Annotated in this window: 46 protein-coding genes and 1 tRNA gene (1 of these 47 running past the window's edge); 32 read left to right on the top strand and 15 right to left on the bottom strand. The window is 40.1% G+C overall.

Annotation, left to right across the window (positions count from 1 at the left end; genetic code table 11):
• From rseP to hslU, 5 genes are all read left to right on the top strand, one after another.
• Nucleotides 1-17, top strand: the final stretch of a protein-coding gene (gene rseP, locus A33Q_RS01570) for an RIP metalloprotease RseP (protein ID WP_009034088.1). 1,297 nt of this gene lie to the left of the window's left edge; the window shows 17 of its 1,314 coding nt (coding positions 1,298-1,314); its start codon lies beyond the left edge, outside the window; its stop codon occupies nucleotides 15-17.
• A gap of 112 nt (nucleotides 18-129) precedes the next feature.
• Nucleotides 130-465 carry a hypothetical protein gene (locus tag A33Q_RS01565; RefSeq protein WP_009034087.1) on the top strand — a complete coding sequence of 112 codons (336 nt, stop codon included), beginning with the start codon at nucleotides 130-132 and terminating at the stop codon, nucleotides 463-465.
• Between the two features lie 208 nt (nucleotides 466-673).
• Nucleotides 674-3,163, top strand: coding sequence for an endopeptidase La (gene lon, locus A33Q_RS01560; RefSeq protein WP_040489692.1), 2,490 nt, complete (start codon nucleotides 674-676; stop codon nucleotides 3,161-3,163).
• A gap of 11 nt (nucleotides 3,164-3,174) precedes the next feature.
• Nucleotides 3,175-4,215 carry a type IX secretion system protein PorQ gene (porQ, locus tag A33Q_RS01555; RefSeq protein ID WP_235062763.1) on the top strand — a complete coding sequence of 347 codons (1,041 nt, stop codon included), beginning with the start codon at nucleotides 3,175-3,177 and terminating at the stop codon, nucleotides 4,213-4,215.
• A gap of 16 nt (nucleotides 4,216-4,231) precedes the next feature.
• Nucleotides 4,232-5,638 (top strand): ATP-dependent protease ATPase subunit HslU, encoded by a 1,407-nt coding sequence (gene hslU, locus A33Q_RS01550; RefSeq protein WP_009034084.1) that lies wholly within the window; start codon nucleotides 4,232-4,234, stop codon nucleotides 5,636-5,638.
• A gap of 306 nt (nucleotides 5,639-5,944) precedes the next feature.
• On the opposite strand, the gene A33Q_RS01545 is transcribed toward hslU, so the two are convergent.
• The 4 genes from A33Q_RS01545 to A33Q_RS01530 all read right to left on the bottom strand — a co-directional run bounded on the left by A33Q_RS01545 (nucleotide 5,945) and on the right by A33Q_RS01530 (nucleotide 9,561).
• Complete coding sequence (locus tag A33Q_RS01545; protein ID WP_009034083.1) at nucleotides 5,945-6,868, bottom strand: aspartate carbamoyltransferase catalytic subunit; 924 nt, start codon at nucleotides 6,866-6,868, stop codon at nucleotides 5,945-5,947.
• An 8-nt stretch (nucleotides 6,869-6,876) separates the two neighbouring features.
• A complete protein-coding gene (gene pyrR, locus A33Q_RS01540) occupies nucleotides 6,877-7,419 on the bottom strand; it encodes a bifunctional pyr operon transcriptional regulator/uracil phosphoribosyltransferase PyrR (protein WP_009034082.1) in 543 nt (180 codons plus the stop codon).
• Nucleotides 7,420-7,528: 109 nt separating this feature from the next.
• A complete protein-coding gene (locus A33Q_RS01535; protein WP_009034081.1) occupies nucleotides 7,529-9,157 on the bottom strand; it encodes a hypothetical protein in 1,629 nt (542 codons plus the stop codon).
• Entirely contained in the window at nucleotides 9,154-9,561 is a 408-nt protein-coding gene (locus A33Q_RS01530) for an EVE domain-containing protein (protein WP_009034080.1), read from the bottom strand. The genes A33Q_RS01535 and A33Q_RS01530 overlap by 4 nt, the downstream gene beginning before the upstream one ends.
• A 153-nt stretch (nucleotides 9,562-9,714) precedes the next feature.
• Here A33Q_RS01530 and polX point away from each other — a divergent pair, with 153 nt between their 5' ends.
• The 4 genes from polX to A33Q_RS01510 all read left to right on the top strand — a co-directional run bounded on the left by polX (nucleotide 9,715) and on the right by A33Q_RS01510 (nucleotide 13,305).
• The gene (polX, locus tag A33Q_RS01525; protein ID WP_016254485.1) at nucleotides 9,715-11,376 is read left to right on the top strand and encodes a DNA polymerase/3'-5' exonuclease PolX; all 1,662 of its coding nucleotides are present in this window, start codon (nucleotides 9,715-9,717) and stop codon (nucleotides 11,374-11,376) included.
• Between the two features lie 2 nt (nucleotides 11,377-11,378).
• Entirely contained in the window at nucleotides 11,379-11,666 is a 288-nt protein-coding gene (locus tag A33Q_RS01520; protein WP_009034078.1) for a hypothetical protein, read from the top strand.
• A 9-nt stretch (nucleotides 11,667-11,675) separates the two neighbouring features.
• A complete protein-coding gene (locus tag A33Q_RS01515) occupies nucleotides 11,676-12,311 on the top strand; it encodes a YiiX/YebB-like N1pC/P60 family cysteine hydrolase (protein WP_009034077.1) in 636 nt (211 codons plus the stop codon).
• Nucleotides 12,312-12,573: 262 nt separating this feature from the next.
• Entirely contained in the window at nucleotides 12,574-13,305 is a 732-nt protein-coding gene (locus tag A33Q_RS01510; protein ID WP_040489650.1) for a hypothetical protein, read from the top strand.
• 90 nt (nucleotides 13,306-13,395) lie between these two features.
• Here A33Q_RS01510 and A33Q_RS01505 read toward each other — a convergent pair whose 3' ends face one another.
• Complete coding sequence (locus A33Q_RS01505) at nucleotides 13,396-14,289, bottom strand: mechanosensitive ion channel family protein (RefSeq protein ID WP_009034075.1); 894 nt, start codon at nucleotides 14,287-14,289, stop codon at nucleotides 13,396-13,398.
• 458 nt (nucleotides 14,290-14,747) lie between these two features.
• Here A33Q_RS01505 and A33Q_RS01500 point away from each other — a divergent pair, with 458 nt between their 5' ends.
• Both A33Q_RS01500 and A33Q_RS01495 read left to right on the top strand, forming a co-directional pair.
• Complete coding sequence (locus tag A33Q_RS01500; RefSeq protein ID WP_009034073.1) at nucleotides 14,748-17,696, top strand: DNA polymerase III subunit alpha; 2,949 nt, start codon at nucleotides 14,748-14,750, stop codon at nucleotides 17,694-17,696.
• 189 nt (nucleotides 17,697-17,885) lie between these two features.
• Entirely contained in the window at nucleotides 17,886-18,440 is a 555-nt protein-coding gene (locus tag A33Q_RS01495; RefSeq protein ID WP_009034072.1) for an REP-associated tyrosine transposase, read from the top strand.
• A gap of 110 nt (nucleotides 18,441-18,550) precedes the next feature.
• On the opposite strand, the gene A33Q_RS01490 is transcribed toward A33Q_RS01495, so the two are convergent.
• A complete protein-coding gene (locus A33Q_RS01490; RefSeq protein ID WP_009034071.1) occupies nucleotides 18,551-19,759 on the bottom strand; it encodes an ATP-binding protein in 1,209 nt (402 codons plus the stop codon).
• A gap of 111 nt (nucleotides 19,760-19,870) precedes the next feature.
• The gene (locus tag A33Q_RS01485) at nucleotides 19,871-20,725 is read right to left on the bottom strand and encodes an alpha/beta hydrolase (RefSeq protein WP_009034070.1); all 855 of its coding nucleotides are present in this window, start codon (nucleotides 20,723-20,725) and stop codon (nucleotides 19,871-19,873) included.
• A gap of 263 nt (nucleotides 20,726-20,988) precedes the next feature.
• On the opposite strand from A33Q_RS01485, the gene A33Q_RS01480 reads away from it, so the two are divergent.
• A complete protein-coding gene (locus tag A33Q_RS01480) occupies nucleotides 20,989-21,600 on the top strand; it encodes a Uma2 family endonuclease (protein ID WP_009034069.1) in 612 nt (203 codons plus the stop codon).
• Between the two features lie 24 nt (nucleotides 21,601-21,624).
• Here the strand turns inward: A33Q_RS01480 and A33Q_RS01475 are convergent, their stop codons facing one another.
• Entirely contained in the window at nucleotides 21,625-22,959 is a 1,335-nt protein-coding gene (locus tag A33Q_RS01475) for a metal-dependent hydrolase family protein (RefSeq protein WP_009034068.1), read from the bottom strand.
• 160 nt (nucleotides 22,960-23,119) lie between these two features.
• Between A33Q_RS01475 and A33Q_RS01470 the strand changes: the two genes are divergently transcribed.
• Both A33Q_RS01470 and A33Q_RS01465 read left to right on the top strand, forming a co-directional pair.
• Nucleotides 23,120-23,899 carry a tryptophan-rich sensory protein gene (locus A33Q_RS01470; protein ID WP_009034067.1) on the top strand — a complete coding sequence of 260 codons (780 nt, stop codon included), beginning with the start codon at nucleotides 23,120-23,122 and terminating at the stop codon, nucleotides 23,897-23,899.
• 316 nt (nucleotides 23,900-24,215) lie between these two features.
• Nucleotides 24,216-24,830, top strand: coding sequence for an NADPH-dependent F420 reductase (locus tag A33Q_RS01465; protein WP_009034066.1), 615 nt, complete (start codon nucleotides 24,216-24,218; stop codon nucleotides 24,828-24,830).
• 11 nt (nucleotides 24,831-24,841) lie between these two features.
• On the opposite strand, the gene A33Q_RS01460 is transcribed toward A33Q_RS01465, so the two are convergent.
• Together A33Q_RS01460 and A33Q_RS01455 are read right to left on the bottom strand one after the other, a co-directional pair.
• A complete protein-coding gene (locus A33Q_RS01460; protein ID WP_009034065.1) occupies nucleotides 24,842-25,249 on the bottom strand; it encodes a group III truncated hemoglobin in 408 nt (135 codons plus the stop codon).
• The gene (locus tag A33Q_RS01455; RefSeq protein ID WP_009034064.1) at nucleotides 25,236-26,489 is read right to left on the bottom strand and encodes an alkaline phosphatase family protein; all 1,254 of its coding nucleotides are present in this window, start codon (nucleotides 26,487-26,489) and stop codon (nucleotides 25,236-25,238) included. The genes A33Q_RS01460 and A33Q_RS01455 overlap by 14 nt, the downstream gene beginning before the upstream one ends.
• Nucleotides 26,490-26,687: 198 nt before the next feature.
• Here A33Q_RS01455 and A33Q_RS01450 point away from each other — a divergent pair, with 198 nt between their 5' ends.
• A complete protein-coding gene (locus A33Q_RS01450; protein WP_009034063.1) occupies nucleotides 26,688-29,387 on the top strand; it encodes a glycoside hydrolase family 78 protein in 2,700 nt (899 codons plus the stop codon).
• Between the two features lie 19 nt (nucleotides 29,388-29,406).
• On the top strand, nucleotides 29,407-33,057 hold the full coding sequence (locus A33Q_RS01445; RefSeq protein ID WP_009034062.1) for an alpha-L-rhamnosidase: 3,651 nt from the start codon (nucleotides 29,407-29,409) through the stop codon (nucleotides 33,055-33,057).
• 7 nt (nucleotides 33,058-33,064) lie between these two features.
• Here the strand turns inward: A33Q_RS01445 and A33Q_RS01440 are convergent, their stop codons facing one another.
• Entirely contained in the window at nucleotides 33,065-33,442 is a 378-nt protein-coding gene (locus A33Q_RS01440) for a VOC family protein (protein WP_009034061.1), read from the bottom strand.
• Between the two features lie 183 nt (nucleotides 33,443-33,625).
• Here A33Q_RS01440 and A33Q_RS01435 point away from each other — a divergent pair, with 183 nt between their 5' ends.
• The 9 genes from A33Q_RS01435 (at nucleotide 33,626) to A33Q_RS01395 (ending at nucleotide 45,267) form a co-directional block, all read left to right on the top strand.
• The gene (locus A33Q_RS01435; protein ID WP_016254480.1) at nucleotides 33,626-34,468 is read left to right on the top strand and encodes a sugar phosphate isomerase/epimerase family protein; all 843 of its coding nucleotides are present in this window, start codon (nucleotides 33,626-33,628) and stop codon (nucleotides 34,466-34,468) included.
• A gap of 109 nt (nucleotides 34,469-34,577) precedes the next feature.
• Nucleotides 34,578-35,204 carry a 7-carboxy-7-deazaguanine synthase QueE gene (locus A33Q_RS01430; protein WP_009034059.1) on the top strand — a complete coding sequence of 209 codons (627 nt, stop codon included), beginning with the start codon at nucleotides 34,578-34,580 and terminating at the stop codon, nucleotides 35,202-35,204.
• 2 nt (nucleotides 35,205-35,206) lie between these two features.
• Nucleotides 35,207-37,135 (top strand): OmpA family protein, encoded by a 1,929-nt coding sequence (locus A33Q_RS01425; protein WP_009034058.1) that lies wholly within the window; start codon nucleotides 35,207-35,209, stop codon nucleotides 37,133-37,135.
• A gap of 166 nt (nucleotides 37,136-37,301) precedes the next feature.
• A complete protein-coding gene (locus A33Q_RS01420) occupies nucleotides 37,302-37,721 on the top strand; it encodes a 6-pyruvoyl trahydropterin synthase family protein (RefSeq protein ID WP_009034057.1) in 420 nt (139 codons plus the stop codon).
• Between the two features lie 38 nt (nucleotides 37,722-37,759).
• The gene (gene lpxB, locus A33Q_RS01415) at nucleotides 37,760-38,863 is read left to right on the top strand and encodes a lipid-A-disaccharide synthase (protein WP_009034056.1); all 1,104 of its coding nucleotides are present in this window, start codon (nucleotides 37,760-37,762) and stop codon (nucleotides 38,861-38,863) included.
• 551 nt (nucleotides 38,864-39,414) lie between these two features.
• Nucleotides 39,415-42,486 carry a SusC/RagA family TonB-linked outer membrane protein gene (locus A33Q_RS01410; protein ID WP_009034055.1) on the top strand — a complete coding sequence of 1,024 codons (3,072 nt, stop codon included), beginning with the start codon at nucleotides 39,415-39,417 and terminating at the stop codon, nucleotides 42,484-42,486.
• Between the two features lie 18 nt (nucleotides 42,487-42,504).
• A complete protein-coding gene (locus A33Q_RS01405) occupies nucleotides 42,505-44,040 on the top strand; it encodes a RagB/SusD family nutrient uptake outer membrane protein (RefSeq protein WP_235062762.1) in 1,536 nt (511 codons plus the stop codon).
• Nucleotides 44,041-44,054: 14 nt separating this feature from the next.
• Nucleotides 44,055-44,534, top strand: coding sequence for a DUF4843 domain-containing protein (locus tag A33Q_RS01400; protein WP_009034053.1), 480 nt, complete (start codon nucleotides 44,055-44,057; stop codon nucleotides 44,532-44,534).
• Between the two features lie 64 nt (nucleotides 44,535-44,598).
• Nucleotides 44,599-45,267, top strand: coding sequence for a hypothetical protein (locus A33Q_RS01395; RefSeq protein WP_009034052.1), 669 nt, complete (start codon nucleotides 44,599-44,601; stop codon nucleotides 45,265-45,267).
• 34 nt (nucleotides 45,268-45,301) lie between these two features.
• On the opposite strand, the gene clpX is transcribed toward A33Q_RS01395, so the two are convergent.
• The 4 genes from clpX to A33Q_RS01375 all read right to left on the bottom strand — a co-directional run bounded on the left by clpX (nucleotide 45,302) and on the right by A33Q_RS01375 (nucleotide 48,804).
• Nucleotides 45,302-46,528, bottom strand: a complete 1,227-nt coding sequence (gene clpX, locus A33Q_RS01390) for an ATP-dependent Clp protease ATP-binding subunit ClpX (RefSeq protein WP_009034051.1) — start codon at nucleotides 46,526-46,528, stop codon at nucleotides 45,302-45,304.
• Nucleotides 46,529-46,534: 6 nt separating this feature from the next.
• Nucleotides 46,535-47,203 (bottom strand): ClpP family protease, encoded by a 669-nt coding sequence (locus tag A33Q_RS01385; RefSeq protein ID WP_009034050.1) that lies wholly within the window; start codon nucleotides 47,201-47,203, stop codon nucleotides 46,535-46,537.
• An 81-nt stretch (nucleotides 47,204-47,284) separates the two neighbouring features.
• Nucleotides 47,285-48,613 (bottom strand): trigger factor, encoded by a 1,329-nt coding sequence (gene tig, locus A33Q_RS01380; RefSeq protein WP_009034049.1) that lies wholly within the window; start codon nucleotides 48,611-48,613, stop codon nucleotides 47,285-47,287.
• 109 nt (nucleotides 48,614-48,722) lie between these two features.
• A tRNA-Leu gene (locus A33Q_RS01375) sits at nucleotides 48,723-48,804 on the bottom strand.
• A 131-nt stretch (nucleotides 48,805-48,935) separates the two neighbouring features.
• Here A33Q_RS01375 and A33Q_RS01370 point away from each other — a divergent pair.
• The 7 genes from A33Q_RS01370 (at nucleotide 48,936) to A33Q_RS01340 (ending at nucleotide 57,317) form a co-directional block, all read left to right on the top strand.
• Entirely contained in the window at nucleotides 48,936-51,158 is a 2,223-nt protein-coding gene (locus A33Q_RS01370) for a RelA/SpoT family protein (protein ID WP_009034048.1), read from the top strand.
• 70 nt (nucleotides 51,159-51,228) lie between these two features.
• On the top strand, nucleotides 51,229-51,696 hold the full coding sequence (locus tag A33Q_RS01365; RefSeq protein ID WP_009034047.1) for a Fur family transcriptional regulator: 468 nt from the start codon (nucleotides 51,229-51,231) through the stop codon (nucleotides 51,694-51,696).
• Nucleotides 51,693-52,037 (top strand): STAS domain-containing protein, encoded by a 345-nt coding sequence (locus A33Q_RS01360; RefSeq protein ID WP_009034046.1) that lies wholly within the window; start codon nucleotides 51,693-51,695, stop codon nucleotides 52,035-52,037. Before A33Q_RS01365 ends, A33Q_RS01360 begins: the two co-directional genes overlap by 4 nt.
• Nucleotides 52,038-52,248: 211 nt before the next feature.
• Nucleotides 52,249-52,455: a hypothetical protein gene (locus A33Q_RS21935; RefSeq protein ID WP_152527367.1), complete on the top strand. Its 207-nt coding sequence runs from the start codon at nucleotides 52,249-52,251 to the stop codon at nucleotides 52,453-52,455.
• Between the two features lie 134 nt (nucleotides 52,456-52,589).
• On the top strand, nucleotides 52,590-53,861 hold the full coding sequence (locus tag A33Q_RS01350) for an adenylosuccinate synthase (protein WP_009034044.1): 1,272 nt from the start codon (nucleotides 52,590-52,592) through the stop codon (nucleotides 53,859-53,861).
• A 166-nt stretch (nucleotides 53,862-54,027) separates the two neighbouring features.
• The gene (locus tag A33Q_RS01345; RefSeq protein ID WP_152527366.1) at nucleotides 54,028-56,304 is read left to right on the top strand and encodes a PKD domain-containing protein; all 2,277 of its coding nucleotides are present in this window, start codon (nucleotides 54,028-54,030) and stop codon (nucleotides 56,302-56,304) included.
• Nucleotides 56,301-57,317: a PorP/SprF family type IX secretion system membrane protein gene (locus A33Q_RS01340; RefSeq protein WP_009034042.1), complete on the top strand. Its 1,017-nt coding sequence runs from the start codon at nucleotides 56,301-56,303 to the stop codon at nucleotides 57,315-57,317. Before A33Q_RS01345 ends, A33Q_RS01340 begins: the two co-directional genes overlap by 4 nt.
• Nucleotides 57,318-57,671: the final 354 nt, after the last annotated feature.

The raw sequence follows: 57,671 nt of genomic DNA, 5'->3' as shown, positions 1-57,671 counted from the left end.
AAATTTTTACGGGTTGAATGAAAATTTAGTGACTGTATTTCAGTAAGTTATATATGGGTAGGCTGTAGTGGCTTTACCCATATTTTTTTTATTTAATTTTTCCGTTACCATTGTTTTACTTTCCTAGTAATGAAGCTCGGAAAGGCGGTAGATTTCGGATCCCCTACCGCTCTATTTGAATTTGATGAAAAAAGCCAGAAATGGAGAAAGCTGAGAGATCTTGATTTTTCGAATACTGTAACCTCAAACGAAGTCTTTATGATTGGAGATACGGTCTTTGCCATTTACCATGATGGACTGAGAAGTATAAACTTGAATAATTTCCAATCAATCTTACATGATTTTGTAAATGGATATACACTCAACCGGGAATTCCATCCTTTGCAGTCTGTAGGAATCGGGGGGCGGATGTATATTTATAACGGAGACTATTCTATTTCGGAGTTTGATCCTGAGTTCTTTTAAAGTCCTTGGACCATCAAGGTGTGGCTTGTTGTTTTCACATAATCTTTTCCTGTGAAATGTTAATCTTGTTTATAAATCATTTCCCTGCCATTTTGTAAGTTTTCAGTTTATGGCATATACATTGAATTTAATGGGAGAACCTTCGTATTTTGAGGGTTCTTCTTTATTTTACACAAATTGTGACAGCTATACTGTCATATTGTCCTTTATGAACAAATTTGAAAATAACTTATATCAATCGCTTATGGTAGGGGAGTTTGCAGGAGAGGGAGATCTGATTCAGCTCATTACAGATGATGAGGAGGAAAATTCAGGTCAAAAGGAAGTTTTTTCCGATGAGATACCGATTTTATCAGTCCGTAATACAGTATTGTTTCCTGGTGTGGTGATACCTATTACTGTAGGTCGTCAGCGTTCTATTCGATTGGTCAAAAAAGCCCAAAAGGGTGATAAGATGATCGGGGTCTGTGCCCAGGTCAATCCTCAAAATGATGATCCTTCTTGGGAAGATATTTATCATGTAGGTACTGTGGCAAAAATCATCAAAATGATTGTCTTGCCGGATGGAAATACCACTATCATTATTCAAGGTAAAAAGAGGTTTCAGATCACTGATCCCATCAGTGAAGATCCCTACTTCGTGGCTAAAGTAGAGTATTTGGAAGAAACTTTCCCTAAAAATAACAGGAAAATAAAGGCTCTAGAGGAGTCCTTGAAAGATGCCGCTGCTAAGATTTTACATTTGAATCCCGAAATTCCAAGGGAGGCACAAGTTGCGCTGGACAACATAGACAGCACTCCCTTCCTGACGCATTTCCTTTCCTCCAATATCAATGCGCCTGTGGAAGCTAAGCAGAAGCTTTTGGAAATCAATGATGGAATAGAAAGGGCAACTTTGCTTCTGGAGTTTATGATGAAAGATATCCAAATGTTGGAACTTAAGTCTGAAATTCAGAAGAAGGTACATACCGATATTGATCAGCAACAAAGAGATTACTTTCTCCGGCAGCAGATGAAAGTCCTTCAGACTGAATTGGGTGAAGAAGGTCCGGAAAAAGAAGTTGAAGAACTGCGTGCCAAAGGGATGAAGAAGAAGTGGCCTGCCGAAGTGGCAAAGCATTTTAACAAGGAGTTGGATAAAATCCTAAGAATCAACCCTTCGGCTGCGGAATATCCAATTGCTCTCAATTATGCTGAAACTTTAGTGGAATTGCCTTGGAACGAACTGACTGTTGATAATTTTGACCTCAAAAGAGCCAAAACTATTTTGGACAAAGACCATCACGGTCTTGAGAAAGTAAAGGAAAGGATTATAGAATATCTAGCGGTCCTCAAACTTAAGAATGATCTGAAAGGTCCTATACTTTGCCTATATGGCCCTCCTGGAGTAGGTAAGACTTCTCTAGGTAAGTCTATAGCAAAGGCATTGGGAAGAAAATATGTCAGGATGTCTCTGGGAGGCGTGCATGATGAGGCAGAAATCCGTGGGCATAGGAAAACGTATGTTGGGGCGATGCCAGGTAAGATCATTCAGAATATGAAAAAAATCAAGACTTCCAACCCCGTTTATGTGTTGGATGAAATTGATAAATTGAGTTCTGATTTCAGAGGCGATCCTTCATCTGCATTTTTGGAAGTGCTTGATCCTGAGCAAAACAGCACCTTTGTGGACAATTACCTGGAGGTAGAATATGACCTTTCAAAAGTGCTATTCATCGCAACCGCCAATTCACTGGACTCCATACAACCAGCCTTGAGAGACAGGATGGAAATCATAGAGGTTACTGGCTATACCATGGAGGAAAAGTTAGAGATAGCCAAAAAGCATCTTGTACCTAAGCAAAGAAAAGAGCATGGACTTAAGGCTAAAGACGTCAGCTTTGACAGAGCTGCTTTGGTCAAAATTATCGAACACTATACAAGAGAGTCTGGTGTAAGAAGTTTGGAAAGAGCAATCGGGAAAGTGATCAGGAATGTGGCCAAATCCATTGCCATGGAAGAAGAGTACAGTAAAAAAATCACTGCCCAGACTGTAAGAAAAATCCTCGGAGGAGAAATCTTCGATAAAGAAATCTACCAGGACAATAGTGTAGCTGGAGTAGTGACAGGACTTGCCTGGACCTCTGTAGGTGGTGAAATCCTATTTATTGAAACGTCTTTGAGTAGAGGTAAAGGTAAATTAACACTATCAGGACAGCTGGGAGATGTGATGAAGGAATCAGCGATGACCGCACTTTCGTATCTGAAATCAAAAGCCGATGAGCTGGAGATTGATTATAGGATATTTGATCATTATGATCTGCACGTTCACGTGCCAGCAGGAGCAGTGCCTAAAGACGGTCCTTCAGCGGGTATCACCATGTTGACAGCTATGGCATCCTTATTTACTCAAAGAAAAGTAAAAGCTAAAGTGGCGATGACCGGAGAAATCACCCTTAGAGGCAAGGTAATGCCTGTAGGTGGCATCAAAGAGAAAATCCTGGCAGCCAAACGTGCCGGTCTGAAAGAGATCATACTCTGCGAAAAAAATAAACGGGATATTGAGGAAATAGACGAAGAATACCTGAAAGGAGTCAATTTCCACTTTGTGGATAAAGTAGAAGAGGTTTTGGACTTTGCACTGCTTAAGACCAAAGTTGACAAACCTATGCTTTTTTCTTTTCCAAAGAGTGAGCAGATACAAACCAATATGAATTAATCCCGAATCAATTGAAGGGAACTGCCGGATTTAGAACCTTTAGTCTATGTTTTTCTCTAACTGTAAGTTTGGGGGTAGTCATGGTCATTAATGGTTCGTTATTCGCACAGGCTTCATTTTCAGCATTCAATTTCATAGATAACCCTACCCAGACAAAACTAGCATCTCTGGGAGGGGTTAATATAACAGGGGGAAACGACCCCCTGATGTTCCTTTCCAGTCCGGCCTTACTTGACACTTCTTCAACCGATAGACCAGCATTTCATTACTTGAATTTCCCAGGCGGAATACATGCAGCTTCAGTTGCCTATTCATTTTCGGGAAAATCCAGAGGGGTTTGGGGTATTGGCCTTCAATATATGGATTATGGTCGTTTCGATGGTTTTGACGCTATAGGAATGCCGACCGGAGAGTTCGGGGCCAATGAATTTGCTTTGGTTTTGGGTTATAGCCAAGGAACAGAGGTCTTTCGCTACGGGGCTAATGCCAAACTATTAGGTTCAGTATTGGAAGCCTATCAGGCTTATGCTCTGATTTTTGATTTTGGAGTTAATTATCATCATCCCGAGATGGATTTAGTGCTGGGTATAAATGCCCGTAACATAGGTTTTGGCTTGAGGTCCTATATGGAAGGTCAGAGACTGCAATTGCCGTCTGATTTAAGATTAGGAGGGAGCTTCAAACCTGAATACGCGCCAATGCGATTTCATATGAGTTTGAGAAATCTACAGCAAAGAGAAGTGGATTTCTTTATTCCCAACCCTGCAAGGTCAGCTTTGGAACTCAGCTCTATGGATAGAATTTTTCGTAGAGTAGTTGTTGGTGTAGAGGTACTACCTCATGAGAGTTTGTCGCTTAGGTTGGGCTATAATCATCTCATCAGAAAGGAATTTGAAACTGCTTCAGGTGCTGGATTTGGAGGCTTTTCAGGGGGCTTTGCATTTAAAGTTAGAAAATTCGAACTATCCTACGCAAGGATGTTTTACAATATACCGGGAGGTTCCAATGTGTTTGGAATTACCACAGGAATCAACGAGTGGAGAACGTTTTAATCGTTATACTAAATTTATGAGAAACGACATCAATCATTTAACACCAAGGCAAATTGTAGCCGAATTGGATAAATACATCATTGGGCAGAATGATGCCAAAAGAAATGTAGCCATAGCGCTCAGAAATCGGATCAGAAGGATGAATGTGAAAACTGATATCCAAAAGGATATTGTGCCAAATAACATTCTGATGATTGGATCCACAGGTGTGGGGAAAACTGAAATTGCCAGAAGATTGGCAAAAATCGCCAATGCGCCATTTACAAAAGTGGAGGCGTCCAAATTTACCGAGGTTGGCTATGTAGGAAGAGATGTGGAAAGTATGGTGAGAGATTTGGTAGAGCAGGCAGTTCATTTGGTTCGAGAGCAAAAAAATGAGCAAGTAAAGGAAAAAGCCGCTGAGGCAGTGGAAGAGGCGATTCTTGATATTTTAATCCCACCAGTCAAATCACCTGGGTTTTTGAGGACAAGCCCTGGACAAAGCTCAGGGGACTTCAACCCGGATGATGCTTCTGAAGATGAGCTGAATGAAAGAACCAGGGAGCGTTTTAGAGAAAAACTCAAGAACGGAGAGCTTGAAGATAGAAAAATAGAGATCAATGTAAAGCAAAGTCCTCCGGTAGGTGTGGGCATGATAGGAAACGGGATGATGGACGATGCGGCCATGGCCGGTATTCAGGACATGATTTCCGGTATGATGCCCAAAAAGACCAAAAAAAGAAAACTGACCATTGCTGAGGCGAGAAAAGTATTGATGGAGGAAGAAACTTCCAAATTAATCGATTTCGATGAGGTAAAAGAAGAGGCCTTGAAGTTGGCGGAAAATAATGGGATTATTTTTATAGATGAAGTAGATAAAATCGCTTCCAAAAGCGGAAAAGGTGGAGGTGGCCCTGATGTGAGTAGGGAAGGAGTTCAAAGGGACTTATTGCCTATTGTGGAAGGAAGCGCCGTAAATACCAAATACGGTATTATTAATACTGACCATGTTCTGTTCATAGCAGCAGGAGCATTCCACGTCAGTAAGCCTTCTGATTTGATCCCTGAGCTACAGGGAAGATTTCCTATTCGCGTAGAATTGAGCAGTCTTACTGAGGATGATTTTTATAGAATTCTGAAAGAACCCAAAAATGCCCTGACCAAACAATATCAGGCGCTTTTTGAAGCGGAGCAGGTTTATCTTGAATTCAATGAGGAGTCTATAAGAGAAATTGCAAACCTTGCCTTTAAAATCAATGAGGAAGTTGAAAATATAGGAGCCAGAAGATTACATACAGTAGTCAGTCATTTGCTCAATGATTTCCTGTTTGATGTACCGGATACAATAGAGGCTAATTCAAAAATCATGATTACTAAAGAAATGGTTCAGGAAAGACTAAGTACTTTAGTCAAAAACCGAGACCTTTCTCAATATATTTTATAAAGTATGTATATAAGTAATGACATCAGTAATCATTAAAAATTTTGTTTTAGTATGTTCCGATATTCACGGATATTGGTTCTGAAACACGGGTAAATTCTTTAAAATCAAGAAGAGGCTGGTTCATAAGGCAATGGTTTAAAAAAAAATAGCAAAATTTTATTTGGTTTGTAATCAGTGAAACTTTGTGTCTTAGAGCCTTCGTGGCATTTTTAGCCACAAAGCCACAAAGGGATTGACTCTTAAACAGAATTTTGCTTGGTTAATAAATCTGAAGATCAATTTATGAGCCAGCCTCTCTTTTTTTACTTAACGGACTCCTGCGAGCAGATAAAGTACTGCCATGCGAATGGCTACACCATTTTCTACCTGGTGGAGGATGATCGAATGCTCTGAATCAGCAACATCTGAATTTAATTCTACTCCTCTATTGATAGGGCCTGGATGCATGATCACAATCTCTTTATCCAGCGTATCAAGCATCTTTTTATTGACACCATAGTAAAGAGAGTATTCCCGCAATGAAGGGAAATATTTAATCTGTTGTCTTTCCAGCTGTATCCTCAGGATATTGGCGACATCACACCATGCCAGGGCACATTGCACATCGTGTTCCACTATCACCCCCAAAGAATCTATATGTTTTGGCAACAAGGTGACAGGTCCGCAAACCATCACTTCAGCTCCTAGTTTTTGAAGGCAGAAAATATTGGAAAGGGCTACCCTGGAATGTAAAATGTCTCCAATAATGGCCACTTTTTTACCTGCTACATCTCCTAGTTTTTCTCTGATTGAAAATGCATCGAGAAGTGCTTGAGTGGGGTGCTCATGGGTGCCGTCACCGGCATTGACTATATTGGCTTTGATATTTCTGGATAAAAAATGAGGAGCACCAGGACTGCTGTGTCTCATCACGACCATGTCCACTTTCATTGAGAGGATGTTGTTGACAGTGTCTATTAATGTCTCACCTTTTTTCACAGAACTGTTACTGGAAGAAAAATTCACCACGTCAGCAGAAAGTCTTTTTTCTGCCAATTCAAAGGAAAGCTTTGTTCTGGTGGAGTTTTCGAAAAATATATTGGCAATTGTAATATCTCTGAGGGATGGTACTTTTTTGATAGGTCTGTTGAGGACTTCTTTGAAGTTATCAGCAGTCTCAAAGATAAGCTGAATATCGTCTGAAGTTATGTCTTTGATTCCTAAAAGGTGTCTGCTGCTGAGTTGTGACATGGTTGGCTTTATGCTTTTTCAGTAATCCAAATGGCGTCTTTGTCAAATCCGTTTTTTGTCCATTCTACGGAAACATATTGGCTTTCCAAGGTATTTACCTTTACTCCGTAGTAATCCGGCATAATGGGGTAATCTCTGGTGTATTTTCTGTCTACCAAAACCATAAGCTCTACTTTCAGGGGTCTTCCAAAAGCAATCATGGCGTCAAGAGCTGCCCTTACTGATCTGCCTTTATAAAGTACATCATCTATAAGAATGACTTTTTTCCCCTCAATCAAAAATTCAATTTTTGTTTCGTTGGCTTTGAGCGGTAAATCTCTTCTTCGGAAATCATCCCTATGGAAAGTCGCGTCCAAATATCCAAATGGAACTTTCTGTCCGGCTATTTCTTCAATCAACCCTACGATTTTGTCCAATACGATAGGACCTCTGGGCTGTAAGCCTAAAAATACAGTGTTGTCGAAGTTGTCATGATTTTCGATCAACTGATGACAAAAGCGCTTGAGGATGATGGCTATTTGTTGTTGATCCAGAACAAGTCTTTTTTGCATGGCTTTGCTTTGAATGCAAATATAAACATAATTGAAGAAGTAGGAAGTAAGCTGGATATTCCCTCAAAGATTCAGTGAAAAAATATTTGTATAAAAAAAGCAGAAAGCTTTATTCTTCAGGTACAAAAAGATCTCCGTCTACCTTGATTTTGGTCAAAAAAAACACATCTCTGTTTTCCTCCTTTCCTTGGTCATTTAAAAACCGGATCCGCTGCTTGCCTGATAGAAGATAATAATCAGAATACCACCAACTCAAACTTAGGCTGGATTCTCTGGTGTCCCGTATTCTTTCATTATCATTGATCAGTTCAATTTCAAATTCTTGATTTTCGAAGACCACTTCACCGTTTTTCATATAGCTCAGGTGAAGTAAGTTTCCCTCTAGATACATGTAGTGCAGTTTCTCCCCATCAAAAGCCACTTCTCCAAATTTCCCCGGAGAAAACCTGTTTTTATTAGCCAAGCTGAAAGCATTATCCCATATCACCTGACCTTCCCGATTGATAAAGATAAAGTAAGAAGACAGGAATTTGTAAGATCCGTTTTGTTGCCAGGCCAATGAATTGTAAGGATCTCTATTGGAGTTGAGCATGGGATTTCTTGAATGAAAACCTAGACCCGGTCCTTGAAAAAAGGAGCCCCTTGGATAGAACCTATATGCATCATTGGCATATACCCCGTCTCTGGGGATATATCTGGTGTTTGTTGCATTGAAATGATCATTATAGATCAAAAAACCGTCCCGAAATGGAATGATCTCTCTAGTGGTAAATATGTCGGAAATAACAGGGTCTTTTTCTCTTTTGATCCTTCTTTCCAGTTGTTTTAGTTTTCTCTCCCTATGTCTTTCGCTCAGGTAGTTGTAGAAATTTGGAAAATCCTCCAAAGTGTAGTAATTGATATCGTATTCTCCAAACTCATTGATGTCTGCAATATATATACCTAGATAGGCTTCCCTTCTTTTTCGACCATAAGTGCCAATAACGTTTTGTTGATAATTATAAAAAGGACTAAGTATGCCTTCGGTAAATTCGTTTTCACGGGGGTTTGGGTTTTCCAGATTGATCTCCCTAATTTTACTTCCATATTCATCAAAACTTAATACAGACATTTGTTTGATTTTCAGCCTGTCTCGTTTGCTGACCAAGAGGTCAATCAAGCCCAGTTCACTGTCTTTTCGCATTTGAAGCACATTGGTGTCTTTGGAATAGACACCTTGCACAGTGAATACATCATTGTCTTCCATGTTGAAAATCTGAACAAGCGGTCTCATTTCCGAAATTCCCAAAAAAACAGCTTTTCTATTAAGAACAAAAAATTCCTGCATGTCCATGGCATGAATATATTCCAGTGAGATCTCCTTGGTTTCCTCAGTCTGGAGGTTTATTTCAACGATATATCTTTCTGAATTCGCACTACTCCCCTTCTGAAACAACACATAAAAGTAATCTCCTTCCATATCATAACCCGTTAATTCAAAGCTATCCCGGATTCGTATTTCAGAAAACTTATCAGATTCCAGTTGATAATCTGTTAGGAAAAATTGAAGTCTTGACCTTAGGTTGAATCCCTTTTCTGGTTGAGTCCGAAATGCTATCAATCCTCCTGGCCTGTTCATGATCATGAAGTCATTTTCAGTGTATTTGGTTTCATACTCAAACCTTTCGACAAACATAACTTGTGCTTGGCCAGAGATGGAAAGCGAAAACATAAAAGCGAAAACAAGAATAGACTTCATGAAATTGATTTGATGATATGGTCAAAAGCCGATTTTTCAATAGGCATCACTGACAACCTTGATTGCTTTAAGAGTGGGAGCTCGGTCAGCTTAGGGTCATTTTTGATTTGTTCGAGATTTAAACTTTGATCGAAAGCTTTTTTTGCAGCTAATCTGACAGCAACCCAGCCCTTGTTTTCTTTGTCATTTTTGTCTGGGAAAGCCTCTTCGCTGACTTCTGCCAGGCCGACTATTGCTTTGTCTTTCCCTGAATGGTAATACAACACCTGATCACCCACTTTCATTTCTTTCAGGTAATTACGGGCTTGATAATTTCTGATTCCATCCCACACTATATCCTTGTCATTTTCAAGGTCCTGATAACTGTATTCCCCGGGTTCGGATTTTACTAACCAATAGTTCATATCTCTTGATTTATATATGTCTGGCTTAAGTTAGTTTTTAAGATTTTAAATTGAAACAATTATTCGTGACATTTGTCCTTATCTCTAACCAACTTCATTTAAGTTTTGGATCAAAAAAATATTTTACGCCAACTCAAGCTCATCATCAAACTTATGGAGCTACATGATGAGAATACATTTAAGATCAGAAGTTACCAATCTGCTGTCAATGCAATTGACAGAGGAGAGGATGTTTCAATAGAAAATAAGAGTCCTGAGGAACTGCAAAAAATCAGTGGAGTAGGAAAAAGTATCGCAGAGGTGATTTTTTCATTTTACAGCACTGGGACGAGCCCATACTTGGATGAACTTCTGGCCAAAACACCTATGGGGATTTTGGAAATTTTAGAAATCAAGGGCTTGGGGCCAAAAAAAGTGAAGGTGCTTTGGGAAGAAATGGATATAACTTCTACACATGAGCTATTTGAGGCATGTCAGGCCGGACAAGTTGCCAAAATAAAGGGCTTTGGTGAAAAAACACAAGAGAGTATTATCCAAGCACTGGAGTTCAGGGCATCTAACATGGGCAAGTGGCTTTATGCTGATATAGAAGAATGTATTAAGATGTTAGGTCAGGATCTGGCAAAAATCGAAGGGGTGGGAAATGTAACTACAGTTGGAGAGTTTGCCCGAAAAATGGAGGTTATAGAGAGCGTAGAGTGGCTGGTAGCTACCAAGGAGAGGTCAAGGGTATTTCAGTCTTTAAGTGAGAATGATTCCTTGCAAAAAGACGATAAAAAATCCAGCCCATTTAAATGGAGAGGGAAACTCAAAGATCCTGAAATACAATTGATTATTCATTTTTGCGAAGAGAATGGTTTCGTGACTGAGAAATTTCTAAGAACTGGTAGCAAAGCACATTTGCTATATCCTGCAATGGAAAATAAAACACTGGCAGCCATGGTCAGAGAAACTGAAGTGTTGGATTCAGAGGAGAATATTTACGAAATGGCAGGACTGCCTTGGATTCCTGAAGAGTTGAGGGAAGGTTATATCGAATTCGACTTAGCAAAGGATGGTGGTATTTCAAAACTTGTAAATGAAAAAGATCTTAAGGGAATCCTTCACAATCACTCTACATACAGTGACGGTAAGCATAGCCTTCGCCAGATGGCAGAATTTTGTAAAGAAATGGGATATGAATATCTAGGTATTTCGGATCATAGTAGGACAGCGTCTTATGCAGGCGGTCTGGATATTGAAAAAGTAGAAAAGCAGCATAAAGAAATCGAAGACTTGAACAAGGAATTGGCTCCGTTTAAGATATTCAAAGGAATAGAAAGTGATATCCTTACTGATGGAAGCTTGGATTACCCAGATGATGTATTGGGAAGTTTTGATTTTATTGTTTCCTCTATCCATTCGGGCTTGAGTATGGATAGGAAAAAGGCTACGGCAAGATTACTCAAGGCAATTGAAAATCCATACACGACTATATTGGGACACCCAACTGGTAGGCTTTTGTTGAGAAGGGAAGGCTATCCAGTAGATCATAAGGCTATTATTGATGCATGTGCGGCAAATAAAGTCGTGATTGAAATCAATTCGAACCCATGGAGACTGGATCTGGATTGGAGATGGATCCAATATGCTTTGGAAAAAGGAGTGATGTTGTCACTGAATCCTGACGCCCATGAAATGGAGGGATATGCGGATATGAAGTATGGGGTCATTGTAGGTCGCAAAGGTGGGCTTACCAAAGAAATGACATTCAACGCTTTGGATTTGAAAAGTGTGGAGAAATATTTTGAGCAAAGAAAAAGCAAAATCAAATAAGGATGAATTGGATGGATAAGAATGAGGAGCTGCTTTTGCAGCGTTCCTTTCTTTTTGGGATTACAGGAATAGTATTGTGTCTTTTGGCTTTGGTCAATATCAATTTGAGTTTATTGAACGCTCCAATGGGGCCGTTAAATGGAGTTGGCATTGCCTTGCAATTTTTTGGGTTGAGTATAGCTGTACTTGTTTTAAGGAAAAGAAAGATTAGTGATAAGGCAAAGGAGAAAGCCAAAAAAATGATATTGGTACTTGGAGTGGCTTTGATTTTCTTCTTTATGGTTATTTAATTTTTAGAAATGTGCAGGCTTATATTATTTTTATTTCTAATTTATTTTAATTCTACTGCTCAAGTTGATTTTGAATGGCAGGAGGGGGATATCCTTTTTCAAGATGGGGATTGTGGAGATTTCTGTGAGGCGATCCGCAAAGTAACACAAGGGTATGAGGGCAAAGATTTTTCCCACAATGGATTATTGATGAGTAATTCTGGTAAATGGTATGTACTTGAAGCTATCGGAAAGGGAGTAAGTCAAACGCCGCTTGAAGATTTTCTGAGTCGGTATTTGGATGAAGATGGAAGGCCAAAAGTTATGGTTGGCAGATTGAATGATGCTTATAGGTACTTAATTCCGGATGCCATCGAAGAAGCTAAAAGCAAATTAGCCAAGCCCTATGATCATGCATTCAATTTTGAAAATGATGCTTATTATTGTTCGGAGTTAATTCATTTTGCATTCAAAAAAGCTAATGGGGGTGAGGATCTCTTCCTGCCTCAGCCCATGACTTATAGAGATCCTGATACAGGAAAGATATTTCCTATTTGGGAAAACTATTTTAAAGAATTGGGTATCGATGTTCCTGAAGGAGAGTTGGGGTTAAACCCGGGAGGGATGTCCCTTGAGCCTATTTTAACTATGATGGATATCTATTGATTTTTTTGTTTTTTATCAAAATCACCCTTAAGGGTGAAGTATATCAAGCGTGCATTCTTCAATTTTAGATGATCAAATTTCAGGGATTTGAAAACCTGAAATCTGATAACGCATGTGGCCTCATGTAATTGATTGTTCCTGTTGAGAGAAAATGGGTTTTAGTATTCGGTATGTTCCCTGACTAAAATATGGGACATTAAATACTGCCTAGAGCAGTGAATTTGAGATTTTTCATTAAAAAAATAATTCAATTACCAGAACCATGAGAAAACTAATGAATGAAACCTTAAAATACATTGCCCTGACTGGGGTGATGTTTATATGGTCAGCTTGTATGACTGAAAAAATTGACGAACAGACTCCAGGGCTTTCAGAAAGTCCTGAAGAATTAATTGATGGTGTTTTCCTCTTGGAAAACGATGAAATCGCAGCGTTTTTGAGGCAAAACCCTTCAAATCAAAACAGATTGATTGCCCAAATCCGGCAAGCTACAGTCAAATATCATGACTTTGACGCTGCCGTAGCAGATAAATATATGCTTGACCATTGTGTGGAGTATCCACAATTGGGAGGTATGGGGCATCATGCTGTAAATTTGAAGTTATTGGAGGAAGGGTATGACCCGCTTAAGCCAACAGTTTTGCTTTATGAGCCTTTGAAAAACGGTAAGTTGAAACTGGTAGGAGTAGAGTACATCATTCCCTCAAGCCCGCTTTTTGAAGGGGATATTGATGAACTGGAGCCTCCTACTTTAGGTGATGTTCCTTTTGATAATCACCGTTGGGGGAAAATGATTCAGGTACTTGATGAGTTTGGCGAACCTTTGTTGGATGATAACGATGATCCCATAATGATGTTCCAGCCAGACCGTGGAGGTCCTCCTATGCCACATTACCAATTGCACGTATGGATATGGAAGGCAAATCCTTCAGGAATGTACTTCCCATTCAACCCAAATGTAAGTTGTCAGCATGCACAGGAAGATGATCATTAAGCTTTTGATTTGAAGAGAATGCTGTTTTTAGAATGAGGGTAAATACTTCCCTCGACGGGGCCCCCAGGAACTTCGGTTTCGGGGGCTTTTTTATTCCAGTCCTTTTTCCATATATACAGAAGTGATCGGGTAGACTATTCTGATGTCTTTTTCTGTTTTGAATTTTTCCAAAATAGATTCGGTGACCTGGTGCTCCAAAACGCGTCTTTTTCGGGGGTGACAAAGGTACCTCATGGAGAGTTGAATACCTCTTTCGAGTATTTTAATGTAGACAGTTGGTGTGTATTGGCTAAAAGAAATGAAATGCTCTTTATGTGCCTTCATAATTGCTCGCTCGATATTTTTGAAGTCGCTCTGGCAGTATTCAGTCATGATATTTTTAAGTATCAGCTGAGCTTTTTTATGATTTGAATCAAGGCTGATATAAAGCTGTTGCTCGTTCCAGATATAATCAAAGCCCTGACTATAATTTGCCTGAGCATCTGAAAATACCTTGCCATTGGGGACATGGACAATTCTTCCGGTACTTTGGTCTGCATCTACCCAGTTGCCAACCTCTAAAAGTGAAAACTGAAATAATCGGAGATCGACCACATCTCCTTTATGATCGCCAATCTGTATTCGGTCTCCTACATCAAATGGCTTCCTCCAGTAAATAAAGAGCCATCCGGCTATATTGACAAAAATATCCTTCAGGGCGATTGCAATGCCGGCAGATAACAAGCCCAAAAAGGTAGTGATCGATTGGAAGTTACTGATCCAGATGTTACCGACAAGCAAAAGCCCAATGAAAACCAAAGTGTACTGAACGGTTTTTCTCCAATGGTACACTTTCTTTAGGTCAGCATCTTCTCCGATGCCGATCAGTTGATATGCCCCTTTTTTGATCAGCCATAGTACAAGAATGATCAGGATGGTTTTGAAAATATTCCACCTGACTTCATAGGCCACAATTTCATTGAGTGAGTCTATCCAGTTTTCCATAGGTCAAAAGTAAAGCTAAACGTACTTTTGGTTAATCACAAAAGAAAGTTCATGTAGTTTTCCGTACTGATGACTTGGTGCACTGTACCGGGATATGCTTCTAAGAAACTCTTGGGAAGTGAAGCCCTCCTTTTGGGGTTCCATTTGGCTTCAAAAGCATCGATTGTTCCCCCTTTCTGCCACAACTCTCTTGATCATAATCAATCTAATTTCATACAGAAACATGTAATTATTCGATTACAATCGAATAATTACATATTTATTTTCGGTTTTTCTGATCTCAAAAAGATTTTTTCGATTCCCATTGATTTTTGAAATCCTTTTTGTTTAAATTATAAACACATAAATGTTAATGAAATTAACATTTATAAAAAACCAAGATCTATCGCTTCGCTTACATCACGCAGTATCTATCCAATCATTTCCCTGACCAAGGGGAGGCATATTTTACCAAGTATATGTTTATCAATTGCCACTCTTACTACAGTTTCAAATACGGAACGCTCTCGATCGAAGAACTGGTCTCCGAGGCCAAAAGCAAAAAACTGGATGCGCTGGCCTTGACAGATATCAACTCCGTGGCCGGGGTGTTCCCGTTTATCCGTGAAGCACAGAAGAATGGCATTCACCCGGTCATCGGGATAGATTTCCGTAACGGTGTGCGACAGCAATACATAGGGCTGGCCAAAAATCAGGAAGGCTTCTACGAACTCAACCGCCACCTTTCCCATAGACGGACCAAAGGGCTGGAATTTGACACTCAAGCTCCTACTTTTCAACATAGCTTTGTCGTGTATCCATTTAGGGAAAAAGTATTCCCCTTACGGGAAAATGAATTTATCGGTATCCACCCCTATCAACTCAACCGTCTGGCCAAATCTCCCTGGTATCGGCACAAGGACAAGCTGGTACTGCTACAACCTGTCAGCTTCTCTTCCAAGATAGGTTTCAATGCCCATCGCCTCTTGCGGGCTGTGGATAAAAATACGCTACTCAGCAAGCTTGAACTTGAGGAGCAAGGTGACATCAGTGATCAGCTCTATTCTTATGCGGATATGGTAGCGCGCTGCGAAGGTCATAGCTATCTCTTGTACAATTCACAGCGTCTGCTGGAAGCTTGCCAGTTTTCCTTCTACTTCCAGGCAGTCAAAAACAAGCGGGACATCTTAGGCTCAGACTGGGAGGATTTTGACTACCTGAGACAGGAAACTTTCAAAGGTGCCATCAATCGCTATCCAGATCTTACGCAGAAAATCAGCACAAGGCTGGAAAAGGAACTGGAGCTTATCCAACAGAAGGGCTTTGTCTCCTACTTTCTGATCAACTATGATATCGTCAGCTTTGCCCAGCAACGGAATTACTACCATGTAGGCCGTGGCAGTGGTGCCAATAGCATCGTGGCTTACTGCCTGGGCATCACGGACGTGGACCCCATTGAGCTGGATTTGTATTTTGAGCGCTTTATCAACCTGTATCGGGAAAATCCGCCAGACTTCGATATCGACTTCAGCTGGACAGATCGGGATGAAGTGGTCAAGTATATTTTCGAAAAGTACAACAAGGAAGGACAAGAGCACGTCGCCCTGCTCGGCTCTTACAGCACCTTCCAGGCCAATTCCATGTTGCGGGAATTGGGAAAAGTATTTGGCTTACCCAAAACTGAGATCGAATCGCTGATCTACCATGCCGACAAGCCCAATCATATTCCCGACCAATACGGGAAGCTGATTCTGAAGTACAGCCAGGTGCTGCACGGGATGCCCTCACACCTGACCATTCATGCCTGTGGGATACTGATTTCCCACAAACCTATTCACTACTACACTGCCACTGAAATGCCTCCGAAGGGATTTCCGCTGGCACATATTGATATGCATACGGCGGAGGATATCGGGCTGCATAAGTTTGATATTTTATCCCAACGTGGACTTGGCCACATCAAAAGCAGCTTAGAGATCATCTATCAGAATCAAGGGGTACAAGTGGATATCCGACAGGTAGAGCAATTCAAGAAAGATCCCAAAATCAAGGAACTGCTCCGAACAGGACACACCATTGGGGCCTTTTACGTAGAGTCTCCAGCCATGCGCATGCTGCTGGCCAAGATGAAAGCGGACGAGTATCTTGAGCTTGTTGCCGCTAGCTCTATCATCCGTCCTGGAGTGGCCCGCTCAGGAATGATGCGGGAATACATCCTGAGACATGTGAATGAAGAGCGGCGCAAGCAAGCCCATCCCGTGATGATGGACATCATGCCCGAGACCTATGGCATCATGGTCTATCAGGAGGACGTGATTAAGGTGGCGCATTACTTTGCCCAACTCAGCTTATCGGAAGCGGATATTCTGCGACGGGGCATGAGCGGGAAGTCCCGCTCCAAAGATGAATTCCAGCGGGTAAAAGATCAGTTTTTTCTGAATTGTGAAAAATTGGGAAGAGACCCGAAAATCACCAAAGAAGTCTGGTATCAGATTGAGAGTTTTGCGGGCTATTCTTTTGCCAAGGGGCATTCGGCATCCTTTGCAGTGGAGAGTTATCAGAGTCTGTACCTGAAAGCCTACTTCCCGCTGGAGTTTATGGTGGGGGTGATCAATAACTTCGGGGGATTTTACCATACGGAATTCTACATCCACGAACTCCGCATGAACGGGGCAGATATCCAGGCTCCGCACATCAATGAGAGCGATCATCTGACGAATATCAAGGGGAAGACTGTATACCTTGGTTTTGTTCATCTGAAATATCTGGAAAAAGCCAGCATTGAAAAAATACTCAGCGAGCGGAGAACCAATGGTTTGTTTGCGGGCTTGTCAGACTTTATCGCTAGAGTAGACATCAGCTTGGAGCAAGTCCTGATTCTGATCCGTATTGGTTGTTTTCGCTTTACAGGCAAGAGCAAGCAGGAATTGCTTTGGGAGGCGCACTTTATCCTGAACAAGCGCAAGTCGGTAGCTACAGGCAACGAGCTCTTCCGACAGGCCGGATTTCGGGAATTGCAGGTCCCTGAGCTTGAGGAGGCTGATCTGAGGCAAGAGGTCGTAGATCAGATCGATATCCTGGAGTTTCCTTTAGACTCTCCTTTTCACCTGGTCAAGGATCAGACTGTGCCTAGTATCAAAGCTAGGGATTTGAAACAGTACTTGGGCAAACAAGTACAGATTATCGGTTATCTCGTCACGATCAAATACACCCGTACGGTAAAGGGAGATGTGATGAACTTCGGTACCTTTGTCGACCGGGAGGGAGACTGGATAGACACCGTACATTTCCCTCCTGTGGTCAAAAAATACCCCTTTAAGGGCCGTGGCATCTACCTAATTCGAGGCAAGGTGACGCAGGAATTTGATTTTTATAGCATTGAGGTGGAGCGTTGCGAAAGGATGGCGTATTGGAATGCGGCAGACTAGGGGGGATGGTTCAAGTCTTCAGACTTGGACCGTGAATATTGCAGTCTTCAGACTGCACAGGGACAGTCTGAAGACTGTCGTAAAGTTGGTCCTAGACTAAGTCTTGAACCAAAAAATCAACAAGCACTATTGAAGAAACAACAATTGTGAACTAAATTAATTTACATTTTTCAATCAAAACTTTTATCCATGAGCAGAAAATACAAAATCAGAGATCAGGAAAAACTTTACTTTGTGACTTTTACTATCGTTGAATGGATAGATTTATTCACAAGACGGGTTTACAGATACATTTTAATGGATTCATTTCGTTACTGTCAGCAGAACAAAGGTTTAGATCTATGTGCTTTTTGCATTATGTCTTCCCATGCGCACTTTATAATAGGTAGAAATTGCGAGCAGCCCTTGGAAGGGATTATCAGAGATGTCAAGAAATTCACTTCAGTAAAAATCATCGAAGAAATCCAAATGAATTCCCAGGAAAGCAGAAAAGATTTTTTGCTCTGGCATTTTAGTAAAGCAGGTAAATTCAACCCCAACAATAAAAGTTTTCAAGTATGGCAGCAACACAGTCATCCTATAGAACTGAACACTAATAATAAGCTACTAAGGTGTCTAAACTATATCCACTATAATCCAGTCGAAGCGGGAATCGTACTTTCGTCTGAAGAATATCTGTACAGCAGTGCTGCAAATTATGCAGGCTTGACGGATAGGCTGATGGATGTGATTTTGGTGGAGTAGTAGTTCAAGACTTTGTCTTGGACTAGTATAGTTGCAGTCTTCAGACTGCTTTTTCACAGTCTAAAGACTGTGATGTTTTTGGTCCAAGTCTGAAGACTTGAACCAGTCTGTCAACCCTTCAAGAAACTCCTCAAATCCATCTGCTGAATCCCATCAAAAGTATTCCCATCAAACTTGTCCATGGTGATGACGGTTTTTGGGTAGTTGTCGTTGATTTTTTGAAGATTGCCAAATTCCCTTTCCATCGTTTTGGTTTCGTTCAGGGTTAGCGCAACCTGATAGTAGGTGGTTTCTCCATCTTTTTGACAAACAAAATCAATCTCCTCATTTCCCAATACACCAACTTTGACTTTATATCCTTTGAAGAGTAAATGATTGTACACCACATTTTCCAGAATCTTGCCTCTGTCTTCAGGTCGGTAGCCCCAAATTCCGTGTCGGATTCCGAGATTTTCGAAGTAATACTTGTCACCTATCTCAAACAAACGCTTTCCCACTATGTCAAACCGTGGTACTTTGTGGATCAAAAACGCATTGCACAAATACTCGGTGTATGTTTGTACCTGATTGTGTGCCATATTTATTTTTTGGGATTTTAAAAAATCAGAAATTTTCTTCGCTGAAAACAGGCTTCCTGTATTGCTTGCCAAAAAAAAGACAAGCTGCTCAAGAAATGTCGTATTCCTTACTCTATACCTGTTGATGATATCGCGGTATACAATTGTTCCATAAATGTTTTTTAAATACTCGAAGACAATGTGATCTTTCAGTTCCAAATGCTTTAAATATGGCAATCCTCCATATTTCAAATATTTTTCAAGGTTTTCAGACCTGTCCTCCAATTGATGAAATTCCAAAAATTCGAGGTAGGAAAGGCTGTAAACTGTAATTTCTATATACCTTCCGCTAAGGTTCCCAGCGATATCACCAGAAAGCAAATTGGCATTACTTCCGGTACAATAGATATCGAGTTCTTCATCCAAGAGCAATGACCTTAATGCATCCCCAAAATCTACAATATCCTGTATTTCATCAATAAATACATAATTCATCCTACCAGACACTTTTTTGTCCCTGACATACTGGTGCAGGTCTTTGGCTTCTTTCATCCACGCAAAATCAAGGTCTTCTTTGTTGATGTAAATTACCGGGGTATTGATGTCTTTATCTTGAAGTTCCTGAATTAGCTGATACAACAAATAACTTTTCCCGACCCTTCTCTGTCCGGTCAAAACTTTCACCAAACCTTTTCCAATAAAGGGTTTAATCTTATCCAGGTAATCCTGACGGGTATTTAAATTTTTGGGTATCTGGAACATATATGTAATTATGATTACAAGAATATACAAATATACAACTTATTATAAACATACTTACAACTTAATCAAAAATATCAAAATGTTGTAATCATACTTACAACTTTTAACTCATCACTTAACCTCCATAAATTCCTCGATCCACTTATATACTCTATTTGGCGTGTAGAAAAACTGGGCAATCATCGGTATGTGTTTCTTCCTTTTTTGTAGGTGAAAATTGGGCTCAGGTTCTAATTTTTTATATTCTTCCAAAAACCTTTCCGTTGTCTTTTCTATCCCGGGAAGCGTTCTTCCGCCCATCATGATCAACATAGGGGGATCATTTTCATCTAAGTAGTAGATCGGAGAGGTATCTTTCCATACCAGTGAGTCATCTGTAAATGCACGGAGATATTTTGTCCCTGGCTCATAATTCATTTCTTTCAAAAACCAATGCATATCCAGACCCGCCGCATCTATGAGAATTGTTCCCACGATGGGATTTTCCACGCCCAAGGTGTCAAAATATTCATTCCGAACAGAAATCAAACTTGCCAAATGCCCACCCGCAGAATGTCCCGAGACGAATATCCTTTCAGGATCACCTCCATAAGTATTGATGTTTTCCTCAGTCCATTTAACAGCCTGCGCAGATGTCTTTGCCATGTCATGAACTTGATAGTCGGGACTGAGTGGATAATCAATGATGACTGCTAAGATGCCCTTCCTTGCCAATCTTGCTCCAAGAAAGTTGTAGATATCTTTATTCCCTGATTGCCAACTGCCGCCATGGATAAAGAGCATAACTGGCTGCTTGCCATCTGCCTTTTTGGGAGCAAAGACATTCAATTGTTTTTCAGGAAGATTCTCTAAAAGTCCCTTTTCCATATAGGTGATTTCTTTACTCCGCTGAACCCGTTTTAGAGAACAAGAAAAAGATATCAACAAAAGCATGGTGTAAGCAAGATAACCGGAGTGAAATTTCATGGATTTAATTAAAGAACGTTTCAACTTTGATAACAAACGTAGCATAGCAGTGTTTTAAATTATCAATTCTACATTCCATATCCTTTGTCCAAGCATTATTATAGAACAAAAAGTTAGGACCTGTGTATTTTATATTAGAAAAAGATCATCTGTTACATTTTTATCAAAATCATCGTCTTTACAGTATGAAGCCTTACTTAAGATTCTAATCCACCTTAAATTCCAAATTTCCTTTCTCCCTTATAATCAGTAAATTTATCCTTATGGAAAAGCAAGAGCTGAAAAACAAAGTTGAAGAGCCAACTTCAGCATACGGTAGTTACACTTATGCGGATTACCTGACTTGGCAGATGGAAGAAATGGTCGAGTTGATCAAAGGTAAGGTTTTCAAACAGGCAGCAGCTCCTAGAAGAATTCATCAAGATGTTTCTGGGAAAATTTTTAATATGCTTTACAACTTTCTGGAAAGGCAACCTTGTAAAATTTATGCTGCTCCTTTCGATGTAAGGCTCCCTGGGAAGTCAAAAAAACACGAGGACATTGATACGGTTGTTCAGCCGGATATCTGCGTGGTATGTGATCCTGATAAATTAGATGAACTAGGATGTATCGGCGCACCCGACCTAGTCGTAGAGATCCTATCCCCAGGAAACAACAAAAAAGAACTCCAAAATAAATATGAAGTGTACGAAGAATCAGGCGTGAAAGAATACTGGGTAATTCATCCCAATGAATGTACTTTGTTGATCTACACCTTGGTCAAGGAAAAGTATATAGCTTCAAGACTGTTTACCATAGGCGACATAGTAAAGTCCAATGCTGTAGCTGGTTTTGAACTTGATCTGACCGAAGTATTCGAGAATCTACAACATTAGCACTGAAGGGGATATACGAGCCGCTTACTCCACCAAATTTTTATAAATCTTCCCATCCTTCATAATTACCACAAACTTTTCGGCAGGATTGGCAATCAATGAAAGGTCAGCCAAAGGGTTACCATCCACTAAAATCAAATCTGCCAAGGCTCCTTCTTCCACCACGCCCAATCTGCCAGGATAGGGACTTCTTAGCCCCGAAAGCTGTAGCAACTCAGCATTGTCCGCTGTGACCATCTTGAGAATTTCAGCATTACTAAACCACTGCTGAAGGCGTAGGATATAGGAATTCTGCTGTTCGTTCAGCTCTGGTTCGAACAAAAAATCTGTCCCCCAAGCGATCTTCAACTTCATCTTTTTGGCCATAGGCCAAAGTTGCGCTTGGCCCTCAATCACAGGCTTACGTTTTTCGACTCTTTGTGGATCCATATCAGGAGTGCTCTCCACAAGGTTTTGTGTACTCAACCACACCCCTTTTCTCTTCATCAATCTCAAAGTCTTCTGATCCAGCATCTGCCCATGTTCCACGCATTTGACACCTGCCTTGATAGCTCTCTGCACGGCTCTAGGAGTATAGGCATGCACCATTACATAGGTACCCCAATCCTCCGCCGCTTCGACAGCAGCCCGCATTTCATCAAAAGTATATTGGGTCACATCCACAGGGTCATAAGCAGAGGAAGTGCCTCCTCCTGCCATCAACTTGATCTGACTGGCACCAAAGCGCAAGTTTTCTCTTGTGGCAGTCAAAACTTCATCTCGTCCATCTGCAATAAAAGTAGCATTGAAACGCTCTGCTCTTGAAGGCTCACCGAAGAACCTTCTAGACTTTTCGTCAGGTGTTCTGAAGTCTCCATGTCCGGCTGTCTGCGAAATCGTAGCTCCCGATGGCCAAATTCTTGGGCCTGTAAGTTTGCCTGCATCTATCCCCATTTTCAAAGGAAAGATAGGACCGCCCGCATCCCTTACAGAGGTAAAGCCTCGCATCAGCATCCTTTCCGCATTACCACCTACCTTCTCCATGATCACTCCCTCAGAAAGCATGGGCGACATCATTTCCCGCATGGTCAGTGCTCCAAATGCCATATGGACATGCACATCAATGAGTCCAGGCATCAGTGTCCTTCCTGACCCATCAATTATCTTTGCTTCTCCTGGATTTTCTGTTCCAGAAAAGATGTTTTTTATCTTTCCTTCTTCGATCAAGACATTTCTTGGGCTGGTCAAAGATCCTGAGTTCAAATCCAATAATCTTACATTTGTGAATATGATTTTTTCCTCATTTTGTGCCCAAGCGGAAAGGCTCGCAAAGAATAAAAGGAGATATGTGATATAGGTATATTGAATTCGTTGTCTCATGGTGTGAAAAATTTTCAATAATTTAATGAAAAAGTAAGGTTATGACAGTGAATTTACTGATAAATGTACTTTCAAAGACTGGAAATTAACTCAATTAGAACTACAAAACCCTAAAACAAATCCCGCATATATTCACTTTATACACTAAAATGAAACACTTATGAAGAATATATCTCTGTTGATTTTCAATTCGCTTACATTCTGTTTAACGTTATTTTTAAATTATCTGTACGGTTCGGGCGTTGGCGAAAGAAAATCTGTTGGTGAAATCAGTAATCAGTTTGATACTCTGATTACTCCTGCAGGTTATGCTTTTGCGATTTGGGGGGTGATTTATTTGTTGCTTTTTGGCTTTTTGCTTTTTCAATGGATATCTTTTTTCAAAAAGCAAAACCATAAATCCCTGGTACCTGCTTCCGTCTGGTTTGGACTTTCAAATATTTTCAATGGCATGTGGATAGTTGTTTGGACTTCTGAAATGATAGGCACTTCCGTATTGGTTATTTTTGCTCTTTTGGGCTGCCTGATGGTTTTGGTGTTCAGGTTGAGACTTGAAATCTGGGATGCGCCATTAGATATTATTGCTTTTGTCTGGTGGCCAATCTGCATTTATACTGGATGGGTTGTAGTAGCCACTGTAGTCAATACCTCTGTTTTGTTTTACACGTTGGACTTTCTTGAAAACCATGTGATGTGGACTGTCATGGTCTTGATCGTTGCGACAATAATTTATCTTTTATTGATTAATTCTAGAAATATGAGGGAAGCGGCATTGGTTGGTGTATGGGCTTATTTGGCTATATTTTTCAGGCAATTGGAAAATGAAACTCTCATAGCATACTCAGCTTTGATCTTAGCAGGAATTCTGTTTTTGTCAAGTATCTACCATGCTTATAAAAACCGTCGTACAAATCCCCTAGCAAAATTACTTGGTAAGTAATTAAAGTGGTCTTTGAGTGACCAATATCTTGTATGATTTTGAAAGGCAGTACCCCCCTTTTTTTAGTTAATAGCTTTGGTTCTTATTTTTTTGAGTGTTATAACTGAGGATTAAGGAATTATACATTGTTATTTGAAACTCTGATTTCCGTATCCTGTCCTTAAAAAATTGGTTTACAATAACTTAACAAACAAAATTTTGCATTGGTCAAAATTATCCATTAAATTCCGAGATAAAATTTGGAAAAATTGCTTCTCACCCCTTAGCTCAGCACCACAAACCGGGGCAATTTACCAATCTTCTAAACTTGAAATTTATGGAAATAGGAATTATAGGCGGCACCCGATTGGCGCTTTACCTAGGCGACATTCTGTCTTCAAGAGCGAATATAGTTCACTTTGGGGTCAGGCAGGATTTTGAAGCCAAAGGGATTGAGTGGAAAATCTTAAAAATGTCTCCAGGAAAAGTCAGTACCTACAAAGAAGTAATTGAAGAGTCTGTTTTTTTACTCATATGCTGTGAAAATGAATACCTATATGGGGTGGCAGAAGAATTGGCTGAAGCCGACCTTTCTGGGAAAATTATTATTGACTGCACAAATGCCATTTACGCAGACGATACACCTTGCAATACTGATGTCTTAAAACTGGCAGTGAATGAAGGGTATCTATTTAAGGCCTTTAATAATCTGGGGTTGGATTATCCACTCACAGATCCTATGGGGCTGGTCAAAGAAACTTATTTTTGCGGCCCGGATATTCCTGAAAAAAAGATTGTAAGCAGACTTATTGCTACAATTGGCTTCAAAGGTGTCGATGCTGGGGGATTGGAAAATGCCCGTCTATTGGAAGCAGTTTATCACCTAAGGAAAGAAATCAGTCTGCAGAAAAATGAAAATTTAGACTATCATTTTAAACTTATCGGGGTTTGACAGAGGTTTTTCTAAGGTTTTGCAGTTCTACCTTCCATTATCCTGAAAAATAGAATGTGGGCCATTCTTCGGGCGTGTTCTTTTGCAAAATCTGCGTTTTTTCCCATAAAATAAGTATCCAATGTGCTGAACCAGAGTTCAAGCCAATGGCCAAAATGAGCTTGTTGGATACTATTGCCGGTGTTTTTGTCTACCTCCTTGTGAACAGGTACTGGGCTGAACTTCCCGGCCCCTGGTCCCGAATTTAGGATTACGATCTCCCAAAAGTCTGTGAGTCTTTCCAAATGCGATTCCCAATCATCTACAATTCCATTGAAAATAGGGCCCAGTTTATCATGATTTCGGACCTGGGCATAAAAGCTCCTCACTAAATGGCTGACATCAGTCCGTGATTCTATATCTTTTCTAATTTGTATCATTCTCCAAAATATGTTCTAGGATTTCAAGCTTTCCATCGATTGAATCAGGAATTGGTAACCCCAATATCTTACAAATCAAAGGATATACATGAAAGTTCTCGAATGAAGGTATTTTATGTGAATTTTTGATATCCGGACCATTGGCATAAAAAATCCCGTGCATATCCTTGTACTTCGGGCTGTATCCATGTTCTCCAAATTCATTTGTTTTGAACATTGCGGCCCGGTTTTGGTATTTTACCATATCCTGAGAGGTGGCCAAATAAAAGCCCAGATCAGGAAGAATCAAAAGATCACCTAATCTATTGCCGTAAGTTTCTGTATTCTGATAGTAGTCTTTATCCTTTATTTTTGCCACTTTGAAAGGCCCCTCTACTGCATTGAGTTTGAGGTAAATTTCTTCTATCTCCAAAGGGTTATCCAGATATAGATGAGCCAGTGCTCCATTGTTGATCACACGTGCTTTGACTTTCTCAGTGATATGATCAAGGTTCAAAAGGTTTTCCCGGGGAACATTTGTCATTCCATGGTCTGATACTATAAAAATATTGATTTCTTCATCGAAACTTTTTAACCCCTCAAATAATGCCCCAAGCTCCCTGTCAAGTTTGGTGATTTTCTTTTTTAACTCCTCATTATTATTTGGCCCATACCTATGACCTACATCATCCATGTCAGAAAAATACAACGTTATCAACCTTGGTCTTTCTTCTTCCGGCAATTGAAGCCATTCAAATACCTTGGAAATTCTTGTTAAGTTGGAAATCTTACCATCATAATTATAAAAGTAAGAAGGTTGAAGTCCTTGGACTGGAGCCTCTGTTCCGACAAAAAAATAGCTTGCCGCTTTGATATCATTTTGCTCTGCCAATACCCACAATGGAGTTCCCCCATACCAATAACCATCCTCAACAATACTTCTATCATTGATGACATAGGTTTGATCTTTCTCTGGTTCGTAAAATGCATTATTGACCAAACCATGATTTTCGGGTTTCATTCCTGTGGCTATGCTATAATGATTTGGAAATGTCTTGCTTGGAAATGAAGGAATCAAAGAATGCGCAGCAGTACCTCCTTGGATAAATCTGGAAATATTTTCGGGTCTGAACCTTTCAGTATAATCATGCCTGTAGCCATCCAGTGAAATCAAGATGACATAGGGGTTTCTTTCCTGAGCCCAAGCAAAGCTTGTCAATATGAAATTCAGTAAAAATATAAGACTATTCGCTTTTGTCATGTGAGTTTGTTTAACTGAGGCTTAAATGTAAAGTCTGGAGTCTTCCAATACAAAGACAATTCATTGTAAAGGTGAAAATCCTTTGGTGTACCAACTCTTCCAACCTCTTAACAGGATACTTCAGGATAGTGTCAATAGTACATAATGAGTATATTGTAAGTGGAAATCGAAAATTTCAAAAATATTGACCCAATTACTATGAAAAAATTTCTACTTGCCTTGGCGATTTTTTTAGTCCCCTGTATTTCTCTTTTTGCAAAATTAAGTGTTGTCCAGTTGCGTACCGAAAATCAGATTAATCCGATTGGAATGGATGTCAAAGTGCCCCGGTTTACCTGGTATCTTGAATCGGAAAAAAGAAATACCCTTCAGAAAGCTTATGAAATCAGGATTTCCACAAGTGAAAATTTCAGGCAAATGTTATGGACCTCCGGCAAAGTAGAATCCGACCAATCTGTCTTAGTTGAATACGAAGGCTCTCCACTTGAGTCCAATACAACTTATTTCTGGCAGGTAAGGACTTGGGATAATCATGGGCAGTCATCTGGTTGGAGCAAAACAGGAAGCTTTAGGACTGGTTATTTTGATCCGGCAGACTGGTCGGCTGATTGGGTGGGCTTGGGATTTGAGGAGGATGAAAATAGGTCCAGTCCCTATTTCAGGAAAGAATTTTCAAGTACTAAAAAAATCAAGTCCGCAACAGCTTACATCACAGCAAGAGGTTTGTATCAAGCGTATCTTAATGGTGAGAAAATCGGAGATGACTATCTCACCCCGGGTTGGACAGCCTACCAAGACCGGATACAGTATCAGGTTTATGACGTGACTGATAAAGTCAAAAGCAAAAATGCGCTTGGAGTCGTGTTGGGATCTGGCTGGTATAGGGGCTACATAGGTTTTTCAGGGCAGAAAAACTATTATGGAGATGAAATATCCTTTTTGATGGAGCTGGTTTTGGAGTATGCTGACGGGACAAAGGAAAGGATACTGTCAGATGATTCCTGGACGTGTAATTATGGGCCGATCCTTAGTGCAGATATTTACAATGGAGAAATTTACGATGCCCGGATGGAAATGGCAGGTTGGAACAAGGAAGGTTTTAACCAGACAAATTGGAAAGCGGTACAAATTAAAGATTACGGATATGAAAGCTTAGTGGCTACCTACAATGAACCTATAAGGAAGCAGGAGACTTTCAAGCCGATAGAGATGATCACAACACCCAAAGGAGAAAAAGTGCTTGACTTTGGACAGAATCTGGTAGGGTGGGTGCAATTCAAAGTGAAGGGGAAATCCGGTGATAAATTCAGGATGACGCATGCCGAAATCCTGGATAAAGACGGGAATTTCTACACCGAAAATCTACGGGCGGCAAAAGCAGAGTTGATTTACACCCTCAAAGAAGGCGAGCAGACTTACGAGCCACATTTCACATTTTTTGGTTTTAGGTATATCAGGATTGATGATTTTGAAGGAGATATCATTCCTGAAGATTTTACCGCTGTGGCATTGTACTCCGATATGGAAAAGACCGGCGAGTTTGCCAGTTCTCACGAATTGATCAACCAATTGCAGCACAATATCCAATGGGGGCAAAGGGGTAATTTCCTGGATGTGCCCACTGACTGCCCTCAAAGGGATGAAAGGTTGGGCTGGACGGGAGATGCTCAGGCATTTTCCAGAACTGCAGCCTATAATTTCAATGTGCACTCCTTTTTCACCAAATGGCTTAGAGATCTTGAACTGGATCAGAGAGAGGATGGTGCGGTGCCTTTTGTCATTCCGAATGTGCTTGGGAAAGATGCGGCTGGTTCTGCTGGTTGGGCAGATGCTGCTACAATCATTCCATGGGACATGTACATGGTATATGGCGACAGAAGAATATTGGAAGAACAATATGAGAGTATGGTGAATTGGGTGGGATTTATGGAAAGTAATTCAAAAGATCACCTTTGGAATACCGGTTTTCACTTTGGAGACTGGTTGTTTTACAGACCGGATGACGACAATGACGGAAGGGCTGCTGTTACAGATAAGTACCTGATTGCTCAATGTTTTTTTGCCCATTCGGTACAGATCATGATCCATACGGCAAAGGTATTGGGGAAAGAAGCTGACCAAAAGAATTACGAAGCATTATTGAAAAATGTAAAAGATGCCTTTTTGAAAGAGTATGTCACTCCTAATGGGCGCTTGGTGTCCAGCACACAGACTGCCTATGTATTGGCTTTGCACTTTGATATGTTGCCTGAAAGTATGCGGGAAGATGCAGCAAAAAGGTTGGTGGAGAACATCAGATCCTATGGGGTGCACTTGACTACTGGATTTTTGGGTACTCCCTACCTCAATCATGTGCTAAGCAGGTTTGGGTATGATGGCCTAGCCTTTGAACTTTTGCTAAGAGAAAAATATCCTTCTTGGCTGTACCCGGTCACCATGGGAGCCACCACCATTTGGGAGAGATGGGATGGGATCAAACCCAACGGTGATGTGCAGGTGCCAAGCATGAACTCCTACAACCATTATGCTTACGGTGCTATCGGCGATTGGATGTATAGAAATCTTGCTGGAATCGATACTGATCCTGAACATCCCGGGTACAAAGAATTTGTAGTAAAGCCATTACTTGGGGGAGGTTTTACCCATGCAAAGGGAGCTCTTGATACCTATTATGGAAAGATTGTTTCAGAGTGGAAGCTTGACAATGGGCAATTCAGCCTAGAGGTTCAAGTGCCTGTCAATACACGGGCAACAGTATATATCCCATCCACAAGCAGCTCAACCGTCAAAGAAAACAACAATTCCATTTCATCCAGTCAATCACTAAAAATCCTGGGTGAGGAAAATGGTTATGTCAAAGTTGAAATAGGATCTGGGATATATACTTTCACTCGGTAAATAAGATCTGTCACTTTCTATGAAAAAAATATACCTTTTATTCTTGGCATTGATGCTGAGTTACGGACAAGTTTTTGCACAGCTTAAGATTCAAAATGTCAGAGTAGAATACAGCGTGCCAAAAGATGGCATTACTATAAATACTCCTAACCCGCGTTTCTCCTGGCAATTGTTGGCTGGAGAAGAAAGAAATGGAGTTGTACAAGAGGCTTACTCGATTCAAGTAAATGATAAAAAAGGCTTCGAAGTCTGGAACTCAGGAAAGATAGCAAGTTCTTCCGCTATTGGTATCAACTTGAATGGCAGCAATTTATTGAAGCCCAATAGTAATTACACATATCGTCTTCGGGTATGGGATAATGAAGGCTATGAAGCAGTCCATGAGGGTGATTTTTTCACGGGGCTTTTTGATGATTCCTATGATGCTTGGTCAGGCGCAAAGTGGATAGGAGGGGGAGATAATGACCTGGTATTTTATTCTCACTATTTTTCTGTCTATAAATTCCACTATGGTATTCAGATAGTGGAAAACTCTGATCAAGCAGCCTTTGTTTTTGGTGCAAATGATGCAAGGTTGATGGATTCAAATTTGAATATCCAAGGAGTAGAAAGTGGGAAGAATGACAGTTTCATTGCTTTTGAATTGGATATTTCCGGTTTGAAGGAAGCAGGAGGATTGGCTAAGTTGCATGTATATCGTGTGGGTTATGACCTTTCGGACAAGAGAGATGAGATCTTCAAAAGTCTAGAGATTCCTAAGTCAATTATCAATTTAGGGAATATGCATGAGCGACATGACATTTTTGCAGAATCCAATTTTGGAGTTTTTACCATTTACATCAATGGAGAAAATCCTGAAAACAGAATCTCCCCTTTTGATCCAAATGCACCTCGTTTCCAACAACAGGGACTTAATCTTAATCCGATTGGAGCAGGGAATAATTTTATCAGCTTCCCTATGCTTGGTGATATCGGTTTTTGGTTAAAGGCTGGGCAGAATGCGAATTTCTTCGGAGTACAGATTCGCAATTTCAGACAGCCTTCCAATTTGCTTTTTTTTGAAAAATTAAATGATTCTAAAAGTATTTTTTATGGTCCAGGCTTAAGCATCAGCGGAAATAAATATCAGTTGAGTGGAGGTCAAAACGGTACATTGATACTGGCAGATCCCAGTAGAAATGCAAGTCCAATGTTAAGAACGGTTTTTAGAACTGAAAATAAGAAAATTGAAAATGCTAGATTGTATATCACAGCAAGGGGAATTTATGAAGTATATGCAAACGGATACCGTGTAGGAAATGATTATTTCAATCCTGGCCTGACCCAATATGACAAACATCATCCCTATCAGGTTTACTCCATTGATCTGGAACAGGATTCTGAAAATGTAATTGCGGCTTGGTTGAGTGAAGGCTGGTGGTCTGGCAATATTACTTACAGTGGTGAGAATTGGAATTATTTTGGAGACAGGCAATCGCTCTTGGCGAAACTGGTTATCAGTTATGAAGATGGTTCTGAGCAGATTGTGGTTTCAGATCCTGAGACTTGGAAAATTTATCACGATGGCCCGATTAGGTATGGAAGTTTTTTTCAGGGAGAGGTATATGATGGTGGAAAGGAATTAAATGGTTGGACTGAAAAAGGGTTTGATGATGGTGACTGGAAATTTTCTCAGGAAGTGCCCTTAGAAGGAACAGCTTTTATGGATCCTAATGGAAATCCCCAAAGTGCTGAGCTTATCCGCGGCTATGATCAAATGAAATTCATCTATCATCAGGATCCTAGCCCTAAAATTGTAAAAACACTACATGCAAAAAGTGTGGAGGAGGTAAGACCTGGGGTTTTTGTGTATGATATGGGGCAGAATTTGGTTGGTTTTCCAAAAATCCAATTGAAGGATGCAAGACCGGGTCAAAAGGTTACTATGCGTTTTGCTGAGGTAAAGTATCCTAATTTGCCTGAACATGAGGGATTGGAAGGAATGATTATGTTGGAAAATATCCGTGCTGCTTTGGCTCAGGACATTTTTATTGCTAAAGGTGGAAATGAAGTCATCCAACCCCGCTTCACTTTTCATGGTTACAGGTTTTTGGAAATTACCGGAATTGATAATGCTATTCCGATTGAAGACGTACAAGGGTTGGTGGTCAGTTCCATTGATGAGCTGACAGCACATTATGAAACTTCAAATCCACTGGTGAATAAACTTTGGGAAAATATTACTTGGTCTATGCGAGGGAACTTCCTTTCTATTCCTACTGATACTCCCGCAAGAAATGAACGTATGGGCTGGTCGGGTGATATCAATGTTTTTGCCCGAACAGCTACTTATATGGCTGATGTCAACCTCTTTCTTAAAAGGCATCTGTTGGCTATGAGGGATATTCAAAAACCTGATGGTCGCTTTCCAGATGTAGCCCCAGTGGGTGGTGGTTTTGGAGGGACATTATGGGGAGCTGCTGGGATTATCGTTCCTTGGGAAACTTATCTCCAATATGGAGATGAAAAAGTGCTTTCAGATCATTACAGTGCTATGCAGCGGTATGTGGATTTTTTGGAGGATAAAACCTCTGGCGAAGGGATTTTAAATGAAGGCCCATTAGGAGACTGGCTTAGTCCCGAAAACAATAAAAACGACAATACTTTGCTTTGGACTGCATATCAGATTTACTGTTTGGAAATCTTGGAGAAGGTTTCAGAGATTTTAGGCAGTGAGTCAGAGAGGGGAAAATACCACTCAAAATGGGCTGAAAGAAGAGCCTTTTTTAACAAGACGTATTTGAATAGTGACGGCAAGACCATTAAATCCGGAATGCAAACTGGAGTAATGCTTCCTCTAGGAGAATCAGCAGCAGTTCATCAATCGGCTAAAGGGCAATTGGTTGACACACAAGGTTCCTATGCAATTGCTCTTGATATGGGTGCAGTGGAGGAAAAATATAAAGAGAGGACATTGTCAAATTTTTTGGAAACCATACAGCGTAAAAATGTAGATGACCTGGACCAGAATAGACCCGAGTATTCTTTGATGACAGGTTTTATCGGAACGGCTTCTATCGCGACAGCACTTTCAGAGGCTGGCAAACATGAAACAGTTTATCGTTTATTGCAACAGACCTCTTATCCCTCTTGGCTATATTCTGTAGTCAATGGTGCTACTACCATCTGGGAAAGGCTGAATTCTTTTACAATAGAAGATGGCTTTGGCGGCAATAATAGTATGAATTCTTTCAATCATTATTCGTTTGGTGCTATTGGAGCTTGGATGATAAATTATTCCTTGGGAATACAGCGAGATCTAAGCTCTCCGGGATTTCAAAAATTTGTATTGCAGCCCAAACCTGACCCAGATGAAGTCATGACTTGGGCAAAGGGTCATTACGATTCCATGTACGGAAGAATTGAAAGCAGCTGGAAGATCGAGGAGGATTCTATCATTTATGAATTTTCCGTACCTACCAATACCGAGGCAATACTAAAGCTTCAAGCTTCGGACATTACTCAAGTAATTTTAAGTGGGAAGCTGCTTAAAGAAGCATTGGGTATTAAAGTGCTGGATCAGGAAGAAGGTATTGTAAAGATTCTACTTGGATCAGGGAGGTATCAATTTAAAGTGGAAAAAGGAAATAGACCTGTCAGGGTTCAAAAACCTGACAGGTCTATATTTTAACTGAAGATCATTGTTGAGAGTGCAGGGCAATCCTATTTCCTTCAGAATCTGCGAAAAGTGCCATATAGCCTACATCCTTTGCAATCAGTGTTTTTTCCTGAAGGACTTTGCCTCCGGCTACCTTGACTTTTGAAAGTTCAGTATCAATGTCTACAGAAGAAAAGTAAACCAAAACACCTTTGTCACTGGGCTGGTAGTCCTCCTTGTGTCTGACCAGGCTACCGCCAGCGCCCTTTTGCTCATGGTCCCAAGGGAACCATGCCATATCAAAAGGACCCATTTGGTTTCTTTCCAATTGACAATCAAAAACTTTTCCGTAAAAAGACATAGCTCTTTCCATATCTGAGACAGGTATTTCAAACCAGCCGACTACTACATGTTTCATTTTTTCTAATTTAGTGTTTTAGGATTCCTTATTTTGAATGTATATTAAATCTGCTCTTTGATACACAATTTATGTGTTTTCATTGATCTAATCAGAATTGAAAAAATAAATATTCCACTCGTAAAAAAAGAAGGTGGAATCTGTTGATTTTTGACAATATTCCAGATCAAACCCAATTGGACCATGAACAAAATAACAACACTAATGCTCGGGCTTGCCATTCTTTTGACAGCCCAAGTGCAGGCGCAGGAAATAGCCCTGCAAATGTACAGTCTTCGCAACCAGACCAAAGATGATGTCAAAGGTTCTCACCAGCTTGTAGCTGATTGGGGGATCAAATTCCTTGAAGGAGGAGGTACATACGGAATGACCCAAGAAAAATACAAGAAAATGATCTCCGAAATGGGCCTTTCTGTTATTGGAGTCGGGGCTGATTACAATGACCTGAAAAACAATAATATCCAGAAGATCATTGACCAGGCAAAAGCTTATGGAGCAAAATATGCGACTTGTTTTTGGATACCTCATGATGGTGATGGAAGCTTTTCGATCAAGGAAACCAAAGAAGCGATAGAGGTTTTCAATAAAGCAGGGGCAGAGTTGAAAAAAGCAGGCGTCACCCTATTGTACCATCCTCACGGTTATGAATTTACTTCGCATGGCTCAGGTGTTTTGTTTGACGAAATGGTCAAAAATGCCAAAAACTACAAGTTTAACATGGATGTATATTGGGTGCAAATGGGCGGAGGAGATCCTGTTGCCTATTTCAAAGCAAATCCAAAACTGTATCCACTACTTCACCTGAAAGACCGGGAAAAAGGAACTCCAGGATCCAAAGACGGTAGAGGGGATGTGGAGACTAATGTGGTTCTTGGAGAAGGAGATGTCGATATCAAAACTCTGATAGAATTGGCGGTCAAGCATAAAATAGACTATTTGGTGATAGAAGATGAGTCATCCAGATCTGTAGAGCAGATTTCTCAAAGTGTTGCCTATATCAATAAGGTCAAGAGCCAGGCCAAATGACCGATTTTAGGGTAAGGTTTTGTATCTGGAATTAATTGCAGTAGCTTTGCAGTCCTTTTAATAAATCATATACCAAGCGGTTCAATTACCCGCTTTATCAAAAATTGAAATGGACAAGAAGCAGGCAATAGATCAAGGAATTATGCTTCCGGTAATGGAAGCTTTTTATACCATTCAAGGAGAAGGGGTGCATACTGGCACCCCTGCTTATTTTATAAGACTTGGTGGATGTGATGTGGGATGCGTATGGTGTGATGTGAAAGAATCCTGGGAGGCAGAGAAGTGGCCTATATTATCTGTTGAGGATATCGTTAACCAAGCCCTTGAATATCCTGGGAGATTGGTTGTGATAACAGGTGGTGAACCTTTAATGTATGAGCTGGGTCCATTGACCGGTTTATTGAAGAAAAATGGTTTTACCATTAATATAGAGACATCTGGAGCACATCCATTTTCGGGTACTTTTGATTGGGTCTGTTTTTCTCCTAAAAAATTCAAAAAGCCACATCCAAGCATATATGAACATGCAAATGAGTTAAAAGTGGTTATTTTTCATAAATCTGACTTTGATTTTGCAGAAAAACATGCAGTTTTGGTAAATAAAAACTGTCATAAACTTTTGCAGCCGGAGTGGAGCAAATCATCTGTGCACTTGGGAAGTATCATAGATTATGTGAAATCCCGCCCGGAATGGAAGATTTCCCTTCAAACGCATAAGTTTATGGATATTCCATAAGCATGAGGTTATTTCTTCTTTCCTTGTTTTTGATCGGATTTGTCCAGCTGGGCTATGGGCAGAAATACTCTATTATTGATAATAGAGCGATCAAAATGCATGAGGAGGGAGATGAACTGCTTTTGAGCAGACAATATGACAAAGCAATAGAAAAATATAAAGCCTCTATCAACAGAGAGGCTAATTTTTTGGAATCCTACATCAAATGGGGAAGAGTATTATTGACCACCGGAAGATCTGGCGAAGCACTTGAAGTTGTAGAAAGGGGTGAAAGAAGAGCCTCCAAAGCAAATGAACAGGTCAAAGGGGATTTTGGCTGGTTGAAGACTCATATATATCTTTCACTGGGGCAATTTGAGGAGGCCTTGGCCGAGTTTCAGGACGTGGATCCCATTTTGAAAGATGATTTCAAAAGATCCAGAAACTACAGAGAAACAAAAGATCAGATGGACTTTCTTTTTGAACACCTTCAAAAAGGCCTGGTCATCAATAAGGAAAAGCTCCCAGACCCTATCAACCAATTTACATTGCAGTATTTTCCTGTATTGACTGCGGACAGTAGAAAAATTCTCTTTACCAAAAGAGATGGAACCCAAGACAATCAAAAGGAGGATATATATGTATCCTATTTGAAAGATGATGGGGAAAGTTGGACACTTCCAGCTGGGATATCGGAAAACATCAATACCTTTTACAATGAAGGTACCTGTACCATTTCTGCTGATGGCAATATTCTAATCTACACCTCATGTGATGCTCCGGACTCTTTTGGAAGTTGTGATCTATATGTAGCCTACAAAGTCAATAACATCTGGCAAAGGCCTACAAATATGGGAAGGAATGTCAATTCAAGGTCTTGGGAATCCCAGCCTTCTTTGTCAGCAGACGGAAGAATCCTTTTCTTCTCTTCAAATAGAAGAGGTGGCTTTGGTGGCAATGACATCTGGTATAGTGTGAGAAATGAGGATGGCTCATGGGCCGAAGCAAAAAATCTTGGGGAGAAGGTCAATACGCCCAGAGATGAAGTTTCTCCTTTTATTTATTTCAACAATGAGATCCTGTTTTTTGCTTCCAATGGACATAGGGGATTTGGGGGCATGGACTTATTTGTGTCCAGAGTTTTGAACGGGGAATTTACGGAGCCAGAAAACCTGGGTTATCCCATCAATGACCACCAAGATCAGGTTTCACTTTTTATTACCGCCCAAAGGGATTATGCCTATTACACCGAGACTTCATATGCACAAGGGAAAGTAGAAAGGTCATTCTTATACCGGTTCAAATTCCCCGAAGAGATTGCTTTGGGGGAAAAACTGATAGTGACCCAAGGAAAGGTTCTCAACTCCAAAACAGGGGAGCCCGTGGAGGCAAAATTATCTTTGGTGAGTCTTGCCAATGACAGCACACTGTATCAATTCAGGTCTGATGGGAAAACGGGAGATTTTATGATGCTCTATCCGGATAAATCTTTTTCAGGCTTGTATGTGGAAAAGGAAGGGTATCTGCCGAAAATCTACAACGTGGATCGCGATAACCTCAAGGACCAAGAGGATCTAGAGATTTCACTTACACCGATTGCTGCCGGAGAAGAGTTTGTGTTTGAAAATATATTTTTTGACTTTGATAAAGATGAGTTAAAACCTGAATCAATGAGTTCGCTCAAAAGGCTTAAGGACTTCCTTCAGGTCAATTACAATGTCAATATTTTTATAGTTGGCCATACGGACAATGTAGGGAGTGCTGCCTATAATGAAAATCTCAGTCTAAGAAGAGCCGAAAGTGTAAAACGTTATTTATTGGAAAGCGGAATCAAAGAGGGGAGAGCGATTCCATTGGGTAAAGGGGATAGAGAGCCTATCAGGCCCAATGATACTGCCGAAAACCGGGCGATGAACAGAAGGATAACCATTTCCATACAGGAAAATTTTTAATTGTAAGTAGTTTGAAGTGAGCGTCAAAACCACCAGGTCTTTTGAGTTTGTTTTGATTTTTTGAATTTGCCTTTGAATATACCCGTCAGGTTTTGATTCTCATTTCAGCTAACACTGTCAATTCCTCATCTTTTTCCTTATTTTTGCCACTCAATTGAAAAGAGTGATGATACACGTTTGCAGAAAAGAGCATTTTAATGCGGCACATAAGCTTTGGAATCCTAATTGGTCAGAAGAAAAAAACAAGGAGGTATTTGGCCCATGCTCCAATGTCAACTGGCATGGACATAATTTCGAGCTCATCGTGACAGTTAAAGGAATGCCTGATCCTGAGACAGGTTTTGTGGTAGATTTAAAGGAGTTGAGTTCTGTGATCAAGACATTGGTTATAGATAAGGTTGATCATAAAAATCTGAATTTGGACGTAGACTTCATGCAAGGGAAGATGGCAAGCTGCGAAAATCTTGTAGTTGAATTCTGGAAAATATTGGCACCTGCAATCAACGAGATTGTCACCGATGGAAGTCTTTACAAACTTACCCTTTACGAAACTCCAAGAAACTTTGTAGAATATTACGGGGAGTAAAAGGGGGATTGCGTCATTTTTTAGTTTAATTTCGGTTCATGAAATACTATCTCATTTGTGGGGAGCGCTCCGGGGATTTGCACAGTTCCAATCTGATCAAGGAAATAAAGAGCCTTGATCCGGAAGCATCATTCCGTGGAATGGGAGGAGACTATTCGTCCAATGCTGGTCTTGAGTTGGTAGCACATTATCAAGATGTCTCAGTGATGGGTTTTTTAGAAGTTCTTTTGGGTTTTAGAAAAATCTACAGATACTTATCACAGATCAAAAAAGACTTGCTGAAGTTTAGACCGGATGCATTAATATTGGTAGACTTCGGTGGATTCAATATGAAAATCGCTGCTTTTGCCAAAAGCCATAAAATCAAAGTACATTATTACATTCCACCAAAAGTCTGGGCTTGGAACCAAAAAAGAGCTTTGAATATCAAAAAATATACGGACAAAGTCTATTCTATATTACCCTTCGAACCGGAATTCTACCATAAATTTGGGGTAAAATCAGAATATGTAGGGAATCCCTTATTGGACGAGATTGCAAACTTTGAACCTCATGCATTTTTTCATCAAAAGAATGAACTGAATTATCAACCGATCATTGCGCTTTTGCCGGGAAGCAGGAAGCAGGAACTGGACAATATGCTTCAGGTTATGTTGAGCCTGGTTAATAAATTCCCCAATGCCCAGTTTGTTATTGCAGGAGTAAGCAACGTCAAGCCCGATGCGTATAGACCCGCCATAGAAGCTGGGATAAGAATTGTTTTTGATCAGACTTACGACCTCTTGCATCATGCCACAGCAGCTATTGTAACTTCCGGGACGGCTACCTTAGAGACTGCTTTATTCAGAGTGCCTCAGGTAGTCGTATATAAGACCAGCTGGCTGAGTTATATCATTGCCAAAAGATTGATTAGGGTGCCTTATATAGGATTGGTCAATCTTATTGCAGATAGGGAGGTAGTGAGAGAACTGATTCAGACTGACTTTAACAGCGATACAGTAGCTGGAGAATTGAATAAACTTTTATCCGATATTCATAAAAAAGCTGAGGTATTGCAAGGGTATAACTTAGTCAAAGAAAGACTAGGCGAAAACTCTGCATCCAAAGTTGTAGCTTCATTGATTTTTGATAGTTCCAATTGATTTTATCAGAACAAACTAGATAATCCTTTGTTTTATTCCTGAAAGAGGCTTTAGGGGCAAATTAAAATCCGTTATCGACTAATCTATTTTGTAAAAATATCACAATTTTTAATTTTATCAGTTTAAAAATTCTTTTGTTGTGCAGAGATTAGTCAATTTGCTTATAAATATTACATTTTTCAAAATAAAAGGTATCAATACTATTAATGAAAAAGTGAAAAATTTGGCAAAAACTACTTTTATATACTATTAAATGGATAAATAATTAAAAAGTATAGTTTTTGAATTTCACCATTGTTAACATCAGGTCATCTAAATGTTAATAAATTTAAAAAAAGAATATTATTTTTCAATTTGATAAAATTCAAAATATTTAATGATACATAAAGCTATGAAGGATGTCTGTAAAACTATAATTTTATAAAAATTAGATATTCAGAATTTTTTTAGAATAAATACATCGACATGGATATGCATTTTATGTAAATGGTTTTGCATTATTTGGAGATAATGAATAGAATTGAAAAATCTTTAAATCAAATAATAGAATTATGAGGAAAATTTTACTTCTAGGACTAGCGTTCTTGATGGCATCTGCTACCGCATTTGCTCAAAGTCGCGTAGTTACTGGAACGGTGACATCCGGTGAGGATGGGTTGCCGATTCCGGGAGCGTCAGTCGTAGTGAAGGGTACCACTACTGGTACTGCTACTGACTTGGACGGTAATTACTCGTTGAATGTACCGCAAGGGAGCAACGTTTTGGTGTATTCCTTTGTAGGTTCAGAGACTCAGGAAGTCAATATCGGTAACAGGTCTCAGGTGAATGTAGTATTACAGCCTGATACAAGGAGTTTGGAGGAAGTAATCGTAACAGGTTACGGAACCCAGCCTAAGAGAGAAGTGACCGGCGCGGTATCTTCCGTAAAAGGTGAACTGATCGAAAACCTTCCAATGCAGTCATTTGACCGTGCATTGCAGGGTAGAGCTGCAGGTGTGCAGGTTAGATCGGCAAACGGTCTTCCAGGTGGTGCAGTTAATATCCGTATTCGTGGTGTAGGGTCCATTACTGCTGGTAATGAGCCTCTTTTTATTGTGGATGGGGTTCAGTTGAACAACCAAGGTAACTCAAGCTTTACCCAGGATAACCCGCTTGCATTTTTGAATCCTAATGACATTGAGTCAATGGAAATTCTTAAAGATGCGGCTTCTGCTGCTATTTACGGATCTCAAGCTGCGAATGGTGTTGTTATCATTACTACAAGAAAAGGTAAGCAAGGAAAAGCAAGATTTGAATTCAATGCTTTTGCTGGTGAAACTCAACCAATGAAATTCTTGGATGTACTAGGTGGTGACGAGTGGTATACCATGAGAAGGGATGGTTTGATCAATGCTGGCGTGGGTAATCCTCAGGCAAATGCTTTGAATGCCATGGGTGTACTTCCAGGCAACTGGCAGGAATTGGGTGCAGAAGGTTTAGATGCTATCGGTGCTGGATTGCCAACTTATGACTGGCAGAGAGAACTGATGGGTAGAGGTAGACTTCAAAACTACGAACTGAATGTTTCAGGTGGTGATGACAAGACTACATTCTTTATCTCAGGATCTTATAACTACCAAGAGTCTTCTTTCCGTCCAGTGGATTTTGAAAGAGGAACTTTCAGAACTGCTTTGTCTCACAAAGCAAATGATAGATTGACATTAGAGACGAATCTTAACTTGTCTACAATTACTCAGAATTCACCATTCGCAATTGATGGAGCATTTTTAGGTAATCCAGCTTTCTCTGCATCTTCTGTTCTTCCGCATAATGCGATCAGAAATGAAGATGGAAGCTTTAACACGACTATTCGTGGTGTTTTGAACCAAAACATAGCTTTGGTGAATGAATTCAATTCAGGAACAACTACTACAAATGCAGTAGTCGGTAACGGAATTGCTACCTATAAAATTCTTGATAACCTTTCTTACCGTGGTTTGATTGGCGTTGATTACAGAATGATTACAGAGAACAGGTATAGAGATCCTAGGACTCCTGATGGTGCCGGTGTTAGAGGTAGAGCAACTGCAGCGAACGATTGGAGAACCAGGTTTATTACGACTCATACCTTAAACTGGAACAAAACTTTCAATAATGTTCATAATGTAACTGCTTTGGCTGGTTTTGAATATGTATCTGAAACAAGAGAAGGTTTGAACGGTGAAGCTATTGGTTTCCCTACTTTCCAATTTAGATATATCGATTCAGGTGCTACTCCGGAATTTGTGGGTGGTTTCTGGACAGGTTATAGAAGACAAGGTGTATTTGCCAACGCAAACTATAACTACAAAGAAAAGTACTTATTTACTGCAACAGCCAGATATGATGGTTCTTCGAGATTTGGTGCCAATACCCAATATGGTATTTTCCCTTCAGTAAGAGCAGGTTGGAATATTGCCATGGAAGATTTCTTGAAAGATTCCGAGACAATTACGGATTTGAAATTGAGAGCTTCTTGGGGTAGAACAGGTAATGACCAGATTGGTAACTTTGCGGCAAGAGGTCTTTACGGAGCTCCTACCGCTGGTAACTATGCAGGTAATGCAGGTATCAGACCTACTTCTTTGGCTAATCTTGACTTAGGATGGGAAACCAATGAGACTGTCAACTTGGGTGTTGACTTCGGTTTCTTCAGCAATAGAGTAACAGGTTCAGTTGATTTGTTTGATCAAAGAACAAAGAATTTGCTTTTGAACCAGCCTATCCTTTGGACAAATGGTTTTGGATCAATTGCCAATAATGTGGGTGAGTTGATGAACAGGGGTATAGAATTCGAAGTGAGCACTGTAAATATTGACAGAGGTGGATTCCAATGGAGAACGTCATTCAACTTTACTTATATCAGAAATGAAGTTGTTTCATTGTATGATGATTTAGAATTCTTACCAGCTAATCCGGGTATAGCAGTTGGTCAGCCAGTAGGTAACCCTGCCTTCCCAGGTCAACAAGCTCCAGGTTCACACTTTGCAGCTGAATATGTTGGTGTGAACCCTGCAACAGGACGTCCAATGTGGTTGGATGCAAATGGAAACAGGACATACTTGCCAGTAGCTGCTGATAGAGTTTATTTTGGTTCCAATTTAGCTCCATATTACGGTGGTTTGAACAATACATTCAGATACAAGGGATTTGAATTGACTGCATTCTTTACTTACGAGTATGGGGCTGTAGTGTCTGATGGTCAGTATAACTTCCTAAGAGAAGCAGGAACTCGTCTTGCGCTAAATACCCTAAGAGAAGTGGTTGACAGACAGTGGACTGCTCCAGGTGATATGACTGATATCCCAAGAAACGTAGGTAACTCAAATGGTGGTAATGAAGTAAGAAGCCAAGGAAGAAACTTTGGTACTGCAAATCTTTTGAATGCTGACTTTATCAGATTGGCACAATTGCAGGTTGGCTATAACTTTAGTCCAAATACAATCAGAAACCTTGGTCTGACTAGAGCGAGAGTTTATGCGCAAGGAATGAACCTTTGGACATATTCCAACTATCCAGGTTATGATCCTGAATTCGTAGGTGCAGGTACTGGACAGCTTCCACTTGTAAAAAGTTATCAGATCGGTGTACAGTTAGGATTTTAATAGTAGATAACAATGAAAATGAAAAATTACATATATAAATATGCATTTGCGGTTCTCTTGGGACTTGGAGTAGCGGTTTCTTCCTGCGACTTGAATGTAGACCCAAGACAATCTATAGATGCAGACTTGGCTTTGAACTCACCAGATGGTGTTGAAGCTGCAGTAAACTCGGTCTATGCCAGATTAAGATCTACCAATAATTATGGTAGGAATTTATTGGCATTGTCGGATGCTTTAGCGGATGTGGGAAGAACTACCTCCAATTCCGGTAGATTGATCCAGGAAAATAACAATCAACCAAATGCTCACTTCAATTCCGTTCCTGGAAATAATCTGAGCTTTTGGCAGACTTCATATTTTGCTATCAATGAAGCTAATCTTATACTAGATGCCTTGTCAACTGGTGTAGAAGGTGCTTCTGCAGCTCAGCTTGCAAGATGGGAAGGTGAATTGAAGTTTTTGAGAGCTTTGTTCTACTTTGATTTAGCAAAAGTCTACACTTATATCCCAACTGCTGTTCATCAGCCTGGGTTAGTGGACGAGGGTGGAATACCAATGCCATTGGAAGGTTCTATTACTTCGGACATTGCATTTACCAGAAATTCTCCAAGAGCAACAATCGATGAGAATTACAATCAAATTGTGACTGACCTGAATGAGGCAATTGCAGCTTTGGGTACTTCCAGCCGTGCTGGATCTCAGTATGCTTCTGTGGGAGCTGCACAGGGATTGTTAGCAAGAGTACACCTTTACAGAGGTGACTGGCAAGCTGCTGTAACTGCTGCCACTGCAGCTTTGGAATCCGGTGCAGGAACTGTATTGGGAGGAATGGATTATGTAGATGGATGGAGAGCACAAAATCATCCTGAAGCTATGTTTGAAGTAAGATTCCAAATCGCCGGTGAATCTATAGGTGTAAACGAATCTCTTCAGTCATCTTATACCGTATTGCTTAACCTTGATAATAAAAATGCACAAGGTGGATGGGGTGATTTCGTTCCTAATCAAAGAGTTTTGGACTTCTTTGGACTAGAGCCACTTCAGGTAGGAGATGACCCTGAGGATAACAATAGCTGGGATGTAACCAGAAATGAAGATGTGAGAGCACATCTTTATACTACAGGAAGTACTGTAAGAGGTGCAAGAAACATCGAGTGTGTTAAATTTATTGCCAAGGCAGGTTTTGTTTACGGTGATAATGTTCCTGTAATCAGAAAGTCTGAAATGCACCTGATCAGAGCTGAAGCCAACTATCAATTAGGTAATACAGGTGAAGCATTAGCTGAATTGAATGCATTCAAAGGCTTAAGAGGTCTTGAAGATGTGAGCATGAGCGGAGAAGACATACTTGAAGAAATTCTTCTTGAAAGATTCAAGGAGTTTGCATTTGAAGGTCACAGATTCTTTGATCTGAAGAGATACGGAAGAGACTTGGATAAGAGATACCTTGGGCCAAACAACTTCGTACCTTTCGATGACTTTAGAATTCTTCCTCTGATTCCTCAGCGTGAAGTTGATGGTAATACTAACCTAAATCAAAACAGAGGATACTAAAATTGAAAAAGACTATGAAAAAGATATTATCTATATTTTCCCTTGTGATGGTTTTTGTATTCGGTTCTTGTATCGAACAAAACTATCCGATTTGGGAAGGAGCTGAGGTTGAATTTCAAGCTGCAGTAGTGACAGCACCCGTTGCTGGTCAAACCTATCCAAGGATAAGCATCGCAAACAGCATTGGTACTTATGGTTTACAAGTAAACCTTGTAGCCAGACAAAGAGACAGTGACGAAACCATTACTTATAGAGTAGTTTCTGAAGGAACTACTGCTGTAGAAGGGACCGATTACAATGTTTCTGGTTCTTTGGTGATTCCTGCGAATTCTTCCATTGCTACTTTGGAAGTTGATGTGATCAATACCGGTGAAATCGGTGGATCTGTAGACTTGTTGTTGGAATTGGAAGGTAATTCTGAAATCCAAGCAAGTGAAAACTACAAAAGAGTCCAGTTAAGGATAACAAGACCTAGTCCTCCGGAAGAGGAATAATAATTATTCTAACAAATTATAGTATAAAAGGTCGGTTTTCACCGGCCTTTTTTTATATTTGAATATGAAAAAGTTTAGTTTATTATTTTTGCTTATTGCATTCATTTATACAAACAATGCATTGGCACAATTGCAAATGATGAGAGATCAGGCCACAGGAAATCCAGTGATGGCCAATCCTTACCCAGAAGTAAAAGGCTCCCAATATTGGACTGAGTTTGACCAGGGATCTATTATTTTTTCCGAAAGGGATACTGCTGAGGAGGTAGTTATAGCTTTCAATGCCTTTAATCATACTTTAGAATACAGAGATGGAAGAGAGTTGATGGCCTATTCGCCAGGAAGAATCAATGGATTTATCCTGAACGCTAAATCTGCTCCGCAATTTTTCCGATCAGGTTATAATATTCCCGGTGTAGGAACAAATAGGTTCGTCGAACTTCTGGTAGATGGAGAGTATACATTGGTCAATCACAAATACAAGAAAATGATTGATGATCCGGGTGCCACTTATGGTTCTCAGAGAGCAAAGGCCTTCTCCAATGTAGAAGATTTGTATGTGTTTAAGGATGGAGAAGCATTTCTCTGGAAAACGAGGAAAAAAGCAATGGTTGAGTTTTTTGGCGATGAGGTTTACAAATCCATCAATGAACTGAGCAATACTTACAATTTGGATTTAAAAGAAAAGACGGATATCAGGAGATTGATTATGCTGCTTAATGCAGATAGATAAAAAAAGAGGCGTCCTTGGACGCCTCTTTTTTTATTTATGCTACTTGCAACTTCTTGAACTTGGATTTTTCAAATTGCTCCTGGGCATATTTTTTATCTATGACGAGTTCCTTGATGTTCTCGTCAGATGGTAACTCGTACATAGCATCTGTTATGATTGCCTCGCAGATAGATCTTAGGCCTCTGGCTCCCAAGTTGTACTCTATGGCTTTTTCCACGATGTAATCAATACCGCTTTCTTCAAATATAAGCTTGACATTTTCCATTTCCATCAGCTTCTTATATTGCTTTGTGAGTGCATTTTTTGGTTCTGTCAAAATACTCTTCAAAGCAGTAGCGTCCAATGGATCAAGGTGGGTAACTACCGGTAGTCGCCCAATGAGCTCAGGGATAAGACCGAAAGACTTAAGATCCTGAGCTGTAACATATTGAAGGAGGTTGGCTCTGTCAATCTGATTCGTTTCTGTTCTTTTGCTAAAGCCTAGCGGTTGTGTATTCAACCTGTTCGCAATGTGTCTTCCAATCCCGTCGAATGCTCCGCCACAGATAAACAAAATATTCTCTGTATTGACAGCAATCATCTTTTGGTCTGGATGTTTTCTGCCTCCTTGCGGGGGTACATTGACCACTGTTCCTTCCAATAGCTTGAGCAATGCCTGCTGAACTCCTTCACCACTTACATCTCTGGTAATGGATGGATTGTCTGACTTACGGGCTATTTTGTCGATTTCATCTATATAAACAATTCCTCGCTCTGCTGCTTCTACATTGTAATCAGCAGCTTGAAGAAGTCTTGTAAGAATGCTTTCCACATCCTCCCCTACATAGCCTGCTTCCGTCAGCACAGTGGCATCCGCTATACAGAATGGCACTTCCAAAATCCTAGCAAGTGTTTTTGCCAGATAGGTTTTACCTGTTCCCGTATCTCCTACCATGATGATATTGGACTTCTCGATCCTGATTTCATCTTTGTCAGAAGAAGGTTGAGAGAGTCTTTTGTAGTGATTGTAAACAGCTACATTGAGTACTTTTTTGGCATCGTATTGACCGATGACATACTCATTCAGATACTCTGTCAACTCTTTCGGCTTCTTAAGTTTGAATTTGAGGTTCTTTACAGGTTTCTTGTTTTTCTCTTCCTCACCCAAAATCTGATAGGCTTGGTCAATGCAGAAATTACAGATATGAGCCGAGATGCCCGATACCATTAAGTCAACATCTTTTTTATTTCTCCCGCAAAATGAACAGGTAACTTGTGCCATGTTTTTTTATTTTCTAATCAAAACTTCATCAATGAGGCCATATTCTTTTGCCTCAGGAGCTTTCATCCAGTAATCCCTGTCTGAATCTCTTTCTATTTCTTCAAATGTCTTTCCGGAATGGTCCGCAAGAATCTGATATAACTCCTCTTTCATGGAAAGGATCAGTTTCAAGGATATTTCCATGTCTTTGGACTGTCCCTGCATCCCACCAGAAGGCTGGTGAATCATAACCCTGGAATGTTTCAAAGCAGAACGCTTATCTTTTGCACCACCAGCCAACAAAACAGCACCCATAGATGCAGCAATTCCTGTACAAATGGTAGCAACTTCCGGCTGAATGTACTGCATGGTATCATAAATACCAAGTCCTGCTGTTACTGAACCCCCAGGACTATTGATATAAAGAAGTACATCTTTTTTAGGGTCTGTAGATTCCAGGAAAAGCAGTTGGGCAGTAATGATATTGGCAATAAAATCATCCACCTGTGTTCCTAAGAAAATGATCCTGTCCATAATCAATCTGGAAAACACGTCAATTTCTCTGAAATTAGTCGGTCTTTCCTCTATTACCGATCGGGTCATGTTTTCTACAAAAGTGTTGTATTGGTCAAATGCATTGCCGCTGATGCCTCTGTTGTGCACCGCAAACTTTCTGAATTCGTCTTTGTTGATCATAATCTCGTTTTTAGTATTGTACAAAAATAAAAAAAGCCCTTACTAAATGAAGGACTTTCTGATAACGATTTTGAATCAGGATTAGTTTTCCAACAGTTCCTTGAATTTATCTGCACTGATTTTTTCTTCCTTTACATTGGCTTTTTCTTTTACAAATGCCAATACTTTATCATTTTGTACTGATGTCAGCATTTGCATGTAGTTCTGACCTTCATTGCCTTGAAGGTAATTGTCTACAAACATGCCCATGCTTTCTTCCATTTGTGCACCCATGCCAGAAGAGGCAAACTGCTCTCGGATCATTTCTTTAGTCTTCTCAATGACATCCTCGTGCTCAGCTTTGATTTCATTGTCTTTGGCAATTTTACCTGAAATCAAAGTCCAAGTGAGTTGCTTGGCATAGATCGGGTATTCTTTTTCAACCTGTTCTTCAGTCACTTTTCCTTCATTGGCTCTTATCAACCATTCTTTTAAGAATGCTTCAGGAAGTTCGATGTTGGCAGACTCGATCAATTTATCTTTGATCTGCTCATCACTGTAGACAGCGGCTTCTTTATTATAGTTGTCAGAAATAATTTCCTGAACTTTTGCTCTCATGGCTTCTTCGGAATCTACTTGTCCAGGACCAAATAGTTTGTCGAAAAACTCCTGATTGAAATCAGCAAGTTCAGTTCTGTTGATATTTTGTACCGTAAAAGTGAATTTTCCGGAAAGTTTTTCTACTTCTTCCTCTTCCACACCCACAGTCTGTGCCAAATCTTCTTTGATGGCCTTAGAGGGGTCAAGTTCCACAACATCACCTTTTTTGACACCCACAAACTTCTTGAGAGACTTCTTTTCAACCTTGGACAATGGAAGGCTGAAGGTTTTTTCGAATGTGCCATCTTCAGACTTCAGATCGCCGTAAAGGAAGTCATTTTCTTCACTTACCTCTGGGTTAGTCATTTTTCCATACTGACTTCTGAGGTTTGTGATTGCTTCTTCTACTTCAGCATCGTTCATTTCCACTTTATAAGAAGTAGCTTTCAAAGAATCATCCAGCTTGAATTCAATTTCTTCCACAAAACCTATTTTATACTGAAATTCAAATTCAGTCTGGGTTTTCCAGTCAATGCTGTCAGCATCTTCAATCATTGGAAGTGGGTCTCCCAATATTTTAAAAGTTTGCTCTTTAAGATAGTTGTTTAAAGAGGAGGAAAGGATTTCATTGATTTCGTCTACCAAAACAGAAGTTCCATACATTTTCTTTACCATCGAAACAGGGGCTTTGCCTGGTCGGAAACCTTTGATGTTTGCCTTTTTGGCATAATCTTTAAGTTTCGCATCAACCTTAGGTTGATAATCTGCTTCATTTAATTTAATTTTAACTGAAGCTTGATTTGCTGAATGTTTGTCTAAAGAGATTTCCAAGGTAATTTGATTTTGGTTAGATTTTAATTAAAAACCCTCAATCTCTTTTCCCAGATCCATCCGGCTGGGCCGGATTTTAATCGGAATTGTGATTGAGGGTTAAGATGTGTGCGGATGGAGGGACTCGAACCCCCATGCCTCGCGGCGCTAGATCCTAAGTCTAGTGCGTCTACCAATTTCGCCACATCCGCTTTAATGTGGGGCAAAGGTAATAATCAATTTCAAACTTGCAAAAACAGATTTAAAAAATCCTGAAATACTTTAAAAAAAAATTAAATAAGCCCCTAATTTTGATCAGAGGTTTGCTACACTAATCTAATATATGATTCAAGTTGATTTAGAAGAAGAGAGAAAAGAGATTCTTAAAAGATACAGGAGGCTGCTCCGAATGGCCAAGCCACTGTTGAAAGAAGGAGATGCAAAGTTGATCAAGAAAGCTTTCAATGTGGCTAACGAAGCGCATAAGGAAATGCGGAGAAAATCCGGGGAGCCTTATATTTACCATCCTCTGGAAGTTGCTCTGGTCTGTGTAGAGGAAATTGGACTGGGGACTACCAGTATTGTGTCCGCCCTTCTGCATGATGTGGTAGAAGATACAGATTGGGAGCTTGAAGATATCGATAGGGATTTTGGACCTAAAGTGGCTCAGATTATAGATGGCCTTACCAAGATTTCAGGTGTCTTTGATTATGGCTCATCCCAGCAGGCTGAGAATTTCCGAAAAATGTTGCTCACGCTGTCTGACGATGTTCGGGTTATTCTGATCAAATTGGCTGATAGGCTCAATAACATGCGTACGCTGCAGAGTATGCCGCGCCACAAACAGCTGAAGATTGCTTCAGAGACTATGTACCTCTATGCTCCATTGGCGCATAGGTTGGGTTTGTATGCCATCAAATCCGAATTGGAGGACCTTTATCTGAAATACACAGACTCTGACACATATAATTATATCGTAGAGAAAATCAACGAGACCCGCCTTTCAAGAAATAAATTTATCAAGAGTTTTACTGCCCCTGTAGAAGAGGAGTTGCATCTACAAGGTTTTGAATTCACAGTCAAAGGAAGGCCTAAGTCTGTTTTTTCTATCTATAATAAAATGAAAAAGCAGAATATTCCTTTTGAGGAAGTCTATGATCTATTTGCAGTGAGGATAATTATTGACAGTGATCTTGAAGATGAAAAGGCTGATTGTTGGCAAGTTTATTCTATTGTCACGGATTTCTACAGACCCAATCCTGACAGGTTAAGAGATTGGATCAGTACTCCTCGTGCCAACGGATACGAATCTTTGCATACCACTGTGATGAGTAATACCGGTCAATGGGTGGAAGTTCAGATCCGAACTGTACGTATGGATGATATCGCGGAAAGAGGATATGCTGCACATTGGAAATATAAGGAGATAGAAGCTGCTCAAGGCAAAAGTAGCTCAGGTCTTGACAAATGGATTACTCAAGTCAGGTCACTTTTGGAGTCCAACGATGGTTCGGCTATTGAGTTTATGGATGATTTTAGAGGAAACTTATTCCATGATGAAGTTTTCGTATTTACTCCCAAAGGAGAATTAAAAGTCCTTCCATTTGGAGCCACAGCTCTGGATTTTGCCTTCGAAATCCATACTGAAGTGGGAGCGAAGTGCATCGGTGCAAAAGTGAATCAGAAACTAGTCCCCATCAATCATAAGCTGAAAAACGGTGATCAGGTAGAGATCCTTACTTCCAACAAGCAAAAGCCTACAGAAGATTGGCTCAACTCAGTAGTGACTTCCAGGGCAAAGGCAAAAATAAAAGATGCCCTAAAAGAAGAGAAAAAATCCACAATGATGGATGGGAAGGAGATCGTGCAGCGAAAGCTTCGGCAGATGAAAATGGATTTCAACTCTGAAATAGTAGAACAGTTAAGAGCATATTTCGAAACCAAAACTCCCAATGAGTTTTACTATAAAGTCGGTAAAGGGGTAATAGATGCAACCTCAATCAAGAGCTTCAAAGACTTTAAAGAACAGAAAAAACAAAAGAGTAAGCCTTCTCTGGAAAAAGTAAAAGATGAATCTTCCTTTACCAAAGAAATCAAAAGCTTAAAGGGTCCAGACCATGATCAGCTTTTGATAGGGGAGGATATGGATGTGGTGGATTACATCTTGGCTAAATGCTGTAATCCGATCCCTGGAGACGACGTATTTGGGTTTGTGACTGTCAATGAAGGAATCAAAATTCACCGTACCTCATGTCCCAATGCACTGGAGCTTCTTTCCAATCACGGAAATAGGGTGATCAAAGCACGCTGGACCAGTCAACAGGAAATAGCATTTTTAGCTGGTCTTAGGATCATAGGTACGGACAGGGTAGGGTTGATCAATGATGTGACCAAAGTTATTTCCAACGAACTGAAAGTGAATATGCGCTCCATTACAGTAGATTCTGACAGTGGGATTTTCGAAGGGACCATCAAATTATATGTACATAGCACACAGCATTTGGAAAAATTGGTTGAGAATTTATCTAAAGTTGAAGGTATTATTAAAGTGACCCGATTTGATTAGACAAAGGTATTACTCCTTATTTGAATCTTTTCTAAATAAGAACAGTTATATTTGAAAAAAAAAGCATTACATGGCCTTAAATGAAAGTGTTTTTGAGGAGGTAAAGAAAATATTCACTGCCTATCTGGAAAACAAAAAGCTGCGCAAAACCCCTGAACGATACGCCATCCTGGAGGAAATCTATGGAAGAACCGGACACTTTGATGTGGAGTCGCTGTATATCAGCATGAAAAACAAAAACTATCGTGTTAGCAGGGCTACGGTTTACAATACCTTAGATTTATTGGTTGAATGTGATTTGGTGACCAAGCATCAGTTTGGCCAAAACCTGGCACAATTCGAGAAATCATATGGCTACAAGCAGCATGACCATCTTATCTGCACTGATTGTAATAAAGTTTTGGAGTTTTGCGATCCTAGAGTGCAGAACATACAAAATACGGTGGGGGAAGTTCTGAACTTTCAAGTCTTGCACCATTCACTGATTTTGTATGGCAATTGTAAAAAAGAACAATGTGAAAATAGACCTACTGTATGAAACTCACCTATCAATTAGACAAAGAAGAAAAAGCTTATTTTTTACATATCCAAGGGGACCTTATTGGAGATGAAGTAGGGCCTAAGTTGGTAGAAATGGTTTCAGATGCAGTCAATGACGGCGTCAGGAATTTTGTAGTGGACCTGAGTGAGGTAAGGTACATCAGTTCCAGTGGAATCGGTCTTTTGATCACCATGCTGACCAAAATGAGAAATGTAGAAGGGGAAGTGTACCTTACTTCACCTTCAGACCATGTAAAAAAGCTTTTGATCATCACCAAGCTGAATAATATTTTTACGGTGTTTGATACAGTAACAGAGGCAAAAGAAAAAATAGGCTGAGTTGAAAAATACGTGGTTTAGAAATTCACTTCTTTTAATTTTAGCAGCACACCTTATTTCCTGCTCCGAAGAAAAACGATTTTCAGGGCAGGAAATTTTTGTTGATATCAGCCCGAAAATAACAGTGTATTTTGCTGACACAGACCTGAGCTCCCAGTATCCATTTCCACATTCTAGTTTCTTGGATTCAAGCTTAATGATATCCTATAATATGTTGAAAAATTCTTTGGACACTATTTATTTTGAGGGAGATACTTTAAAAGTAAAAGAGGGTTTTTATTTAGAAAAGGATGGTCCAAGACGTACAGAAGGAATTAATAACTTGGTATATACATCCTTGGGGCTTGTTTTATTCAATGCCAAAAATCAAGAAAAAGAAAACTACCTTGACTATTACTTTGTTGACATTGATTTTTAAGTAGTATTGATCCGGAATTTATGATTCTGAAAGTAAGGTCTATAATAAATAAGCTGTTTTCCTTGCAATTATTTAACCTTATTCCAAATTTCACGGCTTAAAAGAAATCAATACGACATTTTAAATATAAATCAATGAAAATGGATGTGCTTTTGGGCCTGCAATGGGGCGACGAAGGAAAAGGTAAGGTTGTGGATGTGCTAGCGCCGCAATACGATGTAGTCGCCAGGTTTCAGGGAGGGCCCAATGCCGGTCATACTTTGGAATTTGACGGGATCAAGCATGTGCTTCATCAGATTCCATCCGGGATTTTTAGAGAAAACATCACCAATATTATTGGAAATGGGGTAGTGCTTGACCCTGTAATCCTCAAAAAGGAAATTGAAGGGCTTCACAAGTTCAATATAGCATTCAAAAAGAACCTTTTTATTTCAAAAAAGGCCACCATTATCATTCCAACCCATAAGTTGTTGGACGCAGCTTATGAAAAATCCAAAGGGGATAAAAAAATCGGATCCACACTTAAAGGTATAGGACCGACTTATCAGGATAAGATAGGAAGAGTCGCTTTGAGGGTAGGAGATATTCTCTCTCCTGATTTTAAGGAAAAATATCAAGGTCTTGTGGACAAGCACAAAACAATATTGTCATTTTATGATTTTGACCTAAGCCAATTGGCAGAGCTGGAGGCTACGTTTTTCGATGCGGTAGAATTCTTCAAGACACTCAATCTTGTGGACAGTGAGTACGAAGTGAATACGTACCTCAAAGAAGGTCAGCGGGTATTGGCTGAGGGCGCGCAGGGTTCTCTTTTGGATATTGATTTTGGCAGTTATCCTTTTGTGACCTCTTCCACTACAATGGCTCCGGGAGCATGTACAGGGTTGGGAGTGGCCCCGTCCAGGATTGGAGAGGTTTACGGAATTTTTAAAGCGTACTGTACCAGAGTAGGTAGTGGACCTTTCCCTACGGAACTTTTCGATGAAGATGGGGAAGCCATGAGAAAAGAAGGAAATGAATTTGGCTCCACCACTGGAAGACCAAGGAGGTGTGGTTGGATAGACTTGCCTGCTTTGAAGTATTCTATCATGATCAATGGAGTGACCCAGTTGTTTATGATGAAAGCTGATGTACTCAATATTTTCGAACAAATAAAAGTCTGCACGCACTATGAATTGCCTGATGGAACAATGGTGGACAGGTTGACCTATGAGTTGGACTCAGTAGAAGTGAAGCCTGTTTATCAAACCGTACCCGGCTGGAACCAATCCTTGGCTGATATAAGTAGCTATGATGGATTTCCAAAAGAGCTAAAGGATTATGTTACAATGCTTGAAGAGGCTTTGGAAGTACCGATCAAATTGGTATCGGTAGGTCCGGATAGGAAGCAAACCATATTAAGGTAGTGAATAAAGCCTCTTGTAGCCGAGAGGCTTTTTTTTTGAACTAAAAAGCCTAATTTGCATACTTATATTTATTTGGGTTTTGAAGGAAGGATTTTATTTAAGATTTGGGAGTGTCTCCAAAAAATTAACCTCAGGTTTTTTTACATCTTTTATCATACTTTTCTTATTGGCCTCAGTTTCTTTTGGTCAAACTGGATTTCCATTCTGCGGAGACTTTGCTGACGATTCAAATCCGTTATTTATCACAGGGGGATCAGCTAGGGTAGATGATGGGGTCTTGCGATTGACGGATGCAGACCAAGATCAAAGTGGGTATGCATACATTGATATTCCATTCCCTTCTAATTTTGGTATCAAGGCCACTTTTGAAATGTATATTTATGGAGGTACTGGAGGTGATGGGATGAGTGTGTTTTTATTTGATGCTGCTACCCAGAATTTTGCTCCGGGAGGATTTGGAGGGTCATTGGGGTATGCTCCAAGAAATGAAATTCCCGGTCTTACGGGAGCATATTTCGGCTTAGGCTTTGATGTTTTCGGCAATTTTTCAAATTCTTCGGAAAATAAAAACGGTGGCTTATCAACAGACCTTACTTACCCAAACACGATTGCGGTGAGGACTGGTGGGAGTGGGTTTTCAGGCTACAATTTTCTGGTAGCCAAAACAACCCTTGCGGTAGAGGAGACTCCCATTTCTTTACCATTGAATGAAATGTTTGCCCTTAACTCAGGGATACAAGGCACCCCACGTGTCACCAATCCTGATCAGCTGGGATATAGAAAGGTTTATTTGGAATTACTTCCCAATCCAAATGGGAATGGTTATTTACTAAATCTTGAAATGGATATCAACAATGGGGCGGGACTCAGAAGAGTAGTGATATTTTCAAACCAGCCCTATACCCAATCTGCTCCAGAAAATTTAAAAATAGGATTTGCGGCCTCAACTGGCTCAATTGTCAATATCCACGAAATAGGGGAGTTGACCGTAGAGGTAGCGGATCAGGAAGGCTTGGAAAATCCGGTAACCCGAGAATTTGAAGATTTGGCCACATGCGCAGGACAGGACAATTTTTTTGAGATTCCGGCTGATGCCATTGACCTGCCTAATGAAAACTCTACTGTAAGGTGCCTTCAATTTTACAGGTCATTGGAGGAGATTGAGGCTGTCTTGGATGACATTTGTTTGCAAGGTAGGTGCCGGTCTGATGTACTCGAGCTGGAGCAAGGGGTATTGAGAGCAAATGGAAATGGGGTTGGTTATACTTTTACTCCAAGTGCAGATTTTATAGACCAAACACTAACAGTGTATTATACCATAATAGATACTTATGGTAGGCAGTCCAACGGGAGTGCTCTCAATCTTTTTATCCAGGAATCCCCAAATCCGGTGAATATAAAGTTTGAGGATTTTGATACAGAGACCAATGAAGTCTCCATATGTGAGGGGGAGTCAGTCAGAATGGAAGCGTTCGGGGATGACCTTTATTCGAGTTTCAAATGGTATTTGAATGACGTTTTTGTTAGAGAAACTCAAGAACCTTTTTATGAGTCCGGATTCCCGGGAGCCTACAAGGTGGAAGGTTATACCAATAGAAACGAATGTTTTGTAGTATCAGAGGAGATTTTGATTTCTATACCTGAGCTTCCAGAAGTTACCATTCAGGAAGAAATAATAGCTTGCCTTCCGGAAGAAGCACCTAACCTTTTGGATTATTTGGAAGATTTTGATCCTGATTCTTTTGATTATAGGTTGATTGGCCTTGATGGGGAAACCCGGATTGAGGAGGCGATTGATTCAGTTGATTTGCCGCCTGGGGAGTTTACCCTTGAGGCCAAGAGAAAAGGGCTTGAGTGTTTTGGTCCTCCCTCAAATTTTGTAGTCAATTATGTAACGGAGCCATTGATGTTAGCGATTTCTTATCAACTGATGGATCCTTCAAGGCCGTCTGATGCGGATATTTTTATAGATGATGAGATAAGCTTTACTTTTGAACCCAATCGTACTATTGTCGAAACAGAATGGGATTTTGGGGATGGGACAACTGCCTCAGGTTTATCGCCTAGCCATGTTTTTGGTAGTAGGGGAGAATATTTGGTTCAGGTTACCGCGTTAGATGAATTTGGCTGTTCAACTACAGATGAAATTACTGTGGTTTTGGATCTTTCCTACAGGGTGATGATCCCGACAGGGTTTACACCGACCCAATTTGAAAACAGGTATTTTAGGCCAAAGGTTAGAGGGATCGTGGAAATGGAATTATTGGTTTTCAATCTCTGGGGAAATATGGTTTTCCAAAGCAATGATTTAAACACTGAAGGTTGGGATGGAAGTTTTAAAGGGGAATTGGCACCGGGAGGCAGTTATGTATACAAAGTAAAGATGCTGTCAGTGGATGGGGAAGTATTTGAGGAAACAGGTAAATTTCAATTGATAAGATGAGAAAAATATTCTGGATGCTGATCATGCTGTTGTACGTGCCCCTGCTGAAAGCGCAGGATATTCAGTTTTCTCAATTTTATGCGGCGTCTATGTATTTGAATCCTGCATTTGCAGGTAGTGCGGAGATTACCAGGCTGGGTTTGAATTTCAGAAATCAATGGCCTTCTATTGATCAAAGTTTCATTGCATACAGTGCCTATTTGGATCATTATTTCGAGGATTACAATTCAGGGGTGGGTTTGATTGTCAATGGAAGCAGGGAATCATTTTCAAATCTTCAAAACAATGAGGTTGGAATCTTATATACTTACAGGCTCCGGATAGGAGAGAAGAGCTTTCTAAACTTTGGGGTGCAAGGCAGCTATGGATTGCGTGCAGCAGCTTTTGATGAAGTGATTTTGGGTACACAGCTTGATGTTGATAGAGGGGTTATCTCTCCATCTCCTGGCTCTGGGATAATTGATGATAGGCAAACCAGTTTTATTGACTTGCATTCTGGTCTGTTGTTTTACAATGATAAAGTTTGGTTTGGCATTTCTTCACATCATTTGACCCAGCCAGACTTATCCTATTTAATGGATGGTTATGATGGTTTGCCAAGAAAATATTCAGCGCATGGAGGAGTAAGGTTTGATCTCAAGCCAGGCTTTATCAATGATTACTTTAACAATACACGGCAAGAAAGGACTGTATCTTTTGCGTTCAATTACAAGAGACAAGGTTTTTTTGATCAGTTGGATATAGGTTCAGAGCTTTATTTCGAGCCCATAATTTTAGGGCTATGGTATAGAGGGCTTCCATCTTTTAATGGTTTGCCAAATAATGATGCACTTATTGGGCTGGTAGGCTTTTCCCTTCAAAATGGATTGGACATAGGGTACAGTTATGATTTCACGCTTTCCAAGCTTGGTTGGCGAAATTCCGGTGGAGCCCATGAGCTTTCAATTCGCTATTCTTTTGTTAATCAGATTTGGAATAAAGGACTAAATTATTCCCCGGGATTTCGTTATTAATTTTTTCACTTTGATTATCAGTAGACTTAGGAATCTTTTAAGATTATTTTCTGACATCGTTTTGTAAATGGTAAAAAGAGTTGCACCTTTGCAAACCCAAAACGATGGGACTGCAACAAATTTTCTTTATAAATATTTCGGTTGCCGCTATCCAGCAGACTGGAATCAAATGAAAATTTTAAAAATTTTATTTTGTTAAAATAAAATTTTGAATTACCTTTGCAAACCTGTTCGGGCAACGGGATTTAAAAAAGAGCTACGTAAGGTAGTTTTCGATACGGCGGTATATCTGCTGTAAAAGTTCATTGAAAGACTGTGAGACAGATAATACGAATATGGACCGGTAATAATAAT

It is taken from the genome of Indibacter alkaliphilus LW1, assembly GCF_000295935.2.
Classification (GTDB): domain Bacteria; phylum Bacteroidota; class Bacteroidia; order Cytophagales; family Cyclobacteriaceae; genus Indibacter; species Indibacter alkaliphilus.
Note: the sequence above shows the minus strand (reverse complement) of the source record. Positions and strands in the feature narration are given on the sequence as shown.

What these genes read in the sequence shown, in the direction of transcription:
- A33Q_RS01490 (WP_009034071.1), bottom strand. Translation starts at nt 19,759, where the DNA reads ATGTTCCAGATACCCAAAAATTTAAATACCCGTCAGGATTACCTGGAT.
- A33Q_RS01350 (WP_009034044.1), top strand. Translation starts at nt 52,590, where the DNA reads ATGAAAATGGATGTGCTTTTGGGCCTGCAATGGGGCGACGAAGGAAAA.
- A33Q_RS01410 (WP_009034055.1), top strand. Translation starts at nt 39,415, where the DNA reads ATGAGGAAAATTTTACTTCTAGGACTAGCGTTCTTGATGGCATCTGCT.
- A33Q_RS01475 (WP_009034068.1), bottom strand. Translation starts at nt 22,959, where the DNA reads ATGAGACAACGAATTCAATATACCTATATCACATATCTCCTTTTATTC.
- A33Q_RS01480 (WP_009034069.1), top strand. Translation starts at nt 20,989, where the DNA reads ATGGAAAAGCAAGAGCTGAAAAACAAAGTTGAAGAGCCAACTTCAGCA.
- A33Q_RS01395 (WP_009034052.1), top strand. Translation starts at nt 44,599, where the DNA reads ATGAAAAAGTTTAGTTTATTATTTTTGCTTATTGCATTCATTTATACA.
- A33Q_RS01370 (WP_009034048.1), top strand. Translation starts at nt 48,936, where the DNA reads ATGATTCAAGTTGATTTAGAAGAAGAGAGAAAAGAGATTCTTAAAAGA.
- hslU (WP_009034084.1), top strand. Translation starts at nt 4,232, where the DNA reads ATGAGAAACGACATCAATCATTTAACACCAAGGCAAATTGTAGCCGAA.
- A33Q_RS01535 (WP_009034081.1), bottom strand. Translation starts at nt 9,157, where the DNA reads ATGAAGTCTATTCTTGTTTTCGCTTTTATGTTTTCGCTTTCCATCTCT.
- lon (WP_040489692.1), top strand. Translation starts at nt 674, where the DNA reads ATGAACAAATTTGAAAATAACTTATATCAATCGCTTATGGTAGGGGAG.
- A33Q_RS01400 (WP_009034053.1), top strand. Translation starts at nt 44,055, where the DNA reads ATGAAAAAGATATTATCTATATTTTCCCTTGTGATGGTTTTTGTATTC.
- A33Q_RS01360 (WP_009034046.1), top strand. Translation starts at nt 51,693, where the DNA reads ATGAAACTCACCTATCAATTAGACAAAGAAGAAAAAGCTTATTTTTTA.
- A33Q_RS01500 (WP_009034073.1), top strand. Translation starts at nt 14,748, where the DNA reads ATGTTTATCAATTGCCACTCTTACTACAGTTTCAAATACGGAACGCTC.
- A33Q_RS01420 (WP_009034057.1), top strand. Translation starts at nt 37,302, where the DNA reads ATGATACACGTTTGCAGAAAAGAGCATTTTAATGCGGCACATAAGCTT.
- A33Q_RS01530 (WP_009034080.1), bottom strand. Translation starts at nt 9,561, where the DNA reads ATGAACTATTGGTTAGTAAAATCCGAACCCGGGGAATACAGTTATCAG.
- polX (WP_016254485.1), top strand. Translation starts at nt 9,715, where the DNA reads ATGGAGCTACATGATGAGAATACATTTAAGATCAGAAGTTACCAATCT.
- A33Q_RS01425 (WP_009034058.1), top strand. Translation starts at nt 35,207, where the DNA reads ATGAGGTTATTTCTTCTTTCCTTGTTTTTGATCGGATTTGTCCAGCTG.
- A33Q_RS01465 (WP_009034066.1), top strand. Translation starts at nt 24,216, where the DNA reads ATGGAAATAGGAATTATAGGCGGCACCCGATTGGCGCTTTACCTAGGC.
- A33Q_RS01545 (WP_009034083.1), bottom strand. Translation starts at nt 6,868, where the DNA reads ATGTCACAACTCAGCAGCAGACACCTTTTAGGAATCAAAGACATAACT.
- lpxB (WP_009034056.1), top strand. Translation starts at nt 37,760, where the DNA reads ATGAAATACTATCTCATTTGTGGGGAGCGCTCCGGGGATTTGCACAGT.
- clpX (WP_009034051.1), bottom strand. Translation starts at nt 46,528, where the DNA reads ATGGCACAAGTTACCTGTTCATTTTGCGGGAGAAATAAAAAAGATGTT.
- A33Q_RS01440 (WP_009034061.1), bottom strand. Translation starts at nt 33,442, where the DNA reads ATGAAACATGTAGTAGTCGGCTGGTTTGAAATACCTGTCTCAGATATG.
- A33Q_RS01485 (WP_009034070.1), bottom strand. Translation starts at nt 20,725, where the DNA reads ATGAAATTTCACTCCGGTTATCTTGCTTACACCATGCTTTTGTTGATA.
- A33Q_RS01445 (WP_009034062.1), top strand. Translation starts at nt 29,407, where the DNA reads ATGAAAAAAATATACCTTTTATTCTTGGCATTGATGCTGAGTTACGGA.
- A33Q_RS01385 (WP_009034050.1), bottom strand. Translation starts at nt 47,203, where the DNA reads ATGATCAACAAAGACGAATTCAGAAAGTTTGCGGTGCACAACAGAGGC.
- A33Q_RS21935 (WP_152527367.1), top strand. Translation starts at nt 52,249, where the DNA reads ATGTTGAAAAATTCTTTGGACACTATTTATTTTGAGGGAGATACTTTA.
- A33Q_RS01505 (WP_009034075.1), bottom strand. Translation starts at nt 14,289, where the DNA reads ATGGAAAACTGGATAGACTCACTCAATGAAATTGTGGCCTATGAAGTC.
- A33Q_RS01495 (WP_009034072.1), top strand. Translation starts at nt 17,886, where the DNA reads ATGAGCAGAAAATACAAAATCAGAGATCAGGAAAAACTTTACTTTGTG.
- A33Q_RS01435 (WP_016254480.1), top strand. Translation starts at nt 33,626, where the DNA reads ATGAACAAAATAACAACACTAATGCTCGGGCTTGCCATTCTTTTGACA.
- A33Q_RS01510 (WP_040489650.1), top strand. Translation starts at nt 12,574, where the DNA reads ATGAGAAAACTAATGAATGAAACCTTAAAATACATTGCCCTGACTGGG.
- A33Q_RS01365 (WP_009034047.1), top strand. Translation starts at nt 51,229, where the DNA reads ATGGCCTTAAATGAAAGTGTTTTTGAGGAGGTAAAGAAAATATTCACT.
- A33Q_RS01470 (WP_009034067.1), top strand. Translation starts at nt 23,120, where the DNA reads ATGAAGAATATATCTCTGTTGATTTTCAATTCGCTTACATTCTGTTTA.
- A33Q_RS01430 (WP_009034059.1), top strand. Translation starts at nt 34,578, where the DNA reads ATGGACAAGAAGCAGGCAATAGATCAAGGAATTATGCTTCCGGTAATG.
- A33Q_RS01450 (WP_009034063.1), top strand. Translation starts at nt 26,688, where the DNA reads ATGAAAAAATTTCTACTTGCCTTGGCGATTTTTTTAGTCCCCTGTATT.
- A33Q_RS01520 (WP_009034078.1), top strand. Translation starts at nt 11,379, where the DNA reads ATGAATTGGATGGATAAGAATGAGGAGCTGCTTTTGCAGCGTTCCTTT.
- A33Q_RS01455 (WP_009034064.1), bottom strand. Translation starts at nt 26,489, where the DNA reads ATGACAAAAGCGAATAGTCTTATATTTTTACTGAATTTCATATTGACA.
- A33Q_RS01460 (WP_009034065.1), bottom strand. Translation starts at nt 25,249, where the DNA reads ATGATACAAATTAGAAAAGATATAGAATCACGGACTGATGTCAGCCAT.
- pyrR (WP_009034082.1), bottom strand. Translation starts at nt 7,419, where the DNA reads ATGCAAAAAAGACTTGTTCTGGATCAACAACAAATAGCCATCATCCTC.
- A33Q_RS01340 (WP_009034042.1), top strand. Translation starts at nt 56,301, where the DNA reads ATGAGAAAAATATTCTGGATGCTGATCATGCTGTTGTACGTGCCCCTG.
- A33Q_RS01405 (WP_235062762.1), top strand. Translation starts at nt 42,505, where the DNA reads ATGAAAAATTACATATATAAATATGCATTTGCGGTTCTCTTGGGACTT.
- A33Q_RS01515 (WP_009034077.1), top strand. Translation starts at nt 11,676, where the DNA reads ATGTGCAGGCTTATATTATTTTTATTTCTAATTTATTTTAATTCTACT.
- A33Q_RS01565 (WP_009034087.1), top strand. Translation starts at nt 130, where the DNA reads ATGAAGCTCGGAAAGGCGGTAGATTTCGGATCCCCTACCGCTCTATTT.